We start from the raw sequence: 55,287 nt of genomic DNA on the forward strand, positions 1-55,287 counted from the left end.
GGCGCCGGCCGCGCCGCCCGCGGCGCCCGCGCCGGCCGCACCCTCGGCGGCCTGCTCCTGGTACATCTGCTTGCCGATCTCCTGGAGCGCCTCGGCGAGGCTCTCGGTGGCCTCCTTGTAGTCCTCGGTGTCCGCGTCCTCGTCCTCGAGCACTGCCTGGACCTCGTCGATCTCGGCCTCGATCTCCTCGCGGAGCTCGTCGTCGACCTCGTCCTCGTTCTCCTCCAGCAGGGTCTCGGCGCGCTGGATGGTGCTCTCGGCCTCGTTGCGGGCCTCGATGCGCTCGCGGCGCTGCTCGTCCTCCTCGGCGTGCTCCTCGGCCTCCTGCTGCATCTGCTCGATCTGCTCGTCGGAGAGGCCGGCGCCGCCCTCGATGGTGATGTTCTCCTCGTTACCGGAGCCCTTGTCCTCGGCGGAGACGTTGACGATGCCGTTCTCGTCGATGTTGAACGACACCTCGATCTGCGGCGTGCCCGCGGGGGCCGGCGGGATGCCGGTCAGCGCGAACTCGCCGAGCAGTTCGTTCTCCTCGGCGATCTCGCGTTCGCCCTGGAAGACGCGGATCTGGACCTGCGTCTGGTTGTCCGCCGCGGTGGTGAAGATCTTCGACTCCTCGGTGGGGATGGTCGTGTTCTTCTCGATGAGCCGCTCGAAGAGGCCGCCCTTGACCTCGACGCCCAGCGAGAGCGGGGTCACGTCGAGCAGGACGATGTCGTCCACGTCGCCGGAGAGGACGCCGCCCTGGATGGCCGCGCCCAGCGCGACGGCCTCGTCGGGGTTGACGTTCTTCTTGGGCTCCTGGCCGGTCAGCTCCTCGACGCGCTCCTGGACCTGCGGCATCCGCGTGGAGCCGCCGACGAGGATGACCTCGTCGATGTCGCCCTCGTCGTAGCCCGCGTCCTCGAGGGCCTGCTCCGTCGGGCCGACGGTCCGCTCGATGAGGTCCTCGGTGAGCGACTCGAACTTCGCCCGCGTCAGCTTCTCCTCCAGGTCGAGGGGCCCGTCGTCCGTGGTGGTGATGAACGGCAGGTCGATGCGGGTCTCCTTGCGGTTGGAGAGCTCGATCTTGGCCTCCTCGGCGGCCTCGGTGAGCCGCTGGAGCGCCTGGCGGTCCTCGCGCAGGTCGATGCCGTGCTCGTCCTCGAACTCCTCAGCGAGGTAGTCGATGATCGCGTGGTCCCAGTCGTCGCCGCCCAGATCGTTGTCACCGTTGGTAGCGACGACCTCGTAGACGCCGCCGCCGAGATCGAGGATGGAGACGTCGAAGGTCCCCCCGCCGAGGTCGTAGACGAGGACCGTCTGGTCGGACTCGTCGTCGAGCCCGTAGGCCATCGCGGCCGCGGTCGGCTCGTTGACGATGCGCTCGACCTCGAAGCCGGCGATCTCGCCGGCGTCCTTGGTGGCCTGGCGCTGGCGGTCGTTGAAGTAGGCGGGGACCGTGATCACGGCCTTCTCCACCTCGTCGCCGAGGTACTCCTCGGCGTCCCGCTTGATCTTCTGGAGGATCATCGCCGAGACCTGCTCGGGCGTGTACTCCTCCCCGTCCAGCTCCACCGAGTAGTCGTCCTCGCCCATGTGGCGCTTGATGGACTGGATCGTCTGGTCGGGGTTCTTGACCGCCTGGTTCTTCGCGGGCTTGCCGACGAGACGCTCGCCGTCGTCGAACGCGACGACCGAGGGTGTCGTCCGCTCGCCCTCCTGGTTGACGATGATCTCGGGGTCGCCCCCCTCCATGACCGCGAACGCGCTGTTCGTGGTCCCGAGGTCGATTCCGAGAATCTTGTTGCTCGCCATCTTACGCGTCTATACCCGATTGTGCCGGTTAAAAGTTGCTAGACGCGACCGACGGCGACCCCATCCAGACGCCCGCAGACGGCCGATCTGTGGCCGCACCGCCGCGGTCGACCGTTGCCTATAAATCCAACCGCAATCCCAGCCAAAGACCGCCGAAAAATCAGCCGAGAGACAGGTGAGGGGTCGCCGCGCGGGTAGTCGCTACTCGCCGGACCCGTCGCTGACGGTGACCTGCGCCTCGCGGATCACCTTGCCGGCCATCTCGTAGCCGGGGCGGTGGACCTCCGCGATGGCGCCCTCCGGCTGGTCGGAGTCGACGCGGACCAGCACCTCGTGGCGGTGGGGGTCGACCTCCTCGCCGGGGTCGGGTTCGACGACCTCGACGTTCTCCTGGTCCAGCACGTCGTCGAACGACCGCAGCGTCGACTCGACGCCCCCGCGGATGTCCGCGTCCTCGTCCTGTTCGAGCGCGCGCTGGAGGTTGTCGCGCACGTCGAGCAAGCGAGTGACCAGGTCCTCGGTGGCGCGCTGTTTCTCCTCCTCGCGGCGCTTCTCCATGCGCTTCTTGTAGTTCTGGAACTCCGCCTGCTTGCGCTTGAGCTTCTCGGTCAGCTCGTCGACCTCCTCCTCGCGCGCGTCGAGCTGCTCCTCCAGGCCGTCGACCCGGGTCCGTAGCGCCGCCAGTTCGCGGGCGATCGACTCGGGGTCGGACTCGGCGACCCGGTCGACCAGCTCCTCGTCGGCTTCGACCTCGCCGTCGACCGCCGTCCCGGAGCCGGTCGCGTCGCCCTCCTCGTCGGCGTCGATGACCTCGTCGGGTTCGACGGCCCCGTCGCCTGCGTCTGGCTCCTCGGCTGCGGCCCCGGCGGGGTCGGACGCGTCCTGCTCGCTCATACCCGAAGGCAGTCGCCGCGGCGACAAAAGGGTTGAGAATCCGACCGACGACGGGGGTCGCGACCGCGCCGTCGCGGGACCGGCCACCGGAGATCCGCCGACCGACGGTCGCCCGACCGCAGCCCGACCGACCGCGACCCGGCCGACTGCGGTCCGACGGGCCGCGACCCGGCCGGTCGCGGCCCGCACCGCTTAACTCCCGGGAAGGGGTACCTCTCGGCAGTGACCGTCCGGCTCGTCTACGAGGAAGGCACCGTCCGGATCACCGGCAGCGACGCGCTCGCGGACCTGGCGTTCGTCGAGCGCGACGACCGCTCGAAGACCCGCCGGGCGCCCGCGGGCCGCTACGTCGACCTCCTCGCCGCGCTGGACGAGCGCGGCGTCGAATACGACGACCGCGTCTTCGACCTCCCGGACCTCGACCTGACCTCGACCTACGAACTCCGCGGGTACCAGCACGACGCCCTCGACGACTGGGCGGCCGCCGACCGGCGTGGCGTGCTCGAACTCCCGACCGGCAGCGGCAAGACCGTCATCGGCATCGCCGCGATGGAAACCGTCGAGACGCCGACGCTCGTCGTCGTCCCCACCATCGACCTGCTCGAACAGTGGCGCCGCGAGCTCGAACGGGAGTTCGACTGCGAGGTGGGGCAACTGGGCGGCGGCGAGCAACGACTCGCCGATCTGACCGTCTCCACCTACGACTCGGCGTACCTCCGGGCGGACGAACTCGGCGACCGGTTCGGCCTCGTCGTCTTCGACGAGGTCCACCACCTCGGCGGCGAGGGCTACCGCGACATCGCCCGCCTGCTCGCCGCGCCCGCCCGCATGGGCCTCACGGCTACCTTCGAGCGCCCGGACGGCGCCCACGAGGTCGTCGAGGAGCTGGTCGGCCCGCTCGTCCACCGCGTCGCCGTCGACGAACTCGCCGGCGACCACCTCGCCGACTACGACATCAAGCGTCTGGAGGTCGAGTTGACCCCCGAGGAACGCGAGGTCTACGAGCGCCATCAGGAGACGTTCACCGACTACCTCGCCTCCTCGGGTATCCAGATGCGAAGCGGCAGCGACTACCAGGAACTCGTCAAGCGCTCGGGGAACGATCCTCGCGCCCGCGAGGCGCTGCTCGCGAAGCAACGCGCCCGCGAGGTGATGATGAACGCCGACGCGAAGGTCGAGCGGCTCGAATCGCTGCTCGACCGACACCGCGAGGACCGGGTCATCGTCTTCACCGCCCACACCGACCTCGTGTATCGCCTCTCCGAGCGGTTCCTGATCCCCGCGATCACCCACGAGACGGGCGCGGACGAGCGCGGCGAGATTCTGGAGCGGTTCCGATCGGGTGAGTACTCCAGGGTCGTGACGGCGAACGTTCTCGACGAGGGGGTCGACGTGCCCGACGCAAACGTCGCGGTCGTCCTCTCGGGCAGCGGTAGCGAGCGGGAGTTCACCCAGCGGCTCGGCCGGATCCTCCGCCCGAAAGCGGAGGGCGAGCGGGCGCTGCTCTACGAGATCGTCACCGAGGAGACGGCAGAAGAGCGGGTCGCACGACGGCGGCGGTAAACGGCCGGCCGCACCTCGCATCAGGTCAATAATCTGAGCCAGGGATACAATTATGTGTCGCCAGGGCCGAGTGCCCAGTATGGTCCCGACCGAGCGCGACGACGCGAACGGCTCCGCCGACGTATCCGGCGACGCCGACTGGAAGGAACACACGAGCGCGTTCGACCGCGTTCACTCGGTCGCGCTCTCGCTGTCGGAACCCCGCTCGGCGTCGTGGATCGCGGACGAGGCGCTCGTCGCCGAGAACACCGCCCGTCGACACCTGGAACGCCTCGAAGACCTCCACGTCCTCGCGACGGACACCGCTGGCAGTGCCGTCACGTACTATCCGGACCCGGTGTACGTCCGCACCCGCGACCTGCGCGAACTCGTCGCCGAACACGACCGCGACGGACTCGCCGAACTCGCCGCGGACATCAAGGCCGACATCGAGTCGTGGCGGGACGAGTACGACGTGGCCTCGCCGGACGAACTCCGGGCCACGGCGGCAGCCGAGGGCACGTCCGCCGACGAGGCGCTGGACCGGCGCCGTGTCGCGAGCGACTGGGAACTCTCGGCGTATCGCCTCTCCCTGGTCGAAGACGCGCTCTCGCGGTACGACGAGTACAGCGACACGCGCACGGCGACGGTATGACGAGCCCGTCGGACTCGCTCTCTCGTGGGGATACGACGGTCGTTCCCGACGGCGGGAACCCGGACGACCTCGGACGGAAACGGCATCGCATCCTCCGGGAACTGCGACGGGAGCTCGAACGCCACCCGGCAGTAGCGCGGGCCACCGGCACCCCCGACCGGAGATACCGCGAACTCCGCGCGACGCTCGACACGGCGATACTCGGCGTCGACGCTAACGAGGCGACGCTCCGCGTCACGTGGTGGCCGGAACCCGACGAACCGGAGTACGCGTTTCACTACAGCGAGGATACCGGGTTCGACTGCGGCTGGCACCGCGAACCGAACCCCCACGTCGAGGGGAAACTACACTATCAGGAGCGCGCGTCGCCCGAAGACTCCTACGAGTACGAGTCCGTGTCGTTCCAGGCGGACACGCCCCCGCGAGTCCTCTGGACCGTGCTGGATCGGCTGACTGACCGCCTGTGAACCCCTATTCGCTCGAATCGGTCGACGAACCGGACGACTCACTATTCGTGCCGGGGGCGTCCGTCCCCGTCGGCGTCCCGGTCGCCGTGGGCTCGGAGCCGGTCGAGGAAGCGGCCGACCCGGTTTCGGTTGCGAACGGTGTTTGGCTGTCCGTCGGCGTCGCGTCGCCGGGATACGGCGTCACCGTCCCCTCGGGGATCGGCGTCTCGGGCGGTCCGGGCTCGAACGAGACGGAGAAGCCCGTCAACTGCCCCTCGGCGACCGGGAAGTGGAAGGCGAACTGGCCGGTGGCCCCTGGTTCGAGGGCGACGTGGCGGGACGGCGTGAACGTCCTGTCGCCGGCCTCGACTCGAACTGTCAGCACCGCCTCGTGGGCGACTTCGCCGCGGTTCCGGACGGTCAGTTCGACCAGCAGGTCGCCGTCCTCGTCGGACCGGAACGCCCGCGCCGGGACGACGAACCGCTGGCGCTCCGGGGTCGGTTCCGCGTCGCCGTCCCCGTTTCCGTCGCCGCCCGACCCGTCGCCGAACCCGTCGTCCTCGGGCGTGGCGACCCCCTCCGGCGGTTCGGGAGCCGTCGCCGGCACCTCCCGGTTGGCCGTACAGCCCGCGCCCGCCCCCGTCGCGAGGGCGGCCAGCCCGCGCAGGACCGTCCGTCGTTGCATACGACCCACCCGGGTGCGGTCCGGTAAGAATCTTCCCGTCCGGACGGTGGGGTCCGGACCCCTGCGGCCCGCGGCCGCGACGGCCCGCCGCGCTTATATCGGTCGCCGGCCGAGTCGCGGGTGTGCTGACGAAGGACCTGCTGCGCGTCTCGCGGGCCGGCGGCGGCTTCCACCCGCAGTTCGCCGGCGACGACCGGCGGGACCTCGCGGCCCGCGTCCTCGGCGTCTACCAGGGCCACGTCGACCGCGCCCGCTCGGAACTCGACGACGCGCTGACCGACCTCGAACGCGAGGCTGACGACTTCAAGCTCGTCCGCGGGTTCGCCAAGCTCCTGGAGCGGGAGGCCCGCTTCGAGGTCCGCGCGGCCGTCGAACCCCGCCGCGCTCGCGAGGCCGCCTTCGCCGCCAGCGAGTCCGTAGGGGTCGTCACCGCCGACGAGCGCGAGCGGGCGCTGGAGCAGGCCGCCGACCGCCTCGACGCCGACCCCGACGACGTGGCCGACTCGCTGTACGCCGACCTGGACGACCGACAGGTCCTCGTCGAGGTCGACCCGCGCTGGGACCCCGGGGAACTGGTCGCCCAGTACAACCTCTCGCTGGCCCAGACCGCGCTGTTCGACGCGACGGAGGTCCGCGTGCGCTCGTCCGACCCGAAGGCGCTCGTCTCGGCGGTCAAGCGCCTCCGGCTGATGTACGAGGTCCGGAAGACCGACGCCGGCCGCGAAGTGGTCGTCACCGGGCCGGACGCCCTCTTCCGGGCGACCCGCCGCTACGGCACCCGCTTCGCACGCCTGCTGCGCACCGTCGCGAAAGCCGACGAGTGGCACCTGGAGGCGACCATCGACGACCGCGGGACCGAGCGGGAGATGACCCTGACGGACGCGGACGTGTCCGTCCCCGGTGTCGAGCCCGTGACCGAGGTGAGCTACGACAGCGGGGTCGAGGCCGACTTCGCGACCCGCTTCGAGTCGCTGGATCTGGACTGGGACCTCGTCCGCGAGCCCGAACCGCTCGAAGCCGGCGCGAGCGTCGCCATCCCCGACTTCGCGTTCGACTACCGCCACGCCGACTTCCGCGTCTTCTTCGAGATCATGGGGTTCTGGACGCCCGAGTACGTCGAGAAGAAGCTCTCGCAGCTGGCGGCTATCGACGACGTAGAGCTTCTGGTGGCTGTCGACGAGGACCTGGGTGCCGGCGAGGACATCGAGGCCCGCGACCACCGCGCGATCCCCTACTCGGGGACGGTCCGCGTCAAGGACGTGCGCGACGCGCTCCGGCGCTACGAGGAGGACCTCGTCGCCGAGCACGCCGCCGCGCTCCCCGACGAACTCCGGCCCGACGCGGACGTGGTGACCATCGAGTCGCTGGCCGCCGACCACGGCGTCAGCGAGGACGCCGTCGAGGACAAGGCCTTCCCCGACCACGAGCGCGTCGGGCGGACGCTCGTCAGGCCCGCGGTGCTGGACGAACTCGGCGACCGGATCGAGGCGGGGATGGCCCTGAGCGACGCCGAAGCGGTCCTCGACGAGTACGGGGTCGACGACGCCAGCGCCGCGCTGTCGGCGCTGGGCTACCGCGTCGAGTGGGAGGGCCTGGGCGGCGGGACTGTGCGCGAGCGCGCCGAGTGAGTGCAGTTGCGATGCGGTCGGCGCGCGCTGGAGCGCGCTTTCATGCGCGCGACCGGAGCCGCGCGAGGGATGAGCAGCGCAGCTTGCGAGCAGCGAGGGACCGGAGGTCCCTCGGGCCATGCGGGCGACGCTCGGGTCGCCCGCAGACAGCGCAATCGGCTGGGGAGGTCTGTGGCTGTCTGCGGTGCTGTGCGGGGCGGTTGCGGTGTCGTGCAGTCCCTGGTGGACTGAAAGGGCGAGGCGCGCTCGCGCCGATAGTCGCCTGAGCGACCCCTACCCGAGCGTAGCGAGGGTATGTCGCTCAGCGACCGCGAGCGGGCCGAGGGCTTTCATGGCCTGCTGTCCCCTGCGGTAGCGTCTCCTGCTAGCGAGCGGGCCGAGGGCTTTCAGCGCTCACCATCGAGTGCGGGAGCGACTCAGCGAACGATCCGGGGACTACCAACACCCAGACATCCGAAATCACGTCCACTCGTCTCAAAGCTCCCGACGACGGCCCTTCGGAACCTGCGAGCGGAGTTCGCCGTGGACGTAGAGGCCGACGCCGACGGGCTCAGGCTCCCCCGCAACGTCGGTCGCGACGATCAGGTAGCCCCAGTCGCCGTCCCAGTCGAGTTCCTGGTCCTCGCCGGCGACGAACGCCGCGGCCTCCTCGCGCGAGAGGTGAATCACGCAGTCGTCCGCCTCACCGCCGAACCGCTGGACCGCCTCCAGGGTCGGCTTCCAGTGCTCGCGGCGCGTCCGCAGGAATGCGAGCCCGAGCCCCTCGATCGCGGCGGGCGAGGCCACGTCGTCGGCGAACGCCCAGACCTTGCCGGAGCCGCGCTCCCAGAAGGTGTGGCCGTCGAACGTCTCCGGCGGGACCCCGAACCGCTGGTCCCACCACTCCAGAACCTCCTCGCGGGTCGGCCGCCCCTCGACGACCCGCTCGTCGGCGGTCGCGGGCAGGCGGTCGAACTGCGTCCCGTCGTTCTCGGCGTGCGCGTCGCCGTCCCGCTCGTCGTCCGACCGGCCGTCCTCGTCGCTCATTCGGCGGTCACCTCCAGTTTCGCGCAGAAGAAGCCGCCGGTGTCGTTGTGGTGGGGATAGATGCGTCTGGCCTTCCGGACCGACTCGTCGAACTGCTCGCCCTGCCACTCGGTGACGCCGGGGGTCGATTCGAGGGGCAGGTCGAACTCGACGAGCTCACACGACTCCTCGGCCAGGGCGTGGTCGAGGACGGCCTCGTTCTCCTCGGGGGCGAACGTGCAGGTGGAGTAGACGACGGTGCCGCCTTCGCGAGTCGTCTGGACCGCCCGGCGGAGCACGCCCTTCTGGACGCCCGAGATGCCCTCGACGTGGTCGAGTTCCCAGTCGTCGAGCGCGTCGGGGTTCTTGCGGATGGTCCCCTCGCAGGAACACGGCACGTCGACCAGCGCGCGGTCGTAGGGCGCGCCCTCCTCGCCCTCGTCGGAATCCGAGGCGCGGAAGGGCTTCAGCGAGTGGTTACGGGCGTCTTCGTGGGTGACGGCGACGTTCGTGACGCCGGCGCGTTCGGCGTTCGACCGCAGCGCGGAGATCCGGCCGAGGTTGTTGTCGGTGGCGACCAGCAGGCCACGGTCGTCCATCAGCGCGGCGAGTTGCGTGGTCTTGCTGCCGGGCGCGGCGCAGGCGTCCCACACGCGCTCGCCGGGCTCCGGATCGAGCACCTCGGCGGGGACGGCCGAGACCTCCTCCTGGCCGTGGATCCAGCCGAGCACGTACGGCCAGTTGGTCCCGGGCTGGTCGTCGGGGAGGGCGAACAGGCCGTCGTGCCACCCGACGGGTTCGTGGGCGATGTCGACCTCCGCGAGGGCGTCGCTGGCCCGCTCGACGGTCGTCTTCAGCGTGTTGACGCGGACGACCGACGGGAGCGGGCGCTCGCAGGCCGCCCGGAAGGCGTCGAAATCGTCGACGAGCGGCTCGTAGCGCTCCAGTACGTCCATCGACTCCCCGTTGTCCGCCGCCCGTGTTAACCCTCTCGGCTCCGGGCCGGGACGGCGCCGACCGCCCTCGTCCCCGCGGTCGACCGACCGCCGCGTCGCAGTCACTCGGCCGTCCCCGGTCGGTTTTAAGCCGCTGGCCGCCGGGGTAGCCGGTATGGCAGAGGTTCAGGTACGCCGCGCGGACATCGAACTGGACGCGCCGACGCTGGTCGAGGGGCTGCCCGGCGTCGGCCTCGTCGGCAAGATCGCCGCGGACCATCTGGTCGACGCGCTCGACATGACTCACTACGCCTCGCTGCACTGCGAGGGGTTGCCGGAGGTCGCCGTCTTCGGCGAGGACGACCCGACCTACGACCCGCCGGTCCGGGTCTACGCCGACGAACAGCGCGACCTGCTTGCGCTCCAGAGCGACGTGCCCGTCTCGCCGAACGTCGCCGACGACTTCGCGGCCTGCCTGACCGGCTGGCTCGCCGAGCGCGACGCGACGGCGCTGTACGTCTCGGGCCTCCCCGCCGAGAAGGAGGGCGTTCCGGGCCTCTACGGCGTCGCCAGTGGCGACGCGACCGACCTGCTCGAGGAGCACGACATCTCGCCGCCCGCCGAGAGCGGGGTCATCAGCGGCCCCACCGGCGCGCTGCTGTACGAGGCCAACCGGGGCGACCTGGACGCGCTCGGACTCGTCGTCGAGGCCAACCGGAACTTCCCGGACCCCGAGGCCGCGCGGGTCCTCCTCCTCGACGGCGTCGGCCCCATCGCGGGCGTCGACGTGGACACCGAACACCTCGTCGAACAGGCCGAGGAGATCAGCCAGGCCCGCGAGAACCTCGCCAAACGGATGCAGGAGGCCCAGGAGGAGAGCTCGAAGGCCCAGCCGATGGGCATGTATCAGTAGTCGCCCCGCGAGCCGACGACAGCGCGAACGCGACGGCTTTTTCGCGGTTCGGCCGGTATCGACGGGCGATGAGCCTCGCGACCGCCGCGGGCACGTTCGCCGTGGGCGTCGTCTTCGGCCTCGCACTGGCGGCGCCGCCGGGGCCGATGAACGCCGTCATCGCCGAGGAGAGCGTCCTCCGCGGGTGGCTGGCCGGCTTCACCGCCGGGCTGGGCGCGATGACCGCCGACTTCGTCTTCTTCGTCCTCTCGCTGGCGGGCGTCGTCGCCTTCCTGGAGGGCGCCCGGACTCTCCGGGCGGTGATGGTCGGCGTCGGCGGCCTGCTGATGCTGTACTTCGCCGCCGGCGCGGTGGCCGACGCCCGCGCGGACTTCCTCTCGGGGGAGCCCGGTCCCGACAGCGACGACGCCGACGCCCGGGGGTTCACGAAGGCGTTCGTGCTCGCGCTGACCAACCCCTACCAGATACTGTTCTGGCTGACCGTCGGCGTCGGCCTGCTCGAACCGGGCACAGTCGACGTGCTCTCCTATCTGCCGGTCGTCGGCCCGGACCTGGCGGGCACACTCGTCGTCCGGACGGGGAGCCCGGCGCTGCTGGCCGGGCTGTTCGGGGGCATCGTCGTCTGGATCACCGGGTTCCCGGCGACGCTGGTGGGCGTCGGCCGCCGGGTCGACGCGTTCGCGCCCGCCGCCGCGGTCGCCTCGGCGCTGGTGCTCGCGGGCTTCGGCGTCGCCTTCTGCTGGACGGCGGCGCGGACGCTGGTCGGCCTGTGAGACGGCCACGGTTCGACTCCCTCGCCGCCTCCGGACGCTCATCGGCGCCCGGACGGCCGCGTCGCGGGTCGGTCGGCGTCGCGGGCTGGTTCGCGGCGCCGGTCACTCCCCGCCGTGGGGGTGACCCGGGAGGTCCTCGGGTTCGACGTCGGCGACCTCGGCCTCGAGCCACTCCTTGAACCACTTGACGCGCTTGAGCCGGCGGTGGCAGATGCTCTCGGCGGTGTCGCTCCGGATCCGCTCGCGGGCGTCGGTGCCGCGTTCGAGCACGCGCCCGACCATCTCGGCGGCGTCGACGTGCGTGCGGGACTCGTAGCCCATCCGCAACAGCATGAGGGCGGTGCCGTTGGCGCCGACCTTGTCGAGCAGGTCGGCTTCGATGAGACACTGCGTCTCCAGCGGCAGGTCGGTCAACTCGCCCTGGTAGGAGTGGTCGCGGACGGCGGCGCAGACCTCGTCGACGAACGAGGCGGGGTAGTCGCCGTGGCTGGTGAGGTACTCGCGGGCGATGCGGGCCCCCTCTTCGGCGTGGAGGTCCTGGTCGACCTCCAGCTTCGCGATGTCGTGGAACAGCGCCGCCACGCGGGTCACGTCCACGTTGGCACCTTCGGCCTCCGCGATCTCCTCGGCGAGTTCGACCACGTTGAGGATGTGGTTGAACCGGTACTCCGCGGAGTGCCACGGGTACCACCGCATGCGGCCGCCGTCGTCCTCGCTCTCGACGCTGGCGGCCAGGTAGTCGTGGACGAAGTCCTGCATCTCCGCGAACTCCTCGGCGGAGACGGGCGACTCCCTAATTTCGACGCCCACGGAACCACCTCCGGTAGATACGTGCGTCAGTCATCTTACGAATAGAAAGGCGCGTTCGACTCTTAGGCGTTACGACACCCGTGGCCCGCCGGATTCGACACCGCCGAACGCCCCCGACAGGCGTTCACCGACCATCCGAAACCGCACTACTGCGAACGGATCCACTCATCGTCTCCCGGCCTCGCTCGGATCCGTGTCCCGGTGGACCGGGCGGCGGACCCGTCGGTAGACCGCCTGCCGGACCCGTCGGTCCCCGACCCCGATCGCGTTCCCGAACACGGGTCGCGATCTCGACGCGTGTCCACCGTCCGGGACGATCGGTTCGCGGGTCGGAATCCGATCCGCGGCGTGGCGTGGTTTTATCGTGGTGCGTGGCAACATGTGACGTATGAACGTACGAACCGCGGAGCGGGGGGACCGACCGGCGATCCGGGACGTGGCGCGGCGCTCGCTACAGGCGTCGTACTCGCTGAGTCCCGAGGCGATCACTGGCGCAGTCGCCGAGTGGTACGACGAGGCGGCGCTGGACGAGACGACGACCGACGACGACCGCTACCTGCTCGTCGCCGAGCGGGAGGGGCAGGTCGTCGGCTTCGCCGAGAGCGAGCTGTCGGGCGAGGACGCGACGCTGCTGTGGCTCCACGTCGACCCGGCCTACCGGGGCGAGGGGGTCGGGTCGACGCTGTTCGAGGCCACCCGCGAGCGGCTGGAGGCGGACGGCGCCGACCGCATGATCGGCCGCGTGCTCGCCGACAACGTCGACGGCAACGGCTTCTACGAGGCCCAGGGCTTCGAGCGGGTCGACGAGGCCGACCTGGAGATCGCCGGCGACCACCACGTCGAGAACGTCTGGGCCGAGTCCGGCGACGACGGCCTCCAGCCCATCAAGAGCGCCGACGGCGAGACCGTCTACGTCGACGAGACCGACTGGGACGACGGTTCCGCCGCGAAGTTCTACACCGTCTACTGCGACGAGGCCGGCGCCGACCACTACGGCTACTTCTGCAGCAACTGCAACCGCCTCGCCAACGCGATGGACGCGATGGGCCGCATCGAGTGCGACAACTGCGGCAACGCCCGCAAACCCACCCGCTGGGACGCCGCCTACCTCTGACCGACCGCGCCCGTTGCCCGGTCGACGACTCTCGCGGCGCGGAAGGCAGTTGGTCGAGAGCGACCGCGGGGGTCGGTGCGCGCTGAACGTCTTCGGCGCGCTCGGTAGCTGCTGTGTCTACCGCAGGGGACAGCAGGCGGTGAAAGCCCTCGCTCGCGGTCGCTATCGCCGGCAATCGAAGATGTCCGAGGTCGAGCGAGCGCACAGCTCTCGCAGTCAGCGAGGGACCGCAGGTCCCTCGGGCCATGCGGGCGACCCGGGCGTCGCCCGCAGACATCGGGCGGCTACGTCGCGCGTATGAACGCGCGCCAACGTCAGAGCAAGCTCTGACGGCCCTCGGAATCGCTTGCGATTCCGAGACGACAGCGCAGGCAGACCGCACCGCAACCCCTCACGGGGGCAGCTACTGTCCCTACCGAACGTGTGGAGACGACAGCGCGGGGAGCCGCCGCCCGGAACAGATGGGCAAGCGTGATTGCGGCCCACTCCCTACGCACGGGTGTGACACAGTGGGTCGAGAACCCGACGGGCGGGCGCGACAGGGGGGCGGTCGCGCTCGCACGTGCGTGGGCGGAGGTGCTGATTAGACCCCGTCGGCTCTTCCGGTCGGGCGTGGCGCCGGGCGACCAGGCGCCGGGGCTGGTGTTCGCCGGCGCGGTCGTCCTCGTCGAGGAGCTGACCCGCGTCGCGACGGGGGCAGCCGCCTACCCGGTCCTGAGTGGACGGCCAACCCTCTCGACGGTGCTCTTCCTGGCGCTGGCGGTCGTGCTCGTCGCGCCGGCGGCACTGCACCTGACCGCCGCGCTCCAGACGCTGATCCTCATCGCGGCGGCGCCGGACCGCGCTGGCGTCAGCGAGACGGTCCAGGTCATCGCCTACGCCGCGGCCCCGTGCGTGTTCGCCGGCCTCCCCTACCCGGGCGTCCGCGTGGCCGCGACCGCGTACGCGAGCGTCCTGCTCGCCGTCGGCGTGAGCGACGTACACAGCGTTTCACTGCCGAAGGCCGCTGCGCTGACGGCCGTCCCGGCGGCGCTCGTCTTCGGCTACGGCTTCCGCGGGTTCGCCGCGCTGTCGGAACTGACCGGCCTGACGTGGGCCGACGCGCTCGGGGTCCTCGGGTGACGGCTCCGTGCCCGGCCGACGCGCTCGGGATCCGGTCGGTGACCGCACGCGGTGCCGCGCCCGCGACGACCACGGCCGTTTAAGCGCACGCCGGTCGGATCGCCGGTATGCTCACGCTGGACTTCGAGGAGTTCGCGTTCGAACTCAAGGACGGCGCGGTCAAGCACGTCGGCCCGTCGAACTCGTCGGCGACGGCGAAACTGTACGACGTGGAGGGCGTCGAGGTGCGGGAGTTCGGCGACAAGCGCGTCAAGCTCGCCTTCGCGGACGAGGACGGCAACGAGGTCGAGGTCGCGCTGTTCCCGGAGGCGGCCGCGGAGGTCGCCCGCGGGATCGAGGCGCTCGAGGACGACAGTCCGGTCTTCGAGTGAGTGTCGAGAGGAGATCCACCGGCGTTCGCGCCTGACACTGCGAGTATCGGGCCTCGAGCGGGCGTCGGGTGGAGCGGGCGGGCGACGGACGCGTTTCGACAACCGTTTTAGGCCCGGGGCATTTCTACCTGCCAATGGGTTCGTGTATCATCTGCGGGAAGTCTGTCGACGGTCGCATCTGCGACCTCCACGAGGAAGACGTCGTCTTCGAGTTCCGCGGGAACCAGCCCGACCAGCTGACGGTCGACCGCTACTACCGCGGGACCGTCGACGGCTACGCCGAGTTCGGCGTGTTCGTCGACATCGGCGACAGCGTCACCGGACTGCTCCACCGCAGCGAGCTCGACCAGCGGCTCGAGAGCCTCGACTGGGAGTCCGGCGACACCGTCTTCGTGCAGGTCAAGCAGGTGCGTGACAACGGGAACGTGGACCTGGGCTGGTCGATCCGCCAGGCCGAAAACGAGTTCCGCGGCACCCTCGTCGACGACCCCGAGCAGGGCGCACCGTATCTCAAAGAGGACGAGTCGGGAAATGAGGACGCGGCAGCCGACGACGGTTCGGCTGCCGACGCGTCCGACACCGACGGCGACGGAGGCGGGTCCGACGACACCGACGTGACGACCCGCGGCGACGACTCGGAGTCGGAGACGACGACCCCCGGCGACGAGCACGACGACGCGGCCGACGAAACGGCGACCGCCGATGCGGCGACGACCGCCGACGCGGCCGCGACAGAGACCCCGGCGACGGCGACCGACAGCGACGCCGGGGCCGGCTCTGGCGACGGCGGCGCCGCGGCCGCCAGCGGGGGCAGCGCGACTGCTGTCACCGAGGAAGAGCCGGACGCTGAATCGGACGCGGACGCGGAGCCGGCGCACGTCGCCGTCGAGACGCTCGACGACCGGGTCGGCGAGACCGTTCGACTGGAGGGCGTCGTCGAGAGCGCGCGCCAGACGAGCGGGCCGACGGTCTTCGAGGTCCGCGACGAGACAGACAGCGTGGAGTGCGCCGCGTTCAAGGAGGCGGGCGTCCGCGCCTACCCCGAGATCGACACCGACGACGTGGTCCGCCTGGACGGCGAGGTCCGCGAGCGGCGCGGCGAGCTCCAGGTCGAGACCGAGGCGCTGGTGCAACTCGAGGGCGAGGAGCGCGAGACGGTCGCCGACCGGCTGGCCGACGCGCTCACCGCGCAGGCCGAGCCCGACGCGGTCGACCCCATCGCCGCCGACGAGACGGTCGAGGCGCTGAGCGAGGACGTGCGCGAGGTCGCGACCGCGGTCCGACGCGCGGTCCTCGAGGAGCGGCCCGTCGTGGTCCGCCACGCGGCGACCGCCGACGGCTACGTGGGCGGCGTCGCCCTGGAGCGGGCGACGCTCCCGCTCGTCCGCGACCAGCACGACCAGCACGACGCGGTCTACCACTACTTCGACCGCCGGCCGCTGGAGGAGGGCGTCTACGACATGGACGACGCGACGAAGGACGCGACGCGGATGCTCGAAGCGCGCGAGCGCCACGACGAGAAGCTCCCGCTGTTCGTCTTCGTCGCCGCCGGCGCCACCAGCGAGTCGCTCGACGGCTTCGAGTTGCTCGACCTCTACGGCGCCGGCCGCGCGCTGGTCGACGACGTGGCGGTCGACCCCGAGGTCGAGGCGGCCGTCGACGCCGCCGTCGCCCCCGAGGGAACCGACGCGCCGCAGACGACGGCCGCGACGCTGGCCGCCAACGTCGCCGCCCACGTCAACGACGGCGTGCGCGAGGACCTGCAGCACCTCCCGGCAGTGAGCTACTGGGAGGACACCCCCGAGGCCTACACCGAGGCCGCGGACGCGGCGGGCTACGACGAGGCGGCCGTCCGCGAGGTCCGCGAGGCCGTCGCGCTGGAGGCGTACTACCAGTCCTACGAGGACAAGCGCGAACTCATCACGGACCTCCTCTTTGGCGAGGGCGACGGCCCCGGCGGGCTCGCCGGCCACGTCAGCGAGCAGTTCCGCGAGAAACTCGACGCGGAGATCGAGACCGCGGAGGCCAACCTCGACACCCAGACCGTCGAGGGGACCGACATCGCGGTGCTCGATACCGACGCCTTCACCCACCGCTACGAGTTCCCGCCGACGACGCTGCTGCTGGACGAGCTGCACCGCCGCCACCGCGACGACGTGGCCGCGGTCATCGGCGTCTCCGACGACGAACTCCACATCCGCAGCGACCACCCCATCGACGTGCGCGACGTTGCCGACCGCGCCCGCGAGTGGGTGCCCAACGCCGGCCTCACCGCCACGTCCGCCCGCGACGGCAAACTCGAATACATCGCCGGCGAGCGCTCGGCGGTGCTCGACACCGTCATCGACGTCGTCGCCGACGAAGTCGCCTGACGACTGACCTTTTTGCCCCACCTCGCCGTTCGCTCACGCATGAGCGACGGCCAGGCGACCGGAGACGACGAGCGCGACGGTACGCCCGTCGTCTCCGAATCCGACCTCGACTGGGACGAGTACGACCACGGCGGCCGCCGGTTTCGCCGGAAGCGACTCGGCGTCGCGGCCGGCGGTGAGGAGTTGGGAACGAGCCTCTACGAGCTCGAACCGGGCAAGCGGACGTGGCCGCGCCACTACCACGCCGGCAACGAGGAAGCGGTCTACGTGCTCGGCGGCGAACTGACGCTGTATCTGGAGCGCGGCGCGGACGGGGACGACGGCGAGGTGAGTGAACACGTCCTCGAACCGGGCGACTACGCGGCGCTGCCGAGCGGGCCGGACCACGCCCACGAGGTCGAAGCGCGGGGCAGCGAGACGGCGCGGTTTCTGGTGATCTCGACGATGAACGAGCCGGACCTGTCCGTTCTCGTCGATCGCGACGCGGCAATGCTCTTTGCTGGAGGTGCGCCCGGCAACTACGACGACCGCTACATCTCGAAGACCGTCGATCTGGGTGCCGAAGCGGAGTACTGGGCGGAGTAGAAAGTTCCGCACTAACTCCGGGTCGGCCACCGCTGTCGTCGATCTCGAAGAGATTTTCGCTTCGTTCACACTCTGTATTCGGCCGCTATTGAACTGCCAACCCGGAATTTACAGACTCGTCTTCGTGTCGATTCGGCGCTCGTCGGGGTGTCTGGATGAAGCTATTTACCGGTAATTCACCACTCGATCGATAGTCAATATATTCATAAGAACAAACGTTATGTGAAATAGTTTTTTTTTTTAGATATCATTATTACTAATGGCAATCCCTCAACAGTAGTAGTTGGCTCGCAATGAGCAACGAAGAGACAAGCAGCCGATCGACGGACAGCGACACTGATCATTCCGAGTCGAGCCGGCGACAGGTCCTACAGGCGGTCGGTAGTAGCGCGGTGCTGGGCGTAGGCCTCTCGCAAGCCTCTGGAAGCGTAGCCGCTCGGGACGACGACAGCTACGAGACGGAACGACTCTCGGAGAAAGAGGCGGGAGAACTCCGTGGCGAAGTGATGTCTTCGAGCGCGTTCAAAACGGTTCGCCAGGAGTTGCAAGATAGGGACTTCTGGCCTGGTCTCGGTGAAAAAGTTATTTCTGCGAGAGTAATACTGGAGGCGTCCGATGAGGAGTACGAGGTATTCAAGACGGTCTGTGACTACACTGGCGAAGCAGACAACAAAGAACATAATGCAGTCTTATACGCGAAGAAACAGAACGGCACCCTCGTCGTTCGCAGTGTCTGCCACCACGAGGGGAACTCGGTGATGATCCACGAATCTGATTGTAAAGTGGGAGACAACTCCGGAGCTGACGAGACACTCACCCAGCACAAGATCCCTGTCGTTGGAGGAGGTGCGTGAGCATGCCGCCGGAACTCGATGGATACGAGCGTGTTCACACAGTCAGGGCAAGTGAACTCTGTGACGAGGTCCATGACTTCAAGGATTGGGTTGAAGAACAGGTCGACAGCTCCGACGATATCGAGGACGGCGCAGCGGCGGTCGGTTGTGCCACGGTGAGTATATTAGGGTACGGGGCAGGACCCGGCGGATCCTTGGCCATCCTCAGTGTCTGTGCTGGTCCGATCGTCGCTTGTGCCGCTCAAGACGCTATTGAGAGCAATGTTCCATGTGGGGACCCGAAGATATACATCTACATCCCCGAGTCGGAAGTGGTTGCGAACACTACTCAGGCCGCAATAATGATGGTTGATTGTGAGGAGGCAATTTCAGATGATATCGAACAGTTAGCAGACGATATGCAGCAGACTGCCGAAGAGTACGGTGAAGACATATACGACTATACAGTCAGTACCGGAGATGAGGTGGCCGATGCATTAGGCGATGCGGCTGCAAGCGCTGAGGAAGTCGCTGATGACCTGATCAGTAGTGGCTTGAGCCTTCTCCCATAACTATCACAAAACACTAACTGACATAGCGCCCCAAATAACGTATGAAGATTGTATTCACGGGATTCGAACTATTCGGTATCGCGTTGGTCCTCACCACCGCCATCATCACGACGTACGACTTTGAGGTCCAGTACGGCACGACGACTGGATGGATACTCTTAGCTCTGCTTGGGATGGCGATAGTCACCGTCCACAACATCAGGCACCCGCGCGTGGATCAGAACTCGAACGATGGAACGACCGAGTGAGGATTTCTAACTCTGCCTTGCTCGTTCGCCATCTCCGTACCGGCGAGGAAGTCGATGCGGACGCACGGTCACCGCCCGGATCAGGGATCTCGGTGATGAACGACGCTCGAAATTCCGAATCAGTTCACTAACCGCCTTCGGATGGCGCTTCCATCTGAGAAGCGAACAGCAACACGACCGGGTTAGTGGCGAAAAGGGGCGTTTGAACGTACGGAAGCCGTTTTTTTGTGGGGGACGACGAGCCGAACATGCGACGACGCGCCTTCGTGGCCGCCCTGGCGTTCGGATCGGCGGGCTGTCTCGGCCTGGCCGGTCGAGACGCCGACGGATCGCCGGATGACGGAATGGAATCAGATCCGACGCCCGCGACCGATGCGCGGACGCGAACCGTCGAACCGGCCGAGCAGCGCGTCCCACAGTCTGACCCCGAGGCGGAGTCGCCGGACGAGACGTACCGCCTCGGCGACGGGCCGCCCAGCGGCGCGCAGGCGCACGAACTCGTCGTCTGGCGGGACGGCCCGGTGCGGCCGGTAACCGTCGAGGTGTCGGCGCCGGCGGCCGACATCGCCGTCTCGCCGACGCCACAGCTGGAACCCGGCGCGTACCTGCTGTTCGAGCTGACCGAGCGCGTCGACTACGAGGTGGCCGTCCACGTGAAGGGCGGGACGTGGTACGGGTTCGACATCGCGGCGAACTACGTCGACTGCAACGACTCGCGGACGACCGTCCGGGTCCCCGAGTCGGAACCGGTCGAGTACGGGACGTTCACCACGTCGATGGCCTGTTCGGTCGGGACGGCGTCGACATCAGATGACGGCGGGGACGGCTGACCGCTCGCGGTCCCGACTGGAGCCCGGTCCACGCGGGTAAGGCGGACGGCCGGCCTCGCGATAGTTCAGCTCAGTCGTCGCCGCCGTGCGGGTCGAACACGCCGCGGCGCAGCCCCTCGCGGACGGGCTCGTGCTCGGCGTCGGTCGGCGGCGGCGCGGTCACGAGCAACGCTTCCAGTCGACTGTCATCGTCTGCTCTCACGCCGCGGTCGACGCCGGCGGGGACGGCCACCACGTCGCCGGGCGCGACCTCGTGGTCGGTGTCGCCCTCGCGGACGACGCCCGTCCCCTCGCGGACGTGGACGACCACGTCGCTGTCGGGCGCGTGGACCGGGATGAACTGCCCGGGCTCGAAGTAGCCACAGACCGCCTTCAGGTGGTCGCTCTTGAAGACTCCCTGCGCGGAGAACTGGTCGTCGTCGTACTCCCGTTCGGCGTCGAAGTCCGTCGCTGGCATGGCTAGAACGTCGACGCCGCACCGAAAGGCCGCTGGGCCGAACGGGTTCGGCCGCGTCGTCGGCGTCCGGAGAGCGGCCGCGAGTCAGTCGCGGACCGCGCGGATCCCCTTCTTCGCGCCGTAGTAGGCCCACTCGGCCGAGTAACAGAAGACGCAGCCGCGGAACTTCGGTCTGCTCGGCCCTTCGTCCGACTCGCTCGCGTCGGCTGTGGCGGTCATGGTCGGACCAGAGGACTCACCGGGCAAGAAAGTACCGTCGATGTGTGCGGCGACCGCACGGGTCGCCGGCCCGCTCTCGGGCGAGCGACACGCTTATTCGCGCCAGGCGACGATCCATGACAACGCGATGAGCACCGAGACGCCGGACGCGAGCGAGTCCGAGCCCGACGAGCCCGAGGCCTTCCTGCAGGCCTGCCGGGAGCTCGTCGACCGGATCCTCGCGGGCGAGATCGAGAAGGACGATGTCGAGCAGGCGAAAAAGGAGGTCTGCGGGAAGTACTCCTCGCCGAAGGTACCTCGCAACTCCGACCTCATCGACTTCGGCCCCGACGACCGCCGCGAGGAACTGGAGGAGGTCCTCCAGCGCAAGCCCGTCCGGACCGCCTCGGGCGTCTCGCCGGTGGCGATCATGACCTCACCCCATCGGTGCCCGCACGGGAAGTGCCTCTACTGTCCCGGCGGTCCGGATTCGGAGTTCTCGTCGGCACAATCGTACACCGGTCACGAGCCCGCGGCCGCCCGCGGGGTCCAGAACGACTACGACCCCTACGGGCAGGTGCGCCTGCGGCTCGAACAGCTCCGGCAGATCGGCCACCCCGTCGACAAAGTAGAGTTGATCCTGATGGGCGGGACGATGACCGCCCGGAGCCACGACTACCAGGAGTGGTTCGTCAAGCGCGCGCTCGAGGCGATGAACGAGTACGACCCGAGCGGGAACCCGGAGCCCGCCGAGGACGAGAGCTTCGCGCAGGCACCCGAGGAGTACGAGTTCAGTTACCTCGAAGACGTGATCGCCGAGAACGAGACCGCCGACGTGCGCAACGTGGCGACCACCTTCGAGACCAAGCCCGACTGGTGCGACCCCGAGCAGATCGACCGGATGCTCGACCTCGGGGCGACGAAGGTCGAGGTCGGCGTCCAGACCACCTTCGAGCGGATCAACCGCGAGATGCACCGTGGCCACGGCGTCCAGGCCTCCATCGACGCCAACCGCCGGCTCCGGGACTCGGGGTTCAAGGTCGGCTTCCACATGATGCCCGGCCAGCCCGGGATGAGCAAGGAGATGTGCCTCGAAGATTTCCGGCGCATCTTCGAGAACACCGACTGGCGGCCGGACTTCCTGAAGATCTACCCCACCCTCGTCGTCGAGGGGACGGTCACCTACGACTGGTGGCGGAAAGACGAGTTCGAGCCGCTGGACAACGACGAGGCCGCCGAACTCGTCGCGGAGATCAAGTCGATGATCCCCGAGTACACGCGCCTCCAGCGCGTCCAGCGGGACATCCCCGCGGACTTCATCGAGGGCGGCGTCTGGAAATCGAATCTGCGGCAGCTCGCCCGCCAGCGGATGGAGAAACACGGCTGGACCTGCGACTGCATCCGCTGTCGGGAGGTCGGCCACCACGACGAGGAGCCCGAGGAGGTCACCCTCGACACCGATGTCTACGAGGTCGCGGGCGGCCGCGAGCACTTCATCAGCTTCGAGGACCGCGAGAAGGGGGTCCTCGTCGGGTTCTGCCGGCTGCGGTTCCCGAACGACCCCGTGCGCCGCGAGCTGCAGGGCGCCGCCGTGGTCCGCGAACTCCACGTCTACGGGAGCGAGGTCGGCGTCGGCAAGTCGGCGGGCGACGGCGACGGGAGTCACCAGCATCAGGGGTACGGCAGGCGACTCCTCCGCGAGGCCGAGCGGCTGGCCGCCGACGCGGGCTACGGCAAGCTGGCCGTCCTCTCGGGCATCGGCGTCCGGCAGTACTACCGCGAGAAGCTCGGCTACCGCCAGGACGGTCCGTACGTCAGCAAGCGGCTGTGAACGGCCGGAGCGAGCGCACGGCGAGCACTCAGCCGTTTTCCCCGGAGGATCGCGCGAGTGCGTCGCCGGTCACGGTTCCGGCGGCGGCGTCTCCTCAGGTCGGGTCGGACCACCATCGTCGGTCACGTAGCTCCCGTAGTCGACTTCGGCCCAGTAGAGCCGGCCGTCGTAGCGCACGACGTAGGAGCCGCCGTAGTCGGTCTCCTCGACGGGTTCGTGTGCGCGGAACCGGTCGACCAGCGAGTCGAACGCCTCGTTGTCGCTGTCCTCGATGTAGTTGGTGCCGTTCAGCGCGTCCTCGACGACCGTCCGCTCGGCGTCGGACAGGTCCGAGAGCTCGAACTCGTGACGGGCCCGGAGCGACTCGGCGTAGGCCTCGTAGCTCTCGGCGACCAGTTCGGCCTCGTAGCGGTAGACGGTCAGCGTCTCCCGTTCGGTCTGTACGTCGATCGGGTAGACCTCCCCCTCGTATCTGACCGCGTCGTACTCCTGTGTCGGGGCCAGCACCGACGACTCGGCGTCGCTCTCGGTGTAGATGGCACCGACGCCGAAGTCGTACCCCGGCTCGAGGCGCTCCTCGTCGGGCGGCTCCTGGGTGAGCACGAACTCCAGGGTCTCCCTGTCGACGGCCGGCAACTCGTCGTAGTCGACGACCGTCCCGTCGACCGACGAGGCGTTGAAGTCGATCCGGATCCCGACGTCGTACCCCGGCGCGGTCCCGTTCTCGGCGTAGTCGACGGCGTAGAACCGCCCGTCGTGACGGAAGGGCAGTTGCTCCTCGACCGGCGGGTAGTCACCGACCGCCGTGGCGGTCCCGTTCTCGATCGCTCGTCGCACCACGCTCTCGTCGGCGTCCGGCGGCGCGTCGGCGGGGACGGGACGGCTCGCCTCCTCGGCGAGCGCGCGGTCGTCGACGGGGGTGAGCGAGATCGACCCCGCCGCCGAGCACCCGCTCAGTCCCGCGAGGAGGGCGACGAGCCCGAGGGCGAGGACAGTCCTGCGTCTCATATCGGAGAGTCGTCGATGCGACATGAATGTCTTGTGTAGGCCCAAACCCGGATTTGACTCTCGGTCCGCGACCCCGCGACGGGTCCCGAAACCGGGCGCGGCCAGTACCGTTTTCCCGCTCGCTCGACTACCACAGACAGAGATGCCGACTGAACTCGCGGACGGGGTCTGGCTGCTCGACATCGGGCTGGTGCCGCCGTTCGCGACCAACGGCTACCTCGTCGACGACGGGACGGTCACCCTCGTCGACCCCGGCCTGCCCTGGAATCGGCCCTCGCTCGGCTCGGAGCTGAGCGAGATCGGCTACGAGGTCGGCGACATCGACCGCGTGTTCCTCACCCACTACGACATCGACCACACCGGCGGCCTGCGGGCGCTCGACGGCGCGTTCGACGGCCCCGTCTACATCGGCGCCGACGACCTCGCGCTCGGCAGCGGCGAGAGCGACCCGAAACTGCTCCACCACAAGGGCCTCTTTCACCGGGTCGCGCGGCGGCTCTACCCGCTGCCGGACCACATGGATATCCGCGCCGTCGAGGACGGCGAGCAGATCGGCCGGTTCACCGCCTACCACACCCCGGGGCACAACCCCGGCCACACCGTCTTCGTCCACGACTCCGGGGCCGCCTTCCTGGGGGACCTCCTCTGGGAGGACGACGGCCGGCTCACCCCGCCGTTCTGGCTCGACTCCTACGACATGCGGGCGCTGACCGAGAGCATCCGCGAGTTGAGCGAGCGCGTCCCGCCGTTCGAGGTCGCCGCGATGGGCCACGGCACGCCGCTCGTCTCGGACGGCCGACGGGCGCTGCTGGAGTGTGCCGCCCGATTGTAGGACTGGGTACCGATTCCAGTAGTTCGTGACGTGGTGTCTCGGGTAGTCGGCCCGGATGGGCCCGAGTGACCGCGACTACAACTGACAGCAGGCGCTGAAAGCCCTCGGCGCGCTCGCTAGCTGGAGTCAGCATCGCAGTCGACAACAGGCGATGAAAGCCCTCGGCGCGCTCGCGGTCGCTGTCTCCGAAAATCGAAGATTTTCGGGATCGGGCGAGAGCACAGCTCTCGCAGACCTCGCGAATCTTCGATTCGCTCAGTGACGAGAGAGCTTCGCTCTCTCGAACCAAGCGGGATATCCGCGCTTTCGGCACCGCCCGCGCGGATTGTGGCCCGCTCAGGCGACTGAACTGAACGCGAGCGCGCCTCGCCTTTCAATCCGCCAGGGACCGCACAACACCGCACCGCGCCCCGCACAGCACCGCAGACAGCCACGAACCTCCCCAGCCGATTCGCTCCTGTCGTCGCTCATCCCTCGCGCGGCTGCGGTCGCGCGCATGAACGCGCGCTCCAGCGCGCGCCGACCGCACCGCAACCACACGTATCTGGACTGCGGCTGCTGACCGCGAACGTGTCGAGGACTTCCCGTCTCAGAACCTCGCGGCGCGGAGCGCGGTCTCGATGTGGTCGTAGGGGTCGTCGGTGACGCTGGGGCCGTGGCCGGTGTGCATCTCGGAGAGCTCCGGCGAGACGGTGTCGCGGAGGTACTCGATGCTGTCGATCAGGACCTCGCGGTCGCCCTCGGGGAGGTCTGTGCGGCCGAAACTGCCGTTGGCGAACACGAGGTCGCCGGCGAACAGGACTTCCGGGTCGTCGGCGTAGAGGCAGATGTGGTCGTCCTTGTGGCCGGGAGTGTGCAGCGCCTCGTAGCTGTGGTCGCCCAGCCGGACGGTGTCGCCGTCGGCGACGGCGTGGTCGACCAGTTCGTGGTCGGGGTCGAACCCCCACACGTCGCAGTCGAAGGCCTCGGCGAGAGCGTCGGTATTCCCGACGTGGTCGGGGTGGGTGTGGGTGAGGACGACAGCGTCGAGGGCGGCGTCGCGGTCGCGCACCTCGGCGACGGCGTCGAACTCGTTGCCGGCGTCGACGAGAGCGGTGCGCTCGCCGGTGACGAGGAAGGCGTTGCTGGTGAAGACCTGCTGGCCCCGGGCGACGTTTTCGATCACGGCCGCCGGTACTCCCGCCGGGGCGGTGAGCGTGTCGGTTCGCGACCGGCGCGGGGCCGCAGTGAGCCCGCTGCCGGTCGGTCGCCGAGACGGCGGAAAACCGGCCGACTGAAGCTATCAGGCGCGCGAGCCGGACCCACAGGGCTATGTGTGATGAACGACAACGACGCCGTAGAGAGCAGAATGACAGGATCGGAAACGCCAGTCGTGCTCATCGTCGAGGACGAGCCCGACGTCGCCGAGACGTACAATCTCTGGCTCGCCGACGACTACGACGTCAGGATGGCCGGGAGCGGCGACGAGGGACTGGCCGAACTCGACGACGAGGTCGATGTGGTCCTCCTCGACCGGATGATGCCGGGGCTTTCGGGCGACGAGGTCCTGGAGCGGATCCGCGAGCGGGGGCTGGACTGTCGGGTGGCCATGGTGACGGCGGTCGAACCGGACTTCGACATCCTCGAGATGGGCTTCGACGCGTACCTCTGCAAGCCGATCCGGAGCCAGCAGCTCCACGAGACCGTCGAGAACCTGCTGGACCGGTCGACCTACGACGACCTGCTACAGGAGTACTACTCGCTGGTCGAAAAACAGGCGACGCTCGAGGCGACCAAGAGCAGCGCCGAACTCGCAGACAACGAGGAGTACCTCGAACTGCGCGAACGGGTCGAGGAGCTGGAGTCGGAGCTGTCCGACACCCTGGGTGGCATCGACAACGACGAGGACTTCATCGCGACACTGCGGGGTCTCGGCGATGTCGAGGAGTAGTGATTCCGAGACGATGTACGACCTGACCGACGTGCTCGACTTCGAGGCGCTGGAGGCGGTCCGCCCGGGGTCGAACATCCTCGTCTCCGGCCCCGCGATGAGCGGCAAGGAGGACCTGGCGATGTCAGTACTGGCCGACGGCGCCGAGCGGGGCCAGGGCTCGCTGGTCGTGACGACCGGCGACCGCGCCGAGAACGTCCTCGAGGACTTCCTCGAGCGGGCGCCCGGCGCCGACGAGTCGACCGTCAGCGTCGTCGACTGCCGCGGCGACGGCAGCCGCCGCGGCGAGGCCACCGCCGCCGGCAGCTACGTCTACCACGTCTCCTCGCCCGGCGACCTGACCGGCATCGGCATCGGGATCACCGAGTGCCTGGAGTACCTCCACAACAACGGCGCCGAGAGCGGCCGCTTCGCGCTCACGTCGCTGTCGACGATGCTCACCTACACGGACCGCAAGACCGTCTTCAAGTTCTGCCACGTCCTCTCTTCGCGGTTCGACTCCGCCGGCTACCTCGGCCTCTTTACCATCGACTCGTCGGCGCACGACGACCAGACCCTGCAGGTCATCAAGCAGGCCTTCGACGGCATGATCGAGATCCGCGAGGAAGAGGGTCGCCGCGAGGCCCGCGTCCTCGGCCTCGCCGGCCAGCCGACCGAGTGGCAGGAGTTCTGACTGCCACCGCGGTCCGGTATCACCGTCTCCGGAGCCCGGCCGAAGCCAGTGGCTCGCCGCGTGACCTCACGGACTCCGTAGTCCGCCGATCGAACGACTGCCGATCAATCGTAACGATAATTACCGGACGAATAATCGATATTAGGTCCTATTACCCACCTTGTGGGCAAAGTTTATGCATAGAAACGACAGATGTGAAAGTGCAACGGTCGAACGCGAGAGCGTCCGGCCGGGCACGTTCGAGCCACCGGGGTGACGCCCGGACCGAACAAGGAGCATCGCCCGCGAACCAGCCACTGCCAGCCACTGCCAGCCACCATCACCACTGGTCCACCACCGTGGTGCTGTCATCGGACAGGCTACTCGGCCCCGAGTAGCCGTTTTCGACATCGTGACGGGCCGGCGGATCCACCGCCCATCCCGTCGGGAACATTCCTCGGGTGAGTCACGTTTCGCCAGCGATGGCCGGGGTTTAATCCGCCGACACGCGTACTCGTCGGGCATGGGAACGAGCGACCGACCGGAGGGTGACCCCGCCGGCGACCCGCGGGCGGAGTACGACTACGCGGCCGACGCGGTGGCGCGGCCGGGACTGGTCGCCGACCTGGACGAGCGGGTCGCGGGCGAGGTGCGGTTCGACGACTACTCCCGGGAGCTGTACGCGACGGACGCGAGCATCTACGAGGTGACGCCCGTCGGCGTCGTCTACCCGGAGTCGACCGCCGACGTGGCCGCCGTCGTCTCCTACTGCGCCGAGCGGTCGATCCCGGTGCTCCCGCGGGGCGGCGGCACCTCTCTCGCCGGACAGACCGTCAACGAGGCCGTCGTCCTCGACTTCACGAGACACATGGACGCCGTCCTCTCGGTCGACCCCGACGAGCGGCTGGCCCGCGCCGAACCGGGCGCCATCCTCGGTGAACTGAACGCCGAACTCGCCGCCCACGACCTGAAGTTCGCACCCGACCCCGCGTGGGGTGACAAGTCCGCGCTGGGCGGCGCCATCGGCAACAACTCCACGGGCGCCCACTCGCTGCAGTACGGCAAGACCGACGCCTACGTCGAGGAGTGCGAGGTCGTCCTCGCGGACGGCACGGTCACACGCTTCGGCGAGGTGACGCTCGACGAACTCCGCGAGCGGGCGGACCCTAAGGGGGACCTGGAGGCACGGATCTACGCCGAACTCGCCCGGGTCGTCGACGAGGAGATCGACGCCGTCGAGGCGGCGTTCCCGGAACTCAAGCGCAACGTCTCCGGGTACAACCTCGACGCGTTCGTCGCGGAGGCCCGCGAGGCGCTGGACGCCGAAGCCGGCGGCGACACCGACGGCGCTGCGGCGGGCGAGACGGCCGACGGCGAACCGGCCACCGTCAACGTCGCCCGCCTGCTCGCGGGCAGCGAGGGGACGCTCGCCATCGTCACCGAGGCGACCGTCTCGCTGGAGCCGGTGCCGGAGACGAAGGGGCTGGCGCTGCTCACCTACGAATCCCTGCTCGACGCGCTGGAGGACGTGCAGCCGATCCTCGAACACGACCCCGCCGCGGTCGAGGTGCTGGACGACGTGTTGCTGGACCTGGCCGCCGAGACCGAGGAGTTCGGGGACTTGGTCGACTCGGTGCTCCCCGAGGGGACCGGTTCGGTCCTGCTCGTGGAGTTCTACGCCGAGGACGACGAGGAGGGGCGCCAGCGAGTCGCGGACCTGATCGCCGACCGGGTCGGCGCCGCCCAGGGCGCGCACGTCGTCGACGCGGCGACGACCGAGGCCGACCCCGCCGAGGGCGCAGCCGACCTGACCGACGCGCCGATACGGGCGTTCGCGGCCCGCGAGGCCCACGAGGAGGCCGAGCGAGCGCGCTTCTGGAAGCTCCGCAAGAGCGGCCTCCCCATCCTGCTCTCGCGGACGACCGACGCGAAACACGGCAGTTTCATCGAGGACACCGCCGTCCCGCCGGAGAACCTCGCGGGCTTCGTCGCCGACTTCCAGGCGGTCCTGGAGGACCACGACACCTACGCGAGCTTCTACGCCCACGCGGGGCCGGGCTGTCTCCACATCCGGCCGCTGATAAACACGAAGACCGTCGACGGCGTCGCGGCGATGGAGTCCATCGCCGACGCGGTGACCGACCTGGTCGTCGAGTACGACGGCTCGGTCTCGGGCGAACACGGCGACGGCCGCGCCCGCTCCCAGTGGAACCGGAAGCTCTACGGCGAGGATGTCTGGGAGCTGTTCCGCGATATCAAGGCCACCTTCGACCCGGACTGGCTGCTCAACCCGGGCCAGGTCGTCGGCGTCGACGCGGCCGACGTGGAGGCGGGCGAGGCGCCCGCCCGCGCCCGTACGGTCGACATGACCGAGAACCTCCGGTTCGACCCCGACTACGCCTTCGACGCGGGGTTCGAGCCGGAACTGAACTGGGACAACGACAACGGGATGCAGGGCATGGTCGAGCTCTGTCACGGCTGCGGCGGCTGTCGCGGCGGCCAGGACACCACCGGCGGCGTGATGTGCCCGACCTACCGCGCGGCCGACGAGGAGGTCACCGCCACCCGCGGGCGGGCGAACATGCTCCGCGGGGCGATGAGCGGCGACCTCCCCGACGACCCCACGGACGACGAGTTCGTGAGCGAGGTGATGGACCTGTGTATCGGCTGCAAGGGCTGCGCGCGGGACTGCCCGAGCGAGGTCGACATGGCGAAACTGAAGGCGGAGGTCGAACACGCCCACCACGAGGAACACGGGACGAGCCTGCGCGAGCGCGTCTTTGCCAACGTCGACCGGCTGAGCGCGCTGGGGAGCGCGACCGCACCCGTCTCGAACTGGCTGCAGAAACTCCCCGGGAGCGGCGTCGTCACCGAACGCCTGCTCGGCATCGCGCGCGAGCGGACGCTCCCGACCTTCGAGCGGGAGTCGTTCGTCGACTGGTTCGCCGGCCGCGAGGCGGGCGTCCCCGAGCACGAGGCCGAGCGGAAGGCGCTGGTCTTCCCCGACACCTACACCAACTACAGCCACCCCGAGGCGGGGAAGGCGGCGGTCCGCGTCCTCGAAGCGGCGGGCGTCCACGTGGACGTGCCCGACGACGTGGCCGCCAGCGGCCGCGCGGCCCACTCGAAGGGCTTCCTCGACACCGCCCGCGAGCGCGCCGAGCGCAACGTCGATGAACTCGCACCGCGGGTCGCCGACGACTGGGACCTGGTCGTCGTCGAACCCTCCGACGCGGTGATGTTCCAGCACGACTACCTGGACCTGCTCGCCGGCGCGGCCGCCGAGACGGTCGCCGCCAACGCCTACGGGGTCTGCGAGTACCTCGACCGCTTCCGCCTCGACGAGGGGATCGACTTCGACGCACCGGGGGAGTCGCTCACCTATCACGGTCACTGCCACCAGAAGGCCACCAAGAAGGACCACCACGCCGTCGGCGCCCTCCGCCGGGCCGGCTACGAGGTCGACGCGCTCGACTCGGGCTGTTGCGGCATGGCCGGGTCGTTCGGCTACGAGGCCGAACACTACTCGATGAGCAAGGCGATCGGGTCGATCCTCTACGACCAGGTCGACGACAGCGACGGGGAGACGGTCGTCGCACCCGGCGCATCCTGCCGCTCGCAACTCGCCGACCGCGAGGGCGGCGAATCGCCTCCCCACCCCGTCGAGCGGCTCGCAGACGCGCTCGACACCGCCCCGGAGTGACCGCGGTCGACGCCGGCTCGAGTGATGTGTGGTACTACACCACACTCCGACCCGCCAGGTTTTAATAGGGGCGTCACCTCTGGCTAGTTGCAATGGCGACCGGTACGGTTGACTTCTTCAACGACACTGGCGGTTACGGTTTCATCGACACTGACGATGCGGAAGAGGACGTCTTCTTCCACATGGAGGACGTCGGCGGTCCTGACCTCGAGGAGGGGCAGGAAGTCGAGTTCGACATCGTTCAGGCAGACAAAGGCCCGCGCGCCGAGAACCTGGAGCGCCTGTAATCATGGCGAAAGGTAAGGTCGACTTCTTCAACGACACTGGCGGCTACGGCTTCATCGACACCGACGACGCGGACGAAGACGTCTTCTTCCACATGGAAGACGTCGGCGGCCCCGACCTGGAAGAGGGTCAGGAAGTCGAGTTCGATATCGAGCAAGCGGACAAGGGTCCCCGAGCGACCAACCTGGAGCGTCTCTAACGATGGCGACAGGCAAGGTCGACTTCTTCAACGACACGGGCGGCTACGGCTTCATCGACACCGATGACGCCGACGAGGACGTCTTCTTCCACATGGAGGACGTCGGCGGTCCGGACCTGGAAGAGGGACAGGAAGTGGAGTTCGACATCGAGCAGGCCGACAAGGGCCCGCGCGCGACGAACCTCGAACGCCTGTAACTGCGGATCCTGCCGCATTCGCGGCACGTCCGTCTCACCGGCGAGCGGCGCCGCCGTCCGCGACGAGTAGCGTCCGGCCGGGGCTGCCCGCTCGCTGTCCGAATATCTTCGGCGAGCGGCGGCGCTCGCCGGGGTTCTCCGGGTCGATACCGTGGGACACAAGAGCCAGCGCCTCGCAGGTGCGAGCAATGAGCGACGCAGACGCCGTCGACACGGACCTCTACCAGCGCGCCCAGGCACTGCTCGAACCCGGCGAGATCGAACTCGTCGGCGTCATCGTCCACACCGACCTGTCGGGCGATCAGGAGCCGACGCTCCACGAAGATACTCTGGAGATCGGCAACTACATCGCCGAGTACTCCGGGATCGAGCCGACCGACACGTACGTCTACTCCGGCAACGACGACGCCGAGTTCGGCGTCAACCAGCACCAGGGCCTGACGCTGGAGGGCGACGAGTTCGTCTGGGAGTGCCAGCAGTTGCTCCGCGAGGGCACCTTCGACGTGGTGTTCTACTACGAGGCCGACGTGGACCAGGACGGACTGGTCGCGGCGCTCCGCGAAGCCGGCTACGACGCCGTCGGCGTCGAACCCGACGAGTAGCGCTCCGGACCGCTTCTCACTGAAGCTCGGACAGGCACTGCCGGCAGTAGTCGACGCCCTCGCGGTTCTCGGCGCTGCAGGACGGACAGGTCACCATCTCGCGCTCGCGGGCGGCCGCGACGGCGTTCGCGGGGTCGAGCGTCGTCGATGCGGGCCTGTTCGGGGACGACTCCGTCTCGAACTCCCCCCGTTCGACGCGGGCGACGAGTTCGTCGTGGGCTATCCGGTCGATGAGCCGAAAGAGCCCGACGAAACACAGCGCCGGCAGGACGGCGAGAACGGCGACCGCGAGCAGCCGCACGAGCGCCGAGTCCATGTCGAGTGTTACCGCCCGACGATCAAGACGGTTTCGCCGGGAACTGCCGGCCCCGGCGCGTCAGTCGTCGACCATCCGGCTGCCGCCCGGCGGGAGGAACTCCTGGATGCGGTCGGCGCTGGCTACCTTCCGGACGAACGAGTCGTCGGCGAACCGGCCCTTGAACTCCCGGTAGAGCCGCATCGCGATGTCGTTCTGCGCGTACTGGCCCGGTTCGACCTCGACGGTCGTCTCGGCCTTCGGCTCGATGGCCGCGGGCGGGCCGCCGATGACCCGCGTCTCCGGTTCGCAGGTGATCCCGATGGTGACGCCGACCTCCGTGCTCTCGTAGTAGGTGCGGTCGCCGCGGATGGCGAACCCGCCCTTCTCCAGGAACTCGCCGCTCTCGGGCGTCTTGGACACCTGGTCCGAATCCACTTCGTACACGTCGCCGGCGAACTTGCCGTCCTTCCAGACCGACGAGTACGAGACGGCGAACTGTGCCGCCTCGCGCTTGCTCGACCCGGGGATCTCCACGTCGCCGTCGTAGGATTCGGAGGGACCGGTGGCCTTGAGGATCGTCGCGGGACCGCCGTGGGCCTGGGCGTGGAAAAAGCGGTCCCCGCGGTCGAGGTACTTGGCGACGAGGTCCTCGTTGTCGTCGGCGTCGCGCCCGCCGATGACGAGGAAGCCGTCGCTGGTGTGGAACCACCGGTAATCCTCGTACCAGTTGTCGGACTGGCGGACCGGGATCGACGGTTCGGCCAGCCAGTCCACGTCCTCGTCCTCGTCGTCTCCGTCCTCACTGCCGTCACCGTCGCCGCCCGCGCCGGATTCGCCGGCGTCGGCGGCCTCCCACTCCTCCTTGCGTCGCTTGACCTCCTCGAGCTCCCGGCGCGTCTGCTCGATGGCCTCCTCGGCGCCCTCCTTCTTGCCCTCGATGCGCTTGGCCTCGCGGTAGAGCCGGTCGGCGTTCTTCTCGACGCCCTCGCTCGCCGTTAGCGTGACCCGCTCGCCGTCGATCTCGACGGTCACCGTCCCCTCGCTGCCGTCCAGCGAGACGACCGCCTCCGCCGCGGGGATGCCCCGCTCGGCTCCCTCCGCGAAGCGATCCTCGATGTCGTCCCACGAGCGGTCCTCGGCGCGGGCCGCCTGGATCGTCGAGAGGATCCCGTCGACGAGGTCGTAGTTGGCGTACAGGGCCTCGGCGTTCTCCCGCTCGCGCTCGGCCTGGGCCTCGAAGTCCTCGATGGCGCCCTGCTGTTGCTCGATGATCCGCTCGTGTTTGGCGATCTCCGACTCGAAATCGGGCCGCTGGCGGCCACCGCCCGCGTCCTCGCCCCCTTCCTCGTCCTCGTCGCTGGCGAACGTGAAGTAGTCGTCCAGCGCCTCGTTGAACGAGTCGAACGGCTCGCCGTAGCGGTCGTCGTACTCTGCCAGCGGGATGGGCGTCACGTCGACCCGCTGACCCTCGATGTCCCCGGAGTCGTCCGTCGGGTCCTCCGCGTCTGGGTCGTCGAGTTCGTAGTAGACTCTGGGGTCCAGATCGCTGTCGGCCAGCCGGTCGGCCAGCCGCCGGACGGCGTCGTACAGCGCCCGCAACTGGTCGTCGGTCGCATCCTCGATGGGGACGTTGTAGTCGACGCCCGCGAGCGTACAGAGTTCCTCGCCGTAGAGCCCGCCGAAGTTGAGCTGTGTCGCGAGCGTCCGCACGAGGTCCGAGTCGGAGTCGCGCATCCGCGCCTCGAAGGCGTCGTAGTCGACGCCCAGCGGGTTGAACCGCGCGCTCGGGAACTCGTACTGGCTCCCCGGCGCGACGGTCCGGGACTTCAGCCGCACGGTTTCGAGACAGTCGATCACTTCGCCGGTGCCGTCGAGGATGGCGACGTTGCCGTCGCCGAACAGCTCCGCGACGACGGTCGTCGTCTCCTCGTCGCGCTCGAAGGTCAGCTCGAGGATGCGGTCGAACTGGAACTGCGACACGTCGACCAGTTCGGCCCCCTGCATCCGATTCCTGAGCATCATCGCGAAGTTGGGCGGCCGCTCGGGCGCCTCCGGCACGTGGTCCGGGTCGGTCACGTTGACCCGCTTGTTCTCGCCGACTTCGACGAGTAGCTCCGTCCGGCCGCGGTCGTAGTGGCGCATCCGGAACCGCAGCAGGTCGCGGTCGGGGTAGAGGTAGACCTTCCCGACGCCCGCGCCCTCGTAGGCCGACAGCTCGCCGGCGAGCGCCGCGAGGTCGACGCTCGTCAGCTCCCGCTTTCTGTCCATACAGTGGAGTCCGCCCTCGAAAGCAAAGGGCTTGCGACACCATCTTTTTCGACCGGGGGTGTCCTCGCGCCCAGAGGGCGCTGCGGGCACCCCCGGTCCAAAAACATGGGTGAAAAAGGCCGCCTCCGCGGGGCTTCGCCCCCCTCCGGCGGTCGAACCGCGCGCCGCAGGCGCGCGGATGCCCGATACGGGTGCGGTGCGGTCGGCGCGCGCTGTCGAGCGTGCCCGCCTCCTGGCGGGCCGCTCGAAACAGCCGCGCGAGGGATGAGCGACGGCAGGAGCGAATCGGCTGGGGAGGGTCGTGGCCGTCTGCGGTGCTGTGCGGTGTCGATGTGCGGTCGCGGGGTCGTGCGGTCGCGGTGCTGTCCTGGTGGACTGAAAGGGCGAGGCGCGCTCGCGCTCGTGTAGTCGCCTGAGCGACCCCTACCCGAGTGACCGGAGGGAACGAGGGTATGTCGCTCAGCGACCGCGAGCGCGCCGAGGGCTTTCATCGCCCGTTGTGCAGTGCGGTGGTGACGACTGCTAGCGAGCGCGCCGGGGGCGTTCAACCCTTGCTGTCTCCTGCTGTCGACCCGATTCAGGGTGAGCGCGCCGAGGGCGTTCAGCGCTCACCGTCGAGTGCGGTCGAGCTATCGGCGAAAGAGCGTTTCCACCGAGCGAACACAGTCGGCGGAGACGACCGAAGAGGCGCCTCGAGAGGGTCGGACGATTTAAGCCGCTGGCAAGTGGACACCGAAACATGGACTTCGGGCGCTCGCGCTCGTCCGGTCGCACGGCACACGACCAGCCGAACAGTGTTCGGCGCTGCCGTTGTTGAGCGCCCGCTCTTTCTCGCTCGCATCGACCGACGACCCACCGATCACGCCCGACCACGACACGGACCAGACAATGTTCGACAGACTCCGCGAAGACGTACGCACAGCCCGCGAGACCGACCCCGCCGCGAAAAGCAGCGCCGAGGTACTGCTCTACGCCGGCCTCCACGCCGTCTGGGCCTACCGGCTGGCCCACTGGCTGTGGACCCGTGGCTTCCACTTCACCGCCCGACTCGTCTCCCAGATCTCCCGGTTTCTCACCGGGGTGGAGATCCACCCCGGCGCGGACCTGGGGCGGCGAGTCTTCGTCGACCACGGGATGGGCGTCGTCATCGGCGAGACGGCCGAAGTGGGCGACGACGTGGCGATGTACCACGGCGTGACGCTCGGCGGGGACGACCCGCGACCCGTCAAGCGACACCCGACCGTCGGCGACCGCGTGACGCTGGGCGCCAACTCGACGCTCGTGGGCGACATCACGGTCGGCGACGACGCGACCGTCGGCGCGGGCGCCGTCGTCGTCGAGGACGTGCCACCCGGCGCGACCGTCGTCGGCAACCCCGCCGAAGTCGTCGACGGGGGCCGCGCCGAGACCGAACCGGAATCCGCGGCGGAATCGGAGCCCGCCGAAGGGAGCGTCGCCGACCCTACCGCCGGCGGACCGGCGGGCGGCGAACCGGCGGACGACGCGGACGACGAGACGGCGACGCCCCCCGACCCGCCGGCCTGCTGCGGCGCGGCGGGCGCGAGCTGAGCGGGTGCGGTCGCACCCCATCACTCGCCGTCCCACCCGCGCCCCGCCCGTCCGAAACTCCCATGTCATCCCGGCACCGAACACCGGGGCGATGACAGCGGACCCCATCGAGGAACTCGCCGCGGACGAGGTGCTCGGGTCGGTGGTCGACGAACACGGACCCGTCACGCTGGAGCCGGCCGACGACCTCTACGAGCGGCTGGTCGTCTCGCTGGTCCGCCAGCAGGTGTCGATGGACGCCGCCGCGGCCATCCGCGAGCGGCTGTTCGACGCCGTCGAGGTCACGCCCGAGGCTATCGTCGAGGCCGACCACGCCACCCTCCACGAGGCCGGCCTCTCCGAAGCGAAGGCCGACTACGTCAAAAGCGCCGCGAGCGCCTTCCTCACTCGCGAGTGGGACCGCGACACCTTCGCCGGGATGAGCGACCAGGCAGTCAAGGCCGAACTGACCGACATCCACGGCATCGGCCCGTGGACCGCCGATATGTTCCTGATGTTCGGGCTCGGTCGCGAGGACGTGTTCCCGGTCGGTGACCTGGGTATCCGCAAGGGGATGGACCGGCTGTTCGACGACGACATGACCCGCGCCGAGATGACCGACGCCGCCGAGCGCTGGGAACCCTACCGGAGCTACGCCAGCCTCTACCTCTGGCACGCCGTGGAGGGGTGACCCGTGGGCGACGACCCCAGCGGCGACGACTCCGGAAGTGAACCACTGGCGGAACGCGTCGAACGACTCTACGCCGAACTCGAAGCGACCGAGGAGCGGCCGGTCGACCGGACGGCGAGCCGGTGGATCGGGGAGGCCCAGGCGGTCGCCGGGGACGCTGCGGACCTGGCGAGTGACGGCGACGACGAGTCGACAGCGTCGACCGTCCGCGAGCGCGTCGGCCACGTCGCCGACCTGCTCGACAACGTCGACGGGACCGGCGATCCGGACGCCGACGAGCGCGTGGAAACGGCGAAGTCGCTGGCGGCGGAGATCGCGGGGGACGACGGCGAGAACTGAGAACGAGAGCGAAATTACCCAGTGGAGCCCGGTTACTCCTCGGACTCGGCCTCGGGGTCGGACTCCCGGTCGGCCTGTCGGGACACGTCGACCTGGTAGTCGCCGAGGATGTCCCGGCCGAGGATGACGGGGTAGTTCATGTGGCTGCGGTCCTCGACGCTGGCGGTGACGGTGTGTCGGGTGCCGCCGACGCCGACGACCACGTCCACGAGCGGCCGGCTCTTCGAGGACTTGTTCGAGCCCGAGCGAACCTTCGTGATCGACTTGATCGGCCCGGCGCCGATATCGGCAGCGAGGCGCGTGTCGATGCTCGTCCGCGTCGCACCGGTGTCGGACTTGGCGACCACTGTCTCGGAACCCTTCGTCCCGCTGATCAGCACCTCCTCCGTGTAGCCGATGACCAGCGACTCCGCGGCCCCCGAGGAGACCGCCGGCGGCTTGCAGGCCGGCACGGAGTCATCGAGAAGGTTCGACAGCTCTTCGACGCGCTCGCGGTCGACGCTACCGCCGCCGCGCTCGACGGCGAGTTCGGCGATGTAGGGCGCGGGACTGGTCCCGGTCGCCTCGAACAGCCCCTTGAACCCCGCGGTGGGGTTGACTTCGAGGACGTACCAGCCGTCGGCCCCCTCCATGAGGTCGACGCCGGCGTAGTCCAGCCCGACGGCCTCGACGGCCTTCCGGGCGGTGTCGATGACGGCCTCGTCGACATCGCCGGCAGCGTCCTCGACGTGGCCGCCCAGCGCGACGTTGGTCCGCCACTCGTTGTCGGGGGCGTAGCGGAACATCGAGCCGACGACCTCGCCGCCGACGACGTAGACGCGCAGGTCGCGGGTGGGAGCGTCGCCCCGCTCCAGGAGCTTCTGGAGGAACGCGTAGCGGTTGCCCACCCGGGCGTTGACCCGCTCGGTCGCGTCCACCTTCCACGTGCCGCCGCCGTTGGTGCCGATGGCCGTCTTGTAGACGGCCTCGTCGCCGAACCGCTCGCGTTCGAGGTTCAGCCGGTCCGACGAGAGCGCCAGCAGGGCGTCGGGCACCTGCACGTCGGCGTCGGAGAGCGCGACCGCAGACGCCACCTTGTGCATCGAGGTGAGCGTCTTCGCCGGCTCGTTGAGCATCGGGACGAGCTGCTCGAAGGTGTTGGCCAGCCCCATCTCCTCGCAGGGTTCGGTCGACTTCGACAGCAGCAGGCGGTTGGCGATCACGTCCACGTCGGGTTCGAGGGTCGGTTCAGAATCTTCGACGCGCAGCGTCGTGTTCTCCCGGCGCAGCCACTCGGGGTCGTGGCCCAGCGCCTCCACCGCGTTGAGGATCGCCTTGGTCTCCTTGCTGTTGTGCAGGCTCAACACCCCCACCGAAACGGAGTCAGAAGTCGCCATGCCGAACCGGTCGGCCGGACGGCCGAAAGTACTAACGGTCGCGAATCGCCGGCGAGGGACGTTTCTGACGGCGATCCGGAAAGAACGATGGTCGGCCGTCGAACCCGAACGGTCGCTCGCCCGGCGGGTCCGCCCGCGGCCGAGTCCGCAGCTGGTCACGACGGCCCTTCGGCGGTGGAGGCCGCGGCGCGCCACGACGACCCTCGGCAGCGGAAGCCGCGGCGCGCCAAGACGGTCCCGGCGGCGGAGTCCGCGGGTCGCCACACGTTTCAACCCCCGGACGTAGAGGGCAGTATGGACGAGGCCGAACCGTTCACCTACGACGGCGGGCGGGTCGACCCGGGTGAGCGGGCCAACGTGCGCTACACGGTCAGCGAGACCTATCTCGGCGACCCCGTCAAGATCCCGGTCACGGTCGTCGTCGGCGAGCGGCCGGGGCCGACGGCGTTTCTCAGCGCCGCCGCCCACGGCGACGAACTCAACGGCGTCGAGGTCGTCCGCGAGGTGGCCCACGAGTGGGACCTCTCGGACCTCCGGGGGACGCTCATCTGCCTGCCCGTGCTGAACGTCCCCGGTTTCATCGCCCAGGAGCGCTACCTCCCGGTCTACGACCGCGACCTGAACCGCTCGTTCCCGGGGAAGGCCGGCTCGACCAGCGCCAAGCGGATGGCCCGGCGCATCTTCGACAACTTCGTCGAGCCCTGCGACTTCGGGCTGGACCTGCACACCTCCACCCGCGGCCGGACGAACATGCTCCACGTCCGCGCCGACATGGCCGACTCGTCGGTCGCCCGCGTCGCGAAGGCGTTCGCCTCCAACGTCATCATCGACGGCCAGGGCTCGGAGGGAACGCTCCGCCGGGAGGCCAGCGAGCGCGCCACCGCGACGGTCACCGTCGAGATGGGCGAGGCCCACCGCTTCCAGCGGGAGTTCATCGACCGGGCCCTGGTCGGCGTCGAGAGCGTCCTTGCCGAGTTCGGCCTCCTGCCCACCGAGCGGGTGCGCTGGCCCGGCTGGCGGATGGTCGTCGAGGGCTCCAGCGAGAAGACGTGGCTGCGCGCCGACGCCGGCGGCCTCGTCGACATGCACGCCGCCCGCGGGGGCGTCGTCCGCGAGGGCGAGACCATCTGCACCATCGCCAACCCGTTCAAGACAGAACGGACCCACGTCGAGGCACCGTTCACCGGCCTGCTCGTCGGCATCCTCGAAAACCCCGTCGTCTACCCGGGCAACCCGCTGTGTCACCTCGTCAAACTCGACGACGACACGCTCGACGCCATCGAGCGCGACGGCGGGCCGACGACGCCCAGGGACCCGGTGCCCGACTCCGCGGCGGAGTGAGGAGCCGTCGCCACGGCACGGACGAGTGAGGAGCCGTGGTCACACCACCAGCCACGGACCGCGCGCGAGCGGGCGACGCCAGCCCGCGGGCGCGACCCCTGACAGCCGGTTGGCAGGTCCGCCGCGGAGCCGGCGAAAATCCCCGAAACACCCACCGAACCCGGTCGCCTGTGGACGCGTGTGAACGTGTTCGGCGGCCGAGACGGGGCGGTGTAGAAACTACTATAGCCCCTGCTACCATTGCGCCCGTTGTATGAGCGGAACGTACGACCGCGGAGCGGTCGAGGACTTCGGCCGGTGGCGGGAGTTCCAGCCGGGGATGTGGGCCTGGATCTTCCACAAGTTCACCGGCTGGGTGCTCGTCGGCTACCTCTTTACGCACATCGCGGTGCTGAGCACCGCCACCGCCGGCGACCCGACGGTGTACACGAACACGCTCCAGGGACTCGAGGAACTGCTGATCGTCCGGGTGCTGGAGGTCGGCCTCCTGTCGGTGGCCGTCTTCCACATCCTCAACGGCGTTCGCCTGCTGTTCGTCGATCTCGGGTTCGGGCTGGAGAACCAGGACAAGAGCTTCTACGCGTCGCTCGTCGTGACGGCCGCCATCGTCGTCGCGAGCGTGCCGACGTTCCTCGCGGGGGTGTAACACATGGCACAACACTACTCCTCGTTCGAGCGCGGCGGCGTCAAGTGGCTCTTCCAGCGGCTGACTGCGGTCTTCCTGATCGGCGTGCTCGCCTTCCACTTCTTCCTCCTGCACTTCGTCAACCACGCCGCCGAGATCACCTTCGCCGGCACCCAGGCGCGGATGAGCCAGGTCGGCTACTTCGCGACGATGTGGCTGTTCCTCGTCACCGCGACCTTCCACGGCGTCAACGGGGTCTACAACGCCCTCGTCAACCAGGGACTGACCGGCACCCGCAAGACGGCAGTCGGGGCCGTTTTGACGCTGGCGAGCATAGCACTGATCGTCCAGGGAACCCGCGTGGCACTCGCGATGACCAACCTACTATGAGCACGCAAATCGAGCAAGAGCAGACCGAGGAGCAGACCGACGCCGAGGCGGCCGAACCCGCCGAGCAATCACATCAGGAACGGCGCCTCTCCGAGAAGAAGGCCCGAGCCGAGGCCCGCGAGCGCGAGGAGCAGGCCCGCGAGGAGGTCCGGGACGCCGACGAGACGGTCCGCATCAAGGTGTTCCGCTACGACCCGGAGGTCGAGGGCAAGTCCGAACCCCGCTTCGACGACTTCCAGGTCCCCTTCTTCAAGGGGATGACCGTCCTCGACGCGCTGATCTACGCACGGGACCACTACGACTCGTCGCTGACCTTCCGCCACTCCTGCCGGCAGGCGGTCTGCGGGTCGGACGCACTCTTCGTCAACGGCCAGCAGCGACTCGGCTGCAAGACGCAGATGGCGGACCTGGAGAGCCCGGTCCGCATCGAGCCGCTCCCCCACCAGGACGTGGTCAAGGACCTCGTCGTGGACATGGAGCACTTCTACGAGCAGATGAAATCGGTCGAGCCGTACTTCCAGCCCGACGAGCTGCCGGAGGGCGAGCGCGAGGAACAGCGCCAGACCCCGGAGAACCGCGAGAAGGTCAAGATGTCGACGCGGTGTATCTGGTGTGGCGCCTGCATGTCCTCGTGTAACATCGCCGCGGGCGACAACGAGTACCTCGGCCCGGCGGCCATCAACAAGGCCTACCGGTTCGCGATGGACGAGCGCGAAGGCGAGATCCAGAAGGAAGACCGCCTGGAGATCATCGAGCAGGAACACGGCGTCTGGCGCTGCCAGACCCAGTTCTCCTGCACGGAGGTCTGCCCGAAGGACATCCCGCTGACCGAGCACATCCAGGAACTCAAGCGCGAAGCGGTCAAGTCGAACCTCAAATTCTGGTAACCATGCACGAACACGACGTACTCGTCGTCGGCGCGGGCGGCGCTGGCCTGCGCGCGGCGATCGCGGCACACGAGGAGGGAGCGGACGTGGCGATGGTCACGAAGCTCCACCCCGTCCGGAGCCACACCGGGGCGGCCGAGGGCGGCATCAACGCCGCGCTCCACCCCGAGGACTCCTGGGAACTGCACGCCTACGACACGATGAAGGGGTCGGACTACCTCGGGGACGCCCCCGCGGTCGAGACCTTCGCCCAGGACGCGCCGGACGAGGTCATCCAGCTCGAACACTGGGGGATGCCGTTCTCCCGCGAGGAGGACGGCACCGTCTCCCAGCGGCCGTTCGGCGGCCTCTCACACCCCCGCACCACCTACGCCGGCGCCGAGACCGGCCACCACCTGCTGCACACGATGTACGAGCAGGTCGTCAAGCGGGGCATCACCGTCTACGAGGAACAGCAGGTGCTCGATCTGGCGGTGACCGACCACGACGACGTCGAGGACCGCGAGTGTCACGGCGTCGTCGCCTACGACATCGCCAGCGGCGAGATCCGGGGGTACCGCGCCAACAACGGCGTCATCCTCGCGACGGGCGGCCCGGGCCAGGTGTTCGACCACACCACCAACGCCGTCGCCAACACCGGCGACGGCTACGCGATGGCCTACCGTGCCGGCGTCCCGCTGGAGGACATGGAGTTCGTCCAGTTCCACCCGACGACCCTGCCGTCGACGGGCGTCCTCATCTCCGAGGGCGTCCGCGGCGAGGGCGGCATCCTCTACAACGACGAGGAGGAGCGGTTCATGTTCGAGTACGGCTACGCGAACAACGAGGGCGAACTCGCCTCCCGCGACGTGGTCTCGCGGGCCGAGCTGACGGAGGTCAACGAGGGCCGCGGCATCGAGGACGAGTACGTCCACCTCGACATGCGCCACCTCGGCGAGGAACGCATCCTCGACCGCCTGGAGAACATCCTCCACCTCGCGGAGGACTTCGAGGGCGTCGACGGCCTCGACGAGCCGATGCCGGTCAAGCCCGGCCAGCACTACCAGATGGGCGGCGTCGAGTGCAACGAGAACGGCCAGACCTGCATCGACGGCCTCTACGCGGCCGGCGAGACGGCCTGCGTCTCCCTGCACGGCGCCAACCGCCTCGGCGGCAACGCCCTGCCCGAACTGCTCGTGTTCGGCGCCCGCGCCGGCAAGCACGCCGCCGGCGGCGACATGAAGGACGCCGAGATCCCGACCGGCCCCAGCGCCGAGAGCGAGTCGGGTGACCTCCCCGACGACATCGAGATCGGCGCGGTCGACGCCAGCGGCGAGTCGGTCGCCGCCGACGGCGCGGCCGTCGACGCGGGGACGGTCGTGGAAGCGGAGGTCCAGCGACAGCAGGAGCGCGTCGACCGCCTGCTGGAAGAGGAGGGCATCAACCACGCGCAGGTCCGCGACGACATCCAGCAGACGATGACGGCCAACGTCAACGTCTTCCGCCGCGAGGACAACCTCAAGGAGGCGCTCGACGACATCCGCGAGGCCCGCGAGCGCTACCGGCACGTCGCCGCCTCGGACCCGTCGCGTACCTACAACACCGACCTGATGCACACGATGGAGACCCGCAACATCATCGACATCGCGGAGGCCATCACGGTCGGCGCCCTCGCCCGCGAGGAGTTCCGCGGCGCCCACTGGCGCGAGCAGTACCAGGAGCGCCGCGACGACGAGTGGCTCAAACACACCATGCTCGCCTGGAACGAGGGCAGCCCCGAACTCTACTACAAGCCCGTCCTCCTCGAGGGCGAGAAGGAGTACGAGCCGAAGGAACGCTCCTACTGACGCCCCGGCTTTTCGTCCGTCGCGGTCAGAACACGTTCCCGACCGCGCTCGAAGCCCGTCTTATACGCTGAACAGGCGCAATACCACGGCGTTCACGCCGTGGATACGCGCCGTCACTTGGGAGAGAACCCACGTTCGACAGCAGTCTGAGTTTCGGGATACCGACGTTTAAGTGACAGGCAACCCTAGTAATGGAGAGGAATCGGTCGGAACGGAGCGGATTCCGAACCGTCCTTCGGAGGTGGCCTGTCCACCCATCTAATGAGACAGTATCCGAAAGAGCGGGCGGTGAACGTCACATCCTCGAAGCGTGTGCCCATGTGCCGACTGCTCAAAGCGAGTCAGACGATACCCCCGAGTCTGCTGACGCCTGCCGGCGTCCCCGTGGCAAAAACAACACCGGGACGCCGTACACGGTCGAGGAGAGGGGTAACGGCGGTTTGGCACTGCCAGCAGTCCACCAGTCCGATACCGTGGGACTACCCGTGCCCGAAAGGGCTGGGAGTCCGGTGATTGGGCTGCGAACCTGAAACTCCCACCGCTCGGGATTCCTCCGCGTGAACGCGGAGGAAAATGTCAACCCGTCTAGACGCTGTCCCGGCCGCGCACGAGCGACGCACACGCGCCGCTCGGCAAGGATCCGTAAAACGCGCAAACGGCCGTATGAGAAGTGACGGGCCGTCGCACGAGAGGACGCGTCCCGAACCGCGGTCGGTCGCCGATCAGGACTCGTCGTCCGCTTCGGCTTCCTCGTCCCCGGCATCGTCGTCCGCCTCCGTCTCGGCGTCGTCCGTGTCGTCGTCCGCACCGTCGTCGCTGTCGTCGACGATCCAGTCCTCGCGGACGCGCTTGGTGCCGGAGTCGGTCTCGATGATGATGATGTTGTAGTCCTCGGTGCCGGTCTTGACGCCGGTGACCGTCCCGCTGTCGGTCCCGTAGACCGAGGAGTCGGGGCCGGCCACGTGGAACGTGACCTCCTCGCCGCGCTCGACGGGCACGTCGCCGAACCCGACGGGCGAGCGGGGTACCGTCTGCGCGCCGCCGCCACGATACAGCGGCTCGGTCTGCCCGGACCCGTCGTTCGAGGCGCCCGCCTCGATGGCGTCCTCGTCGGCCTCGCCGACGCGCCGCCCGAACCCGCAGCGCTTGGTCTCCTCGACGACCACCTGGTCGATCGTCAGCGTGGGGTGGTCCGCCTTCCACTCCGAGAGCGCCTCCTCCATCCGCTCGGCGGTCAGCTCGTCGCGCGCGGACACGTCGACCTCGAACGACCGCACCGAACGCTCGCCCGTCCGCGACTCGACGACCAGCTGGGCCTCGAAGACGCTCTCCGATCTGTTCTTCGCCTGTCGCTCGTACTCAAGTTCTGAACCGTCAACAGTTATGTCTGGCATGTCGATAGCTCGACTGTTCGTATATTGGTGAGAACTGAGTGATATATCTTTTCCAAGCCGTTTGGTAGAATCGAACGCGGATGTGATCGAGTACCAGGGAGAGCGGGACGACCGGTCGGGTCTGTCTGTACCGGACTACACGTCGATTTAGGGGAAGGAGAGCGACCGAAAGAGGTTTTGGCGCGTTCTCGCTGGGTGAAGGCATGACGTACACCGTGGCCGTCGTCGGAACGGGGCCGGACCCGGAGAACCCGACCGTCGAGGGGTTCGCAATGGGCTACCGCCACGCCGAGTCGTTCGGGAACAACGCGGACTGCGAGGTCGTCGCCTGCGCCGACATCGTCCCGGAGAACGCCGAGGCGTTCGGCCGGACGTTCGACCTGCCCGACGGGAACGTCTTCGAGGACTACGAGGCGATGCTCGCAGCGGTCGAACCGGACATCGTGACGGTCGCCGTTCCGCCGGCGATCCACGAGGACGTGGTCGTCGACTGCGCCCGTAGCGGCGTCGTCTCGGCGATCCACGCCGAGAAACCGATGGCCCACACCTGGGGGTCGGCCCGGCGGATGGCCGACGCCTGCTGGCGCCGCGACGTGCAGCTCACGTTCAACCGACAGCGACGCTTCGGGAAGCCGTTCAGGGAGGCGAAACGGCTGGTCGACGACGGGGAGGTGGGCGACCTCCAGCGGGTCGAGACGACCTGGAGCGACCTGTACGACACCGGGGCCCACACGATCGACCTGACGGGGATGTTCGCCGACGAGGCCGAGCCGGAATGGGTCATCGCCCAGATCGACTACCGCGAGGAGGACGTGCGCTTCGGGATGCACCAGGAGAACCAGGCCTGGGCGCTCTGGGAGTACGAGACCGGTGTCCAGGGCGTGATCTCCGGCGGAGAGGGGAGCGACTTCGCCGACGCCGCCCACGTCATCCGGGGCACCGACGGCGAGATCCGTATCGACAGCGAGACGGGCAACATGCTGGAGATCCGCCGCGCCGGCGACGAGTCGTGGGAAGCGATCGACGTCGACGGCGAGGACCTCCACGGCGCCAACGCCGAGGGTCGGGAGTACGGCAGCGAGTACATCGACCGCGCGGCCGACGAGGTCGTCGACGCGCTCCGCGAGGGCCGCGAGTCGGAACTCGGCGCGAAGAACGGACTGAAGACCGCCGAGATCATCTTCGGCGCCTACGAGTCGGCCCGCAAGCGCGGCCGCGTCGACTTCCCGCTCGACGCCGAGGACAACGCCTTCGAGGACCTCGTCGAGCGGGGCGAACTGGAGTACGTCCCCGAGAACGTGACGGACGGTCAGGAGTGACGGCGACTGGGAGAAAATCCGACCACGGGCTTTCGCCCCTCAGAACAGCACGTACAGCATGAGGTAGACGACGACGCCCAGCGTGAACGATATCAGCCACAGCGCCGCGGCGACGCGGCCGACGGTCGGGTGGCGTGTCTCGCGCAACTCGGGCACCGAGTGGGTCAGCGCCAGCAGGAGAACGTAGATGACCAGCGGGACGCAGACGATGGCGAGGACGATGTGCACGGCGAGGATCCCGGGGTAGATCACGCCCTCCACGAGCGGCGGCCCGGAGAAGTCCGTCGGCCCCAGCAGCGCGACGCGGTAGAGGTAGGCGACGAGGAAGAGGGCAAAGAGTCCGGTCGTCGACAGCATCGCTGCGCGGTGGCGGGCCACGTCGCCGCGGCGGGCCGCTCGCCAGCCGACGGCGATGGTTCCGACCGCCGTCGCGCTCACGACGGCGTTGACGTGCGGGATCGCCGCCAGGACGGGGTCCGGCGCCCGCGGCAACAGCGCCTGCGGGATCGCCTGCAGCGCCGCCGCGAAGACCAGCGCGAGCGCCACGACCGAGAGAACACCCGAGACCGCCGGGACGTGCTCGCTGACGTTCATCGGCCGGGACTGGGGACTCGACCGTCAACCCAGTTGCGCTTCGGGCGCGGCGGCCCGGTCTGACAGCGCTCAGAGGGGGCCGGCCGACTGTCAGGGCCAGAGCCCGCGGGCCTCGTGGGCCTCGGCGATCCGCGAGAGCGCGACCACGTAGGCGGCGTCGCGCCAGGTGCCGTCGCTCGCCTCGAACTCCTCGGCGACCGCCTCGAAGGCGGCGAGCATCTCCGTCTCCAGCTCCTCGTTGACGCGCTCGGCCGACCACGAGCGGCGGTTGATGTCCTGGAGCCACTCGAAGTACGAGACGGTGACGCCGCCGGCGTTCGCGAGGATGTCCGGGACGACCGGAACGCCGCGGTCGGCGAGGATCTCGTCGGCCGCGAACGACACCGGGCCGTTCGCGCCCTCGACGACGACGTCCGCGCGGATGTCCGAAACGTTCGTTTCCGTGATGGCGTTGCCGACGGCCGCGGGGACGAGCACGTCCACGTCCAGCCCGAGCAGTTCCTCGTTCGTGACGGTGCGGTCGGCGTGGGCCGCGACGGCCTCGGGCTGTTCCTCGTGGGAGGGGATCGAGCGGGTGTCGAGCCCGTCGGGGTCGTAGGCGGCGCCGGTCACGTCGCTGACGGCGACGACCGTCGCGCCCCAGTCGTCGAGCAGGCGCGCGGCGTTGGCGCCGACGCTCCCGAACCCCTGCACCGCGACCGTCGCCTCGGCGAGCGGCGTGTCGTAGTATTCAGCGACCTCGCGGGTCACGATGGCGACGCTGCGGCCCGGCGCTTCGGCGCGACCCTCGCTCCCGCCGATGACCGGCGGCTTCCCCGTGACGACGCCCGGGATCGTCTCGGCCTCCTGCATGCTGTAGGCGTCCATCATCCACGACATCGCCTCGGCGTCGGTCCCCATGTCCGGCGCGGGGATGTCCGTCGTCGGCCCGATGACGTTGCGGATCTCGTCGGTGAACCGCCGGGTGAGCCGCTCGCGTTCCTCGTCGCTCAGTTCCTTCGGGTCGACGACGACGCCGCCCTTCGCGCCGCCGAACGGGATGTCCATCACCGCGCACTTCCAGGTCATCCACATCGCGAGGCCGATGCACTCCTCGCGGGAGACCTCGGGGTGGTACCGCAGCCCGCCCTTGTACGGCCCGCGGACGCTGTCGTGCTGGGCGCGGTAGCCGCGGAACACCTCGACGCTCCCGTCGTCGCGCTCGATGGGGACGGTCACCTCGTGGACCGCGTCCGGGTGGAGGAACCGCTCGACGACGTTCGGGTCCACGTCGACCAGCGAGGCCGCCCGCCGCAGCTGGCGGCGGGCCGTCGCCAGCGCCGACGCCGGCTCGTCGGTCGAGGACTCGATACCGTCGGCTGTCGACTGGGTCGGTGTGTCGGAAGACATGGTGGGAGCCGCTTACTCCAGCGACATCGCGCGGTTCTGGAACCCGCCGTCGCAGTCCGGGCACTCCCCGGGATGGGAGTCCGCCCGCACGATGTTCCCGCAGACGAGGCACTCGTAGGTCGATTGCGTTTCCGTGTCGTCGGCGATGTCCTGATGATGCGGCACGGACGTTCGTTCGGCAGATGACCATATAGTATTAAGTATTTAGGGTATATTATGACATATTAATACGCGTCGGTACGACGCGCAGCGCGGCCGCTCCGGGGGCGAAAAAACGGAAAACGGGCGGCGGGGCGACCGCGCTACTGGAAGGTGCGGCCGACCTGCTTTTCGTCGGGTTCGGGCTCGGCCGTGTCGAAGCGCTCCTCGATCTCCTCGTAGCGCTCGCGGGTCTCCTCGTCGACGCTGGGGGAGACCTCGCTCAGAGCCTGCTCGAAGTGGTCCATCGTGACCTTCACGTTGCCGACCGAGTCGTCGATCTCCTCGGGGTCGACGCTGGCGATGAACTCGCGGGTCGCGGCCATCGACGCCTCGCGGGCGACCGCCTCGATGTCCGCGCCGACGTAGCCACCCGTGCGGGCCGCCAGGTCGTCCAGGTCCACGCCCTCGGCCAGCGGCTTGTCCCGCGTGTGGACCTCGAAGATCTTGCGGCGCGCCTCCTCGTCCGGGACGGGCACGTGGACGTGCCTGTCCAGGCGACCGGGCCGCAGCAGGGCCGAGTCGATGAGGTCCGGGCGGTTGGTGGTCGCGATGACGACCACGTCCTCGAGCTCCTCGAGACCGTCCAGCTCGGTCAGCAGCTGGGAGACGACCCGTTCGCCGACGCCCGAGTCGGTCGTGTTACCGCCGCGTTCGCCGGCGATGGAGTCGATCTCGTCGAAGAACACCACGGTGGGCGCGTTGGCGCGGGCCTTCTCGAAGACCTCGCGGACGCCCTTCTCCGATTCGCCCACGAACTTGTTCAGCAGTTCGGGGCCCTTGATCGAGATGAAGTTCGACTGGGCCTCGTTGGCGATGGCCTTGGCGAGCAGGGTCTTCCCCGTGCCGGGCGGACCGTACATCAGCACGCCCTTGGCGGCGTCCATGTCCATGGCCTCGAACACCTCGGGGTAGTCCAGCGGCCACTGGATCGTCTCGCGCAGGCGTTCCTTGGTGTCCTCCAGGCCGCCGACCTGGTCCCAGGTCACGTCCGGGACCTCGACGAACACCTCGCGCAGCGCCGAGGGCTCGATGCCCTTCAGCGCCTGCTTGAAGTCGTCCTCCGTGACCTCCAGGTGTTCGAGCACCTCGGCGTCGATCTCGTCCGATTCGAGGTCGAGCTCGGGCCTGATGCGCCGGAGCGCGTTCATCGCCGACTCCTTGGCCAGTGACTCCAGGTCCGCGCCGACGAAGCCGTGCGTGCTCTCGGCGTACTGCTCCAGGTCGATGCCGTCGACGAGGGGCATCCCGCGGGTGTGGACCTGCAGGATCTCCTTGCGACCGTTCTTGTCCGGGACGCCGATCTCGATCTCGCGGTCGAAGCGGCCGCCGCGGCGCAGGGCGGGGTCGACGGCGTCGACGCGGTTGGTGGCGCCGATGACGATGACCTGGCCGCGGGATTCGAGGCCGTCCATCAGGCTCAGGAGCTGGGCGACGACGCGGCGTTCCACGTCGCCCTGGGTCTCGCCGCGCTTGGGCGCGATGGAGTCGATCTCGTCGATGAAGACGATGGCGGGGGCGTTCTCCTCGGCCTCGTCGAAGACCTCGCGGAGCTGCTCCTCGCTCTCCCCGTAGTATTTCGACATGATCTCCGGCCCGGAGATGTCGGTGAAGTACGCGTCGATCTCGTTGGCGACGGCCTTGGCCATGAGCGTCTTCCCGGTGCCGGGCGGGCCGTGCAGCAGCACGCCCTTCGGCGGCTCGATGCCGAGCGTCTCGAACAGCTCGGGGTGGCGCATCGGCAGCTCGATCATCTCGCGGACCTGTTCGAGCTCGTCGTCCAGGCCGCCGATGTCCTCGTAGGTGATGTCGGGGGCGCCGCCCTCGGGGGTGCCGGGGGCGTCGCCGGTGATCTGCTCGGCGGGCTTCTCGGCCACGTCGACCTCCGTCGAGTCCGTCACGACGACGGTCCCGGACGGTTCGGTGCCGGCGATCTTCAGCGGGATCTTCTGGCCGCTCATCGACGAGAGCGGGCCGAGCCCGAAGCTGACGGGCACGGTCTGGCCCTCCGTGACGGCCTGGCCGCTGAGGTTGTTGCGGATCATCGGGCCGACGTTCCCGCGAACGCGGAGGTTCTGGGGGAGGGCGACGCTGACACTGGTCGCCGGCTTCACGTCGGCCTTCTCGACCTCGACGTTGTCGTCGATGCCCACGTCGGCCTCCTGGCGGAGCCGGCCGTCGATGCGGATGACGCCGCGGCCCTCGTCCTCGGGGTAGCCCGGCCAGACCCGCGCGACCGCGCGGGAGTCGTCGCCCTCGATGACGATGTAGTCGCCGTTCTCGAGGTCGAGCTCCGACATCGCCGCGCGGTCGATGGCGGCGAGGCCGCGACCCGCGTCCTTCTGCTTGAGGGGCTTGACGGTGAGTCTCATGCGTCCACCTCGATGGTGAGAACGCCGTTGCGGATAAACGCTCGCGCGTCACCCGAAAGCTCCAGGTCGTACTGCTCGCCGTCGACGACGACGATGACGGTCTCGTCGAGCACGTCCACGGACGCGTCCCGACCGGGACCGAGGTCCGCCGCCAGCACCGTCTCGTCGTCGCTGTACTCGTACCGACGCAGACCGACGTCGTCGGCCAGCTGTTGGGTTCCGGTCATACTAACTCAGAGTTAGCGCGATAAATACTTAAACCTATCGCTAATCTGCCCCGCACGTGGGGGCTATCTGCACGAACGGTAGAATTGCGGTTCACACTGACACCCGCCCGAAGGGTTCCGCCCGGGTCGACCACCAGTCGGCCCCGACGGCTTTGGTCGTGCCGGACGAACGGGACGTATGGAGACCGTTCGCCACGACCGCCGGGAGACGGCCTATCGGATCGCGGGCGGCGACGCCGACGCGGCCGCCGACACGACGGCCGAGTCCCAGTCGACGACGGGATCGGGGAGGAGCGCCGAAGTCCTGTACGTCCACGGCAGCGGCGCGACCCACCGGCTGTGGGCCGCCCAGTACGGCCCCGACGGCCCCGCCCGCCCGGCGGCCGCCGTCGACCTGAGCGGTCACGGCGAGTCCGACGACGTAGCCACCGAACCGGGCCCCGGAACCCTCGACGCGTACGCACGAGACGTGGTGGCCGTCGCGGAGGCGACCGGTGCGGACGTACTCGTCGGGAACTCCCTCGGCGGCGCGGTCCTCCTCCGCGTGGCGCTGGAGGCCGATTTCGACCCGGCCGCGCTCGTGCTGGCCGGGACCGGCGCGAAGCTCGCCGTCGCCGAGGACCTCCGGACGTGGCTGGCCGGGGACTTCGACCGCGCCGTCCAGTTCCTCCACGGCGACGACAGGCTGTTCCACGACGCCGACGAGCGGGCGCTCGACCGCTCGAAGTCCCAGCTGCGGGCCACCGGACAGGCCGTCACCCGCAGGGACTTCCTGACCTGCCACGCGTTCGACGTTCGCGACCGCCTCGACGCGGTCGACGCCCCCGCACTGGCGGTCGTCGGCGAACACGACTCGCTGACCCCGCCCGCCTACCACGAATTTCTCGCCGACGAGCTCCCGGACTGCGAGTACGCCGAGATCGCCGACGCGGCGCACCTCGCGATGGCCGAGCGGCCGACGGCGTTCAACCGCGCGGTCGGTCGGTTCCTCGAGTCGCTCGACGGCTGAGCGGCCCTCTCGGGCGCTAGCCGCACCGGTCCGCGCCGACCCGCTCCGACCGCGGCGAAAACGGGGGACTCAAGGCGCTGTCGGCGAAACCATTGCCCGTGCCAGCGCGCGTCGAGCGGACCGACCCGGACGGCGTCGACTACGGCCGGGTCATGCAGCTCACCTTCGTCGCCACGATCGTCGCCGGAGCGCCGCTCGTGGCCGCGCTCTCGCTGACGGTCGAACTGACGACGTGGACCGAACGCGCGCTCTTCGCCGTTCGCGTCGGCGCCGTCGTCTGGATCGTCACCGCCCTCTCCGTCTACGCCTACGAGCGCCGGGTCAACGCCTGACCGCGCCGCCCGCCGCGGCCGCGAGCGGCCGACCGCTCAGACCCGCTCGTCGACCCACTGGAAGTCCAGCCCGGCGGCCGCGGCGGCCTCCCTGTCGGAGTCGGAGTCGCCGACGAACAGCGTCGTCGAGGGCTCCGCACCGAGCAGGTCGGCGGCGTGGACGAGCGGCTCGGGGTCGGGCTTGACCGTCTCGTGGGAGTCCCTGCCCACCACCGCGTCGACGTACCCGTCGATGCCGTGGAGTTCGAGCGCGATCCGGCAGGCCGCCTCGCAGTTGAGCGAACAGACCCCCACCGGCACCGAGTGGGGCAGGTCGTCGGCGAGTGCCAGCCGGCGGGCGCTCCGGGCGCCGTCGCGCTCGAACTCCGCGATGGCCTCGTCGACGCGGTCGAGCAGCCCGTTGGCCGCCGCGATCTCGCGCATCTCCCAGATGTCCGCGCCCGACACGTCGTGGCCGCGGGCCCGCAACACCGCGGCGCACCGCTGGGCGACCTCCCCCCAGTCCACGTCGAGGCGGACGAGCGTCCCGTCCAGGTCGTAGACGATGGCGTCGTACTCCGTCACGCGTCGGGGTAGGGATCGAGCCAGCAAATGCGTGTCGACCCGGACCGGACGGGTCCGCTCACTCGCCCAGCAGGTCCCGTGCGACGATATTCTTCTGGATCTGGCTGGTCCCCTCGTAGATGGTCGTGACCTTCGCGTCCCGGTAGAATCGCTCGACCGGGAACTCCGACGTGTAGCCGTAGCCGCCGTGGATCTGGACGGCCTCGCCGGTCACGTCGACCGCCGCCTCGCTGGCGAAGTACTTCGCCACGCTCGCGGCCGTGCGGGCGGACTCGCCGCGGTCCTGGGCGGCCGCGGCCTCGTGGGTCAGCGCCCGCGCCGCGCGCACGTTCGTCTCCATGTCCGCCAGCTTGTGGCGGATCGACTGGATGTCGGCGATCGGCCGGTCGAACTGCTCGCGCTCGCCCGCGTAGGCGACCGCTTCGTCCAGCGCCGCCTGGGCGAGGCCGACCGACTGGGCGGCGATGCCGATCCGCCCGCCGGTCAGGATGGCAAAGGCCGCCGCCAGCCCGCGGCCGGGCTCGGTCAGCCGGTACCGCGCCGGCACCTCCACCCCGTCGAACACCAGGCTCGTCGTGTCGCTCGCCCGCAGGCCGAGCTTTTCCTCCTTCTTCCCGACCGCCAGCCCGTCGGCGTCGGCCGGCACCAGGAACTGCGTCACCGAGTCGGGGTCCGTCGGGTCGGTCTTGGCGAAGACGACGTAGACGCCGGCGCGCTCGCCGTTGGTGATCCACTGTTTTTTCCCGTCGAGGACGTAGGCGTCACCGCCGTCGACCGCGCGGGCGGTCGTCGCCATCTCCGCGGGGTTCGAGCCGGCGTCGGGCTCCGAGAGCGCGAACGCGCCGACCGGCCGGCCGTCGACCATCTCCGGCAGCCACTCCTCGCGGACCGACTCGTCGCCGAACTCCGCGATGCAGGACGTGGCGAGACAGTGGACCGACAGCGCCGTCGCGACGGCCAGTGACCCGTACGCTACTTCCTCGTTGACGACCGCGTAGGTCAGCCGGTCGGCGTCGAACCCGCCGTAGGACTCTGGGACGGTCAACCCCGTCAGGTCGAGATCGACCAGCCCGTCCCAGACATCTTCCGGGAAGGCGCTCTCGCGGTCCGCCTCGGCCGCGACGGGTCGGATCTCCGCCTCGGCGAACTCGCGGACCGCCTCGCTGATCGCCCGCTGGGTCGACGAAAGCTCCATGGGACTCTCTTGGACCAGCCGCGGCAAAAATTGCGTGGCCGCCAGTCCGGCGGTCCGGCGGTCAGGGGCCGGTCGGACAGTTGACGGCGGGGGCGCTCAGTTCCACCGGCGGGTCGGTCCGGCTGGGGTTGTACCTGCTGTAGGTGTAGGTGTCGGGGACGGCGACCCGGTCGTTGACGTAGATCCGGTTGTGGTAGCCGGCGGAGACGTCGAGGATCTTGAGCGTGCTGCCGGAACAGCCCGGTTTGAACAGCATGTAGATGTCGTTTGTCGGTTCGCTCCCGGAGGGTTCGAGCACCAGGTCGTTGCCGCTCCCCGTGCTACTGATGGAGTAGGCGTCGCTCCCCGGGGCACCGGTCGGGTCGTCGGTCCAGTTGAGGCCGCCGCCGACGGACTTCCAGTGGACGTTGTCGGTCATGACGATGACCCAGACTGGCGGCGACAACCCCTCGATCGGTTTGTCGTACTTGCGGATGTAGTGCCACTGGTTGGTCACCGGGATCGTCCCGATGTTCCGCTTGTGAACGTCGTTACCGAGGGTTCGGTCCGGACCCGGCCCGTCGGGGTCGATCTCGATGCCGAAGGTGAAGTCGGGCTGGACGCGCACCTTCTCGAGGGTCGTCCTGTTCTCGATGTAGGCGTACTCGAACTTCTCGGGGAGCGGCCGGATCCGCTCGCAGGAGAGGGCCCGCTCGACTGTGTGCTCCTGGACGGGATACGTCGTCTCCCCCTCCTTCGAGACGATCTCGACGTGGTCGCCGGGGTACAGACAGGTGAACTCCAGCGGTTCGTGGCCCCGCCAGCGGTGGACACGGTTGTCGTTGACCTCGAGGATGTACGTCGTGTCCTCGTTGCGGAGCGCGTCGGGCGCGATCCGCAACGAGTCGTTGCCGCTCTCCTGGAACTCGACGTCGAAGGTCCCGACCCCGTGGACCCGGGCGCTGTCCTGGGTCGAACGGGCCAGGTCGGTCGTCATCACGGTGACCAGCGTCGCCAGCAACACGACGATGGCGACCATGATCGTCACACCGACCGGTGTCGAGACGCCCGATCCCCCGCTGTCGTCGGTCGAGTCGAACATACC

General features: G+C 69.1%; 56 protein-coding genes and 1 pseudogene. 35 read left to right on the forward strand and 22 right to left on the reverse strand.

Annotated features, from left to right (window positions below; all coding sequences use genetic code 11):
• Both dnaK and ACMGFG_RS21640 read right to left on the reverse strand, forming a co-directional pair.
• A partial coding sequence (gene dnaK, locus ACMGFG_RS21635; RefSeq protein ID WP_436932372.1) for a molecular chaperone DnaK occupies nt 1–1,794 on the reverse strand: 1,794 nt, incomplete at its 3' end.
• Nucleotides 1,795–1,995: 201 nt separating this feature from the next.
• A complete protein-coding gene (locus tag ACMGFG_RS21640; RefSeq protein WP_436932373.1) occupies nt 1,996–2,688 on the reverse strand; it encodes a nucleotide exchange factor GrpE in 693 nt (230 codons plus the stop codon).
• A 222-nt stretch (nt 2,689–2,910) separates the two neighbouring features.
• Here ACMGFG_RS21640 and ACMGFG_RS21645 point away from each other — a divergent pair, with 222 nt between their 5' ends.
• The 3 genes from ACMGFG_RS21645 to ACMGFG_RS21655 all read left to right on the forward strand — a co-directional run bounded on the left by ACMGFG_RS21645 (nt 2,911) and on the right by ACMGFG_RS21655 (nt 5,352).
• On the forward strand, nt 2,911–4,251 hold the full coding sequence (locus ACMGFG_RS21645) for a DEAD/DEAH box helicase family protein (RefSeq protein WP_436932374.1): 1,341 nt from the start codon (nt 2,911–2,913) through the stop codon (nt 4,249–4,251).
• A gap of 79 nt (nt 4,252–4,330) precedes the next feature.
• Nucleotides 4,331–4,885, forward strand: coding sequence for a DUF7342 family protein (locus tag ACMGFG_RS21650; RefSeq protein WP_436932375.1), 555 nt, complete (start codon nt 4,331–4,333; stop codon nt 4,883–4,885).
• Nucleotides 4,882–5,352, forward strand: a complete 471-nt coding sequence (locus ACMGFG_RS21655; RefSeq protein WP_436932376.1) for a toxin-antitoxin system TumE family protein — start codon at nt 4,882–4,884, stop codon at nt 5,350–5,352. The genes ACMGFG_RS21650 and ACMGFG_RS21655 overlap by 4 nt, the downstream gene beginning before the upstream one ends.
• Nucleotides 5,353–5,356: 4 nt before the next feature.
• Here the strand turns inward: ACMGFG_RS21655 and ACMGFG_RS21660 are convergent, their stop codons facing one another.
• On the reverse strand, nt 5,357–6,016 hold the full coding sequence (locus tag ACMGFG_RS21660; RefSeq protein WP_436932377.1) for a hypothetical protein: 660 nt from the start codon (nt 6,014–6,016) through the stop codon (nt 5,357–5,359).
• 122 nt (nt 6,017–6,138) lie between these two features.
• Here ACMGFG_RS21660 and ACMGFG_RS21665 point away from each other — a divergent pair, with 122 nt between their 5' ends.
• On the forward strand, nt 6,139–7,644 hold the full coding sequence (locus ACMGFG_RS21665; protein WP_436932378.1) for a DUF790 family protein: 1,506 nt from the start codon (nt 6,139–6,141) through the stop codon (nt 7,642–7,644).
• Nucleotides 7,645–8,118: 474 nt separating this feature from the next.
• On the opposite strand, the gene ACMGFG_RS21670 is transcribed toward ACMGFG_RS21665, so the two are convergent.
• Together ACMGFG_RS21670 and ACMGFG_RS21675 are read right to left on the reverse strand one after the other, a co-directional pair.
• Nucleotides 8,119–8,670: a DUF7122 family protein gene (locus ACMGFG_RS21670; protein ID WP_436932379.1), complete on the reverse strand. Its 552-nt coding sequence runs from the start codon at nt 8,668–8,670 to the stop codon at nt 8,119–8,121.
• Complete coding sequence (locus ACMGFG_RS21675; protein ID WP_436932380.1) at nt 8,667–9,605, reverse strand: RsmB/NOP family class I SAM-dependent RNA methyltransferase; 939 nt, start codon at nt 9,603–9,605, stop codon at nt 8,667–8,669. The genes ACMGFG_RS21670 and ACMGFG_RS21675 overlap by 4 nt, the downstream gene beginning before the upstream one ends.
• 154 nt (nt 9,606–9,759) lie before the next feature.
• Between ACMGFG_RS21675 and ACMGFG_RS21680 the strand changes: the two genes are divergently transcribed.
• Complete coding sequence (locus ACMGFG_RS21680; protein ID WP_436932381.1) at nt 9,760–10,497, forward strand: proteasome assembly chaperone family protein; 738 nt, start codon at nt 9,760–9,762, stop codon at nt 10,495–10,497.
• 68 nt (nt 10,498–10,565) lie between these two features.
• Nucleotides 10,566–11,270 carry a LysE family translocator gene (locus tag ACMGFG_RS21685; protein WP_436932382.1) on the forward strand — a complete coding sequence of 235 codons (705 nt, stop codon included), beginning with the start codon at nt 10,566–10,568 and terminating at the stop codon, nt 11,268–11,270.
• Nucleotides 11,271–11,372: 102 nt separating this feature from the next.
• Here ACMGFG_RS21685 and ACMGFG_RS21690 read toward each other — a convergent pair whose 3' ends face one another.
• Nucleotides 11,373–12,080: an HD domain-containing protein gene (locus ACMGFG_RS21690; protein WP_436932383.1), complete on the reverse strand. Its 708-nt coding sequence runs from the start codon at nt 12,078–12,080 to the stop codon at nt 11,373–11,375.
• 388 nt (nt 12,081–12,468) lie between these two features.
• Here ACMGFG_RS21690 and ACMGFG_RS21695 point away from each other — a divergent pair, with 388 nt between their 5' ends.
• From ACMGFG_RS21695 to ACMGFG_RS21735, 9 genes are all read left to right on the forward strand, one after another.
• Nucleotides 12,469–13,194, forward strand: a complete 726-nt coding sequence (locus ACMGFG_RS21695) for a GNAT family N-acetyltransferase (RefSeq protein WP_436932384.1) — start codon at nt 12,469–12,471, stop codon at nt 13,192–13,194.
• Nucleotides 13,195–13,695: 501 nt separating this feature from the next.
• A complete protein-coding gene (locus ACMGFG_RS21700) occupies nt 13,696–14,316 on the forward strand; it encodes a YIP1 family protein (protein WP_436932385.1) in 621 nt (206 codons plus the stop codon).
• Between the two features lie 107 nt (nt 14,317–14,423).
• Nucleotides 14,424–14,687, forward strand: a complete 264-nt coding sequence (locus ACMGFG_RS21705; RefSeq protein ID WP_436932386.1) for a hypothetical protein — start codon at nt 14,424–14,426, stop codon at nt 14,685–14,687.
• A gap of 134 nt (nt 14,688–14,821) precedes the next feature.
• Complete coding sequence (locus ACMGFG_RS21710; protein ID WP_436932387.1) at nt 14,822–17,059, forward strand: OB-fold nucleic acid binding domain-containing protein; 2,238 nt, start codon at nt 14,822–14,824, stop codon at nt 17,057–17,059.
• A gap of 39 nt (nt 17,060–17,098) precedes the next feature.
• A complete protein-coding gene (locus ACMGFG_RS21715) occupies nt 17,099–17,644 on the forward strand; it encodes a cupin domain-containing protein (RefSeq protein ID WP_436932388.1) in 546 nt (181 codons plus the stop codon).
• Between the two features lie 293 nt (nt 17,645–17,937).
• The gene (locus tag ACMGFG_RS21720) at nt 17,938–18,498 is read left to right on the forward strand and encodes a hypothetical protein (protein ID WP_436932389.1); all 561 of its coding nucleotides are present in this window, start codon (nt 17,938–17,940) and stop codon (nt 18,496–18,498) included.
• Between the two features lie 2 nt (nt 18,499–18,500).
• Entirely contained in the window at nt 18,501–19,049 is a 549-nt protein-coding gene (locus ACMGFG_RS21725; protein ID WP_436932390.1) for a hypothetical protein, read from the forward strand.
• Nucleotides 19,050–19,090: 41 nt separating this feature from the next.
• The gene (locus tag ACMGFG_RS21730; RefSeq protein ID WP_436932391.1) at nt 19,091–19,297 is read left to right on the forward strand and encodes a hypothetical protein; all 207 of its coding nucleotides are present in this window, start codon (nt 19,091–19,093) and stop codon (nt 19,295–19,297) included.
• Nucleotides 19,298–19,545: 248 nt separating this feature from the next.
• On the forward strand, nt 19,546–20,127 hold the full coding sequence (locus tag ACMGFG_RS21735) for a hypothetical protein (protein ID WP_436932392.1): 582 nt from the start codon (nt 19,546–19,548) through the stop codon (nt 20,125–20,127).
• A gap of 70 nt (nt 20,128–20,197) precedes the next feature.
• On the opposite strand, the gene ACMGFG_RS21740 is transcribed toward ACMGFG_RS21735, so the two are convergent.
• Nucleotides 20,198–20,584, reverse strand: coding sequence for a cupin domain-containing protein (locus ACMGFG_RS21740; protein ID WP_436932393.1), 387 nt, complete (start codon nt 20,582–20,584; stop codon nt 20,198–20,200).
• An 84-nt stretch (nt 20,585–20,668) separates the two neighbouring features.
• Entirely contained in the window at nt 20,669–20,803 is a 135-nt protein-coding gene (locus ACMGFG_RS21745) for a hypothetical protein (protein ID WP_436932394.1), read from the reverse strand.
• A 127-nt stretch (nt 20,804–20,930) separates the two neighbouring features.
• Here ACMGFG_RS21745 and ACMGFG_RS21750 point away from each other — a divergent pair, with 127 nt between their 5' ends.
• A complete protein-coding gene (locus tag ACMGFG_RS21750) occupies nt 20,931–22,613 on the forward strand; it encodes a tRNA uridine(34) 5-carboxymethylaminomethyl modification radical SAM/GNAT enzyme Elp3 (protein WP_436932395.1) in 1,683 nt (560 codons plus the stop codon).
• A gap of 69 nt (nt 22,614–22,682) precedes the next feature.
• Here ACMGFG_RS21750 and ACMGFG_RS21755 read toward each other — a convergent pair whose 3' ends face one another.
• Nucleotides 22,683–23,621, reverse strand: coding sequence for a hypothetical protein (locus tag ACMGFG_RS21755; RefSeq protein WP_436932396.1), 939 nt, complete (start codon nt 23,619–23,621; stop codon nt 22,683–22,685).
• Between the two features lie 142 nt (nt 23,622–23,763).
• On the opposite strand from ACMGFG_RS21755, the gene ACMGFG_RS21760 reads away from it, so the two are divergent.
• Nucleotides 23,764–24,453 (forward strand): MBL fold metallo-hydrolase, encoded by a 690-nt coding sequence (locus ACMGFG_RS21760; protein ID WP_436932397.1) that lies wholly within the window; start codon nt 23,764–23,766, stop codon nt 24,451–24,453.
• 589 nt (nt 24,454–25,042) lie between these two features.
• On the opposite strand, the gene ACMGFG_RS21765 is transcribed toward ACMGFG_RS21760, so the two are convergent.
• On the reverse strand, nt 25,043–25,618 hold the full coding sequence (locus ACMGFG_RS21765) for an MBL fold metallo-hydrolase (RefSeq protein ID WP_436932398.1): 576 nt from the start codon (nt 25,616–25,618) through the stop codon (nt 25,043–25,045).
• 183 nt (nt 25,619–25,801) lie between these two features.
• Here ACMGFG_RS21765 and ACMGFG_RS21770 point away from each other — a divergent pair, with 183 nt between their 5' ends.
• From ACMGFG_RS21770 to ACMGFG_RS21800, 7 genes are all read left to right on the forward strand, one after another.
• A complete protein-coding gene (locus tag ACMGFG_RS21770) occupies nt 25,802–26,383 on the forward strand; it encodes a HalX domain-containing protein (protein WP_436932399.1) in 582 nt (193 codons plus the stop codon).
• A 13-nt stretch (nt 26,384–26,396) separates the two neighbouring features.
• Complete coding sequence (locus tag ACMGFG_RS21775; RefSeq protein ID WP_436932428.1) at nt 26,397–27,056, forward strand: RAD55 family ATPase; 660 nt, start codon at nt 26,397–26,399, stop codon at nt 27,054–27,056.
• A 502-nt stretch (nt 27,057–27,558) separates the two neighbouring features.
• Entirely contained in the window at nt 27,559–30,738 is a 3,180-nt protein-coding gene (locus ACMGFG_RS21780; RefSeq protein ID WP_436932400.1) for an FAD-binding and (Fe-S)-binding domain-containing protein, read from the forward strand.
• A 92-nt stretch (nt 30,739–30,830) separates the two neighbouring features.
• On the forward strand, nt 30,831–31,025 hold the full coding sequence (locus ACMGFG_RS21785) for a cold-shock protein (protein ID WP_135362705.1): 195 nt from the start codon (nt 30,831–30,833) through the stop codon (nt 31,023–31,025).
• Nucleotides 31,026–31,027: 2 nt separating this feature from the next.
• On the forward strand, nt 31,028–31,222 hold the full coding sequence (locus ACMGFG_RS21790) for a cold-shock protein (RefSeq protein WP_123537499.1): 195 nt from the start codon (nt 31,028–31,030) through the stop codon (nt 31,220–31,222).
• A 2-nt stretch (nt 31,223–31,224) separates the two neighbouring features.
• A complete protein-coding gene (locus tag ACMGFG_RS21795) occupies nt 31,225–31,419 on the forward strand; it encodes a cold-shock protein (protein ID WP_006883801.1) in 195 nt (64 codons plus the stop codon).
• A 188-nt stretch (nt 31,420–31,607) separates the two neighbouring features.
• Nucleotides 31,608–32,021: a DUF5778 family protein gene (locus ACMGFG_RS21800; protein ID WP_436932401.1), complete on the forward strand. Its 414-nt coding sequence runs from the start codon at nt 31,608–31,610 to the stop codon at nt 32,019–32,021.
• Nucleotides 32,022–32,037: 16 nt separating this feature from the next.
• Here the strand turns inward: ACMGFG_RS21800 and ACMGFG_RS21805 are convergent, their stop codons facing one another.
• Both ACMGFG_RS21805 and rqcH read right to left on the reverse strand, forming a co-directional pair.
• Nucleotides 32,038–32,337 carry a DUF7577 domain-containing protein gene (locus ACMGFG_RS21805; RefSeq protein ID WP_436932402.1) on the reverse strand — a complete coding sequence of 100 codons (300 nt, stop codon included), beginning with the start codon at nt 32,335–32,337 and terminating at the stop codon, nt 32,038–32,040.
• 60 nt (nt 32,338–32,397) lie between these two features.
• A complete protein-coding gene (rqcH, locus tag ACMGFG_RS21810; RefSeq protein ID WP_436932403.1) occupies nt 32,398–34,587 on the reverse strand; it encodes a ribosome rescue protein RqcH in 2,190 nt (729 codons plus the stop codon).
• A gap of 888 nt (nt 34,588–35,475) precedes the next feature.
• Between rqcH and cysE the strand changes: the two are divergent.
• From cysE to ACMGFG_RS21825, 3 genes and pseudogenes are all read left to right on the forward strand, one after another.
• Nucleotides 35,476–35,979, forward strand: a pseudogene (cysE, locus tag ACMGFG_RS21815) (serine O-acetyltransferase); the annotation flags it as partial.
• A 268-nt stretch (nt 35,980–36,247) separates the two neighbouring features.
• Nucleotides 36,248–36,826, forward strand: a complete 579-nt coding sequence (locus ACMGFG_RS21820; protein WP_436932404.1) for a DNA-3-methyladenine glycosylase family protein — start codon at nt 36,248–36,250, stop codon at nt 36,824–36,826.
• Between the two features lie 3 nt (nt 36,827–36,829).
• The gene (locus ACMGFG_RS21825) at nt 36,830–37,165 is read left to right on the forward strand and encodes a DUF8152 family protein (RefSeq protein ID WP_436932405.1); all 336 of its coding nucleotides are present in this window, start codon (nt 36,830–36,832) and stop codon (nt 37,163–37,165) included.
• Nucleotides 37,166–37,197: 32 nt separating this feature from the next.
• Here the strand turns inward: ACMGFG_RS21825 and ACMGFG_RS21830 are convergent, their stop codons facing one another.
• A complete protein-coding gene (locus tag ACMGFG_RS21830) occupies nt 37,198–38,541 on the reverse strand; it encodes a putative ATP-dependent zinc protease (protein WP_436932406.1) in 1,344 nt (447 codons plus the stop codon).
• A 294-nt stretch (nt 38,542–38,835) separates the two neighbouring features.
• Here ACMGFG_RS21830 and ACMGFG_RS21835 point away from each other — a divergent pair, with 294 nt between their 5' ends.
• The 5 genes from ACMGFG_RS21835 to ACMGFG_RS21855 all read left to right on the forward strand — a co-directional run bounded on the left by ACMGFG_RS21835 (nt 38,836) and on the right by ACMGFG_RS21855 (nt 43,610).
• Nucleotides 38,836–39,882, forward strand: coding sequence for a succinylglutamate desuccinylase/aspartoacylase family protein (locus tag ACMGFG_RS21835; RefSeq protein ID WP_436932407.1), 1,047 nt, complete (start codon nt 38,836–38,838; stop codon nt 39,880–39,882).
• A gap of 253 nt (nt 39,883–40,135) precedes the next feature.
• Nucleotides 40,136–40,528, forward strand: coding sequence for a succinate dehydrogenase, cytochrome b556 subunit (gene sdhC, locus ACMGFG_RS21840; RefSeq protein ID WP_135363036.1), 393 nt, complete (start codon nt 40,136–40,138; stop codon nt 40,526–40,528).
• A 3-nt stretch (nt 40,529–40,531) separates the two neighbouring features.
• Nucleotides 40,532–40,897: a succinate dehydrogenase hydrophobic membrane anchor subunit gene (locus tag ACMGFG_RS21845; RefSeq protein WP_436932408.1), complete on the forward strand. Its 366-nt coding sequence runs from the start codon at nt 40,532–40,534 to the stop codon at nt 40,895–40,897.
• A complete protein-coding gene (locus ACMGFG_RS21850; RefSeq protein ID WP_436932409.1) occupies nt 40,894–41,784 on the forward strand; it encodes a succinate dehydrogenase/fumarate reductase iron-sulfur subunit in 891 nt (296 codons plus the stop codon). Before ACMGFG_RS21845 ends, ACMGFG_RS21850 begins: the two co-directional genes overlap by 4 nt.
• A gap of 2 nt (nt 41,785–41,786) precedes the next feature.
• The gene (locus ACMGFG_RS21855; protein WP_436932410.1) at nt 41,787–43,610 is read left to right on the forward strand and encodes an FAD-binding protein; all 1,824 of its coding nucleotides are present in this window, start codon (nt 41,787–41,789) and stop codon (nt 43,608–43,610) included.
• Nucleotides 43,611–44,332: 722 nt separating this feature from the next.
• On the opposite strand, the gene ACMGFG_RS21860 is transcribed toward ACMGFG_RS21855, so the two are convergent.
• A complete protein-coding gene (locus ACMGFG_RS21860; protein WP_436932411.1) occupies nt 44,333–45,004 on the reverse strand; it encodes a hypothetical protein in 672 nt (223 codons plus the stop codon).
• Nucleotides 45,005–45,207: 203 nt separating this feature from the next.
• Between ACMGFG_RS21860 and ACMGFG_RS21865 the strand changes: the two genes are divergently transcribed.
• A complete protein-coding gene (locus ACMGFG_RS21865; protein ID WP_436932412.1) occupies nt 45,208–46,323 on the forward strand; it encodes a Gfo/Idh/MocA family protein in 1,116 nt (371 codons plus the stop codon).
• A gap of 39 nt (nt 46,324–46,362) precedes the next feature.
• Here ACMGFG_RS21865 and ACMGFG_RS21870 read toward each other — a convergent pair whose 3' ends face one another.
• The 5 genes from ACMGFG_RS21870 to ACMGFG_RS21890 all read right to left on the reverse strand — a co-directional run bounded on the left by ACMGFG_RS21870 (nt 46,363) and on the right by ACMGFG_RS21890 (nt 51,103).
• Nucleotides 46,363–46,917: a DUF420 domain-containing protein gene (locus tag ACMGFG_RS21870; protein WP_436932413.1), complete on the reverse strand. Its 555-nt coding sequence runs from the start codon at nt 46,915–46,917 to the stop codon at nt 46,363–46,365.
• 90 nt (nt 46,918–47,007) lie between these two features.
• Nucleotides 47,008–48,306 carry a glutamate dehydrogenase GdhB gene (gene gdhB / locus ACMGFG_RS21875; protein WP_436932414.1) on the reverse strand — a complete coding sequence of 433 codons (1,299 nt, stop codon included), beginning with the start codon at nt 48,304–48,306 and terminating at the stop codon, nt 47,008–47,010.
• Between the two features lie 12 nt (nt 48,307–48,318).
• Nucleotides 48,319–48,471, reverse strand: coding sequence for a rubrerythrin-like domain-containing protein (locus ACMGFG_RS21880; RefSeq protein WP_436932415.1), 153 nt, complete (start codon nt 48,469–48,471; stop codon nt 48,319–48,321).
• A gap of 137 nt (nt 48,472–48,608) precedes the next feature.
• Complete coding sequence (locus tag ACMGFG_RS21885; protein ID WP_436932416.1) at nt 48,609–50,876, reverse strand: CDC48 family AAA ATPase; 2,268 nt, start codon at nt 50,874–50,876, stop codon at nt 48,609–48,611.
• Nucleotides 50,873–51,103 carry a DUF7127 family protein gene (locus ACMGFG_RS21890; RefSeq protein WP_436932417.1) on the reverse strand — a complete coding sequence of 77 codons (231 nt, stop codon included), beginning with the start codon at nt 51,101–51,103 and terminating at the stop codon, nt 50,873–50,875. The genes ACMGFG_RS21885 and ACMGFG_RS21890 overlap by 4 nt, the downstream gene beginning before the upstream one ends.
• 178 nt (nt 51,104–51,281) lie before the next feature.
• On the opposite strand from ACMGFG_RS21890, the gene ACMGFG_RS21895 reads away from it, so the two are divergent.
• On the forward strand, nt 51,282–52,112 hold the full coding sequence (locus ACMGFG_RS21895; protein WP_436932418.1) for an alpha/beta fold hydrolase: 831 nt from the start codon (nt 51,282–51,284) through the stop codon (nt 52,110–52,112).
• A gap of 98 nt (nt 52,113–52,210) precedes the next feature.
• Nucleotides 52,211–52,444 (forward strand): DUF5822 domain-containing protein, encoded by a 234-nt coding sequence (locus tag ACMGFG_RS21900; protein WP_135363051.1) that lies wholly within the window; start codon nt 52,211–52,213, stop codon nt 52,442–52,444.
• Nucleotides 52,445–52,480: 36 nt separating this feature from the next.
• On the opposite strand, the gene ACMGFG_RS21905 is transcribed toward ACMGFG_RS21900, so the two are convergent.
• The 3 genes from ACMGFG_RS21905 to ACMGFG_RS21915 form a co-directional block, all read right to left on the reverse strand.
• The gene (locus ACMGFG_RS21905; protein ID WP_436932419.1) at nt 52,481–53,008 is read right to left on the reverse strand and encodes an HAD family hydrolase; all 528 of its coding nucleotides are present in this window, start codon (nt 53,006–53,008) and stop codon (nt 52,481–52,483) included.
• A 58-nt stretch (nt 53,009–53,066) separates the two neighbouring features.
• Nucleotides 53,067–54,203 (reverse strand): acyl-CoA dehydrogenase family protein, encoded by a 1,137-nt coding sequence (locus ACMGFG_RS21910; protein ID WP_436932420.1) that lies wholly within the window; start codon nt 54,201–54,203, stop codon nt 53,067–53,069.
• Between the two features lie 61 nt (nt 54,204–54,264).
• Nucleotides 54,265–55,284 (reverse strand): hypothetical protein, encoded by a 1,020-nt coding sequence (locus ACMGFG_RS21915; RefSeq protein ID WP_436932421.1) that lies wholly within the window; start codon nt 55,282–55,284, stop codon nt 54,265–54,267.
• Between the last annotated feature and the right edge of the window lie 3 nt (nt 55,285–55,287).

The organism is Halosimplex halobium (assembly GCF_051414055.1).
In the GTDB taxonomy this organism is placed as follows: Archaea; Halobacteriota; Halobacteria; order Halobacteriales; family Haloarculaceae; genus Halosimplex; species Halosimplex halobium.

Coding starts and splice junctions, on each gene's coding strand:
- ACMGFG_RS21650 (WP_436932375.1), top strand. CDS start 4,331: ATGGTCCCGACCGAGCGCGACGACGCGAACGGCTCCGCCGACGTATCC.
- ACMGFG_RS21780 (WP_436932400.1), top strand. CDS start 27,559: ATGGGAACGAGCGACCGACCGGAGGGTGACCCCGCCGGCGACCCGCGG.
- ACMGFG_RS21750 (WP_436932395.1), top strand. CDS start 20,931: ATGAGCACCGAGACGCCGGACGCGAGCGAGTCCGAGCCCGACGAGCCC.
- ACMGFG_RS21705 (WP_436932386.1), top strand. CDS start 14,424: ATGCTCACGCTGGACTTCGAGGAGTTCGCGTTCGAACTCAAGGACGGC.
- ACMGFG_RS21855 (WP_436932410.1), top strand. CDS start 41,787: ATGCACGAACACGACGTACTCGTCGTCGGCGCGGGCGGCGCTGGCCTG.
- ACMGFG_RS21725 (WP_436932390.1), top strand. CDS start 18,501: ATGCCGCCGGAACTCGATGGATACGAGCGTGTTCACACAGTCAGGGCA.
- ACMGFG_RS21710 (WP_436932387.1), top strand. CDS start 14,822: ATGGGTTCGTGTATCATCTGCGGGAAGTCTGTCGACGGTCGCATCTGC.
- ACMGFG_RS21895 (WP_436932418.1), top strand. CDS start 51,282: ATGGAGACCGTTCGCCACGACCGCCGGGAGACGGCCTATCGGATCGCG.
- ACMGFG_RS21715 (WP_436932388.1), top strand. CDS start 17,099: ATGAGCGACGGCCAGGCGACCGGAGACGACGAGCGCGACGGTACGCCC.
- ACMGFG_RS21860 (WP_436932411.1), bottom strand. CDS start 45,004: ATGCCAGACATAACTGTTGACGGTTCAGAACTTGAGTACGAGCGACAG.
- ACMGFG_RS21850 (WP_436932409.1), top strand. CDS start 40,894: ATGAGCACGCAAATCGAGCAAGAGCAGACCGAGGAGCAGACCGACGCC.
- ACMGFG_RS21865 (WP_436932412.1), top strand. CDS start 45,208: ATGACGTACACCGTGGCCGTCGTCGGAACGGGGCCGGACCCGGAGAAC.
- ACMGFG_RS21805 (WP_436932402.1), bottom strand. CDS start 32,337: ATGGACTCGGCGCTCGTGCGGCTGCTCGCGGTCGCCGTTCTCGCCGTC.
- ACMGFG_RS21680 (WP_436932381.1), top strand. CDS start 9,760: ATGGCAGAGGTTCAGGTACGCCGCGCGGACATCGAACTGGACGCGCCG.
- ACMGFG_RS21720 (WP_436932389.1), top strand. CDS start 17,938: ATGAGCAACGAAGAGACAAGCAGCCGATCGACGGACAGCGACACTGAT.
- ACMGFG_RS21640 (WP_436932373.1), bottom strand. CDS start 2,688: ATGAGCGAGCAGGACGCGTCCGACCCCGCCGGGGCCGCAGCCGAGGAG.
- ACMGFG_RS21670 (WP_436932379.1), bottom strand. CDS start 8,670: ATGAGCGACGAGGACGGCCGGTCGGACGACGAGCGGGACGGCGACGCG.
- ACMGFG_RS21685 (WP_436932382.1), top strand. CDS start 10,566: ATGAGCCTCGCGACCGCCGCGGGCACGTTCGCCGTGGGCGTCGTCTTC.
- ACMGFG_RS21675 (WP_436932380.1), bottom strand. CDS start 9,605: ATGGACGTACTGGAGCGCTACGAGCCGCTCGTCGACGATTTCGACGCC.
- ACMGFG_RS21775 (WP_436932428.1), top strand. CDS start 26,397: ATGTACGACCTGACCGACGTGCTCGACTTCGAGGCGCTGGAGGCGGTC.
- ACMGFG_RS21660 (WP_436932377.1), bottom strand. CDS start 6,016: ATGCAACGACGGACGGTCCTGCGCGGGCTGGCCGCCCTCGCGACGGGG.
- ACMGFG_RS21745 (WP_436932394.1), bottom strand. CDS start 20,803: ATGACCGCCACAGCCGACGCGAGCGAGTCGGACGAAGGGCCGAGCAGA.
- ACMGFG_RS21835 (WP_436932407.1), top strand. CDS start 38,836: ATGGACGAGGCCGAACCGTTCACCTACGACGGCGGGCGGGTCGACCCG.
- ACMGFG_RS21760 (WP_436932397.1), top strand. CDS start 23,764: ATGCCGACTGAACTCGCGGACGGGGTCTGGCTGCTCGACATCGGGCTG.
- ACMGFG_RS21820 (WP_436932404.1), top strand. CDS start 36,248: ATGACAGCGGACCCCATCGAGGAACTCGCCGCGGACGAGGTGCTCGGG.
- ACMGFG_RS21770 (WP_436932399.1), top strand. CDS start 25,802: ATGACAGGATCGGAAACGCCAGTCGTGCTCATCGTCGAGGACGAGCCC.
- ACMGFG_RS21740 (WP_436932393.1), bottom strand. CDS start 20,584: ATGCCAGCGACGGACTTCGACGCCGAACGGGAGTACGACGACGACCAG.
- ACMGFG_RS21785 (WP_135362705.1), top strand. CDS start 30,831: ATGGCGACCGGTACGGTTGACTTCTTCAACGACACTGGCGGTTACGGT.
- gdhB (WP_436932414.1), bottom strand. CDS start 48,306: ATGTCTTCCGACACACCGACCCAGTCGACAGCCGACGGTATCGAGTCC.
- ACMGFG_RS21755 (WP_436932396.1), bottom strand. CDS start 23,621: ATGAGACGCAGGACTGTCCTCGCCCTCGGGCTCGTCGCCCTCCTCGCG.
- ACMGFG_RS21800 (WP_436932401.1), top strand. CDS start 31,608: ATGAGCGACGCAGACGCCGTCGACACGGACCTCTACCAGCGCGCCCAG.
- rqcH (WP_436932403.1), bottom strand. CDS start 34,587: ATGGACAGAAAGCGGGAGCTGACGAGCGTCGACCTCGCGGCGCTCGCC.
- ACMGFG_RS21730 (WP_436932391.1), top strand. CDS start 19,091: ATGAAGATTGTATTCACGGGATTCGAACTATTCGGTATCGCGTTGGTC.
- ACMGFG_RS21915 (WP_436932421.1), bottom strand. CDS start 55,284: ATGTTCGACTCGACCGACGACAGCGGGGGATCGGGCGTCTCGACACCG.
- ACMGFG_RS21795 (WP_006883801.1), top strand. CDS start 31,225: ATGGCGACAGGCAAGGTCGACTTCTTCAACGACACGGGCGGCTACGGC.
- ACMGFG_RS21735 (WP_436932392.1), top strand. CDS start 19,546: ATGCGACGACGCGCCTTCGTGGCCGCCCTGGCGTTCGGATCGGCGGGC.
- ACMGFG_RS21790 (WP_123537499.1), top strand. CDS start 31,028: ATGGCGAAAGGTAAGGTCGACTTCTTCAACGACACTGGCGGCTACGGC.
- ACMGFG_RS21870 (WP_436932413.1), bottom strand. CDS start 46,917: ATGAACGTCAGCGAGCACGTCCCGGCGGTCTCGGGTGTTCTCTCGGTC.
- ACMGFG_RS21885 (WP_436932416.1), bottom strand. CDS start 50,876: ATGAGACTCACCGTCAAGCCCCTCAAGCAGAAGGACGCGGGTCGCGGC.
- ACMGFG_RS21695 (WP_436932384.1), top strand. CDS start 12,469: ATGAACGTACGAACCGCGGAGCGGGGGGACCGACCGGCGATCCGGGAC.
- sdhC (WP_135363036.1), top strand. CDS start 40,136: ATGAGCGGAACGTACGACCGCGGAGCGGTCGAGGACTTCGGCCGGTGG.
- ACMGFG_RS21830 (WP_436932406.1), bottom strand. CDS start 38,541: ATGGCGACTTCTGACTCCGTTTCGGTGGGGGTGTTGAGCCTGCACAAC.
- ACMGFG_RS21890 (WP_436932417.1), bottom strand. CDS start 51,103: ATGACCGGAACCCAACAGCTGGCCGACGACGTCGGTCTGCGTCGGTAC.
- ACMGFG_RS21655 (WP_436932376.1), top strand. CDS start 4,882: ATGACGAGCCCGTCGGACTCGCTCTCTCGTGGGGATACGACGGTCGTT.
- ACMGFG_RS21845 (WP_436932408.1), top strand. CDS start 40,532: ATGGCACAACACTACTCCTCGTTCGAGCGCGGCGGCGTCAAGTGGCTC.
- ACMGFG_RS21910 (WP_436932420.1), bottom strand. CDS start 54,203: ATGGAGCTTTCGTCGACCCAGCGGGCGATCAGCGAGGCGGTCCGCGAG.